At 65.8% G+C, this 55,634-nt stretch carries 55 protein-coding genes and 1 pseudogene (2 of these 56 cut by a window edge); 34 read left to right on the forward strand and 22 right to left on the reverse strand.

The window, feature by feature from the left end; genetic code table 11:
• The 4 genes from ACW179_RS12980 to ACW179_RS12995 form a co-directional block, all read left to right on the forward strand.
• On the forward strand, positions 1-518 hold the 3' portion of the coding sequence (locus ACW179_RS12980) for a DegQ family serine endoprotease (protein ID WP_492059909.1). The gene continues 943 nt to the left of window position 1, outside the view; only the last 518 of its 1,461 coding nucleotides appear in the window; its start codon lies beyond the left edge, outside the window; it ends in the stop codon at positions 516-518.
• Between the two features lie 65 nt (positions 519-583).
• Entirely contained in the window at positions 584-1,885 is a 1,302-nt protein-coding gene (locus ACW179_RS12985) for a replication-associated recombination protein A (protein ID WP_492059910.1), read from the forward strand.
• Between the two features lie 62 nt (positions 1,886-1,947).
• Positions 1,948-2,688, forward strand: coding sequence for an RluA family pseudouridine synthase (locus tag ACW179_RS12990; protein WP_492064310.1), 741 nt, complete (start codon positions 1,948-1,950; stop codon positions 2,686-2,688).
• An 18-nt stretch (positions 2,689-2,706) separates the two neighbouring features.
• The gene (locus ACW179_RS12995) at positions 2,707-3,204 is read left to right on the forward strand and encodes a CC0125/CC1285 family lipoprotein (protein ID WP_492059911.1); all 498 of its coding nucleotides are present in this window, start codon (positions 2,707-2,709) and stop codon (positions 3,202-3,204) included.
• 3 nt (positions 3,205-3,207) lie between these two features.
• Here ACW179_RS12995 and ACW179_RS13000 read toward each other — a convergent pair whose 3' ends face one another.
• Positions 3,208-4,440 carry a hypothetical protein gene (locus ACW179_RS13000; RefSeq protein WP_492059912.1) on the reverse strand — a complete coding sequence of 411 codons (1,233 nt, stop codon included), beginning with the start codon at positions 4,438-4,440 and terminating at the stop codon, positions 3,208-3,210.
• Positions 4,441-4,565: 125 nt separating this feature from the next.
• Positions 4,566-5,489: an energy transducer TonB gene (locus ACW179_RS13005; RefSeq protein ID WP_492059913.1), complete on the reverse strand. Its 924-nt coding sequence runs from the start codon at positions 5,487-5,489 to the stop codon at positions 4,566-4,568.
• 316 nt (positions 5,490-5,805) lie between these two features.
• Here ACW179_RS13005 and crcB point away from each other — a divergent pair, with 316 nt between their 5' ends.
• From crcB to ACW179_RS13025, 4 genes are read left to right on the forward strand one after another with little or no spacing between them, the layout of a single operon-like run.
• Positions 5,806-6,192 (forward strand): fluoride efflux transporter CrcB, encoded by a 387-nt coding sequence (gene crcB, locus ACW179_RS13010; RefSeq protein WP_492059914.1) that lies wholly within the window; start codon positions 5,806-5,808, stop codon positions 6,190-6,192.
• On the forward strand, positions 6,189-7,178 hold the full coding sequence (locus ACW179_RS13015) for an RluA family pseudouridine synthase (RefSeq protein ID WP_492059915.1): 990 nt from the start codon (positions 6,189-6,191) through the stop codon (positions 7,176-7,178). The genes crcB and ACW179_RS13015 overlap by 4 nt, the downstream gene beginning before the upstream one ends.
• Positions 7,175-8,668: a 2OG-Fe(II) oxygenase family protein gene (locus ACW179_RS13020; RefSeq protein ID WP_492059916.1), complete on the forward strand. Its 1,494-nt coding sequence runs from the start codon at positions 7,175-7,177 to the stop codon at positions 8,666-8,668. Before ACW179_RS13015 ends, ACW179_RS13020 begins: the two co-directional genes overlap by 4 nt.
• A gap of 42 nt (positions 8,669-8,710) precedes the next feature.
• Positions 8,711-9,436, forward strand: a complete 726-nt coding sequence (locus ACW179_RS13025; RefSeq protein ID WP_492059917.1) for an ATP12 family chaperone protein — start codon at positions 8,711-8,713, stop codon at positions 9,434-9,436.
• An 845-nt stretch (positions 9,437-10,281) separates the two neighbouring features.
• Here ACW179_RS13025 and ACW179_RS13030 read toward each other — a convergent pair.
• Positions 10,282-10,755 (reverse strand): hypothetical protein, encoded by a 474-nt coding sequence (locus ACW179_RS13030; RefSeq protein ID WP_492059918.1) that lies wholly within the window; start codon positions 10,753-10,755, stop codon positions 10,282-10,284.
• 565 nt (positions 10,756-11,320) lie between these two features.
• Between ACW179_RS13030 and era the strand changes: the two genes are divergently transcribed.
• From era to ACW179_RS13055, 5 genes are all read left to right on the forward strand, one after another.
• A complete protein-coding gene (gene era, locus ACW179_RS13035) occupies positions 11,321-12,292 on the forward strand; it encodes a GTPase Era (RefSeq protein ID WP_492059919.1) in 972 nt (323 codons plus the stop codon).
• 147 nt (positions 12,293-12,439) lie between these two features.
• Complete coding sequence (gene recO / locus ACW179_RS13040) at positions 12,440-13,171, forward strand: DNA repair protein RecO (protein ID WP_492059920.1); 732 nt, start codon at positions 12,440-12,442, stop codon at positions 13,169-13,171.
• A 70-nt stretch (positions 13,172-13,241) separates the two neighbouring features.
• Positions 13,242-14,831, forward strand: coding sequence for an alkaline phosphatase D family protein (locus ACW179_RS13045; RefSeq protein ID WP_492059921.1), 1,590 nt, complete (start codon positions 13,242-13,244; stop codon positions 14,829-14,831).
• Positions 14,832-14,891: 60 nt separating this feature from the next.
• Positions 14,892-17,165, forward strand: a complete 2,274-nt coding sequence (gene parC, locus ACW179_RS13050; protein WP_492059922.1) for a DNA topoisomerase IV subunit A — start codon at positions 14,892-14,894, stop codon at positions 17,163-17,165.
• The gene (locus tag ACW179_RS13055; RefSeq protein ID WP_492059923.1) at positions 17,162-18,499 is read left to right on the forward strand and encodes a serine hydrolase domain-containing protein; all 1,338 of its coding nucleotides are present in this window, start codon (positions 17,162-17,164) and stop codon (positions 18,497-18,499) included. Before parC ends, ACW179_RS13055 begins: the two co-directional genes overlap by 4 nt.
• Positions 18,500-18,647: 148 nt before the next feature.
• On the opposite strand, the gene ACW179_RS13060 is transcribed toward ACW179_RS13055, so the two are convergent.
• Both ACW179_RS13060 and ACW179_RS13065 read right to left on the reverse strand, forming a co-directional pair.
• On the reverse strand, positions 18,648-19,055 hold the full coding sequence (locus ACW179_RS13060) for a hypothetical protein (protein WP_492059924.1): 408 nt from the start codon (positions 19,053-19,055) through the stop codon (positions 18,648-18,650).
• A gap of 104 nt (positions 19,056-19,159) precedes the next feature.
• Entirely contained in the window at positions 19,160-19,609 is a 450-nt protein-coding gene (locus ACW179_RS13065; RefSeq protein WP_492059925.1) for an SMI1/KNR4 family protein, read from the reverse strand.
• Between the two features lie 272 nt (positions 19,610-19,881).
• On the opposite strand from ACW179_RS13065, the gene ACW179_RS13070 reads away from it, so the two are divergent.
• The 5 genes from ACW179_RS13070 (at position 19,882) to ACW179_RS13090 (ending at position 25,358) form a co-directional block, all read left to right on the forward strand.
• Positions 19,882-21,060 carry a saccharopine dehydrogenase family protein gene (locus ACW179_RS13070; protein WP_492059926.1) on the forward strand — a complete coding sequence of 393 codons (1,179 nt, stop codon included), beginning with the start codon at positions 19,882-19,884 and terminating at the stop codon, positions 21,058-21,060.
• 116 nt (positions 21,061-21,176) lie between these two features.
• A complete protein-coding gene (locus tag ACW179_RS13075; protein WP_492059927.1) occupies positions 21,177-22,496 on the forward strand; it encodes a serine hydrolase domain-containing protein in 1,320 nt (439 codons plus the stop codon).
• Positions 22,497-22,671: 175 nt separating this feature from the next.
• On the forward strand, positions 22,672-23,634 hold the full coding sequence (locus ACW179_RS13080; RefSeq protein ID WP_492059928.1) for a quinone oxidoreductase family protein: 963 nt from the start codon (positions 22,672-22,674) through the stop codon (positions 23,632-23,634).
• Positions 23,635-23,645: 11 nt separating this feature from the next.
• Positions 23,646-24,578, forward strand: coding sequence for an NAD(P)H-dependent flavin oxidoreductase (locus tag ACW179_RS13085; RefSeq protein WP_492059929.1), 933 nt, complete (start codon positions 23,646-23,648; stop codon positions 24,576-24,578).
• Positions 24,579-24,590: 12 nt separating this feature from the next.
• Complete coding sequence (locus ACW179_RS13090) at positions 24,591-25,358, forward strand: SDR family NAD(P)-dependent oxidoreductase (protein ID WP_492059930.1); 768 nt, start codon at positions 24,591-24,593, stop codon at positions 25,356-25,358.
• Positions 25,359-25,406: 48 nt separating this feature from the next.
• On the opposite strand, the gene spt is transcribed toward ACW179_RS13090, so the two are convergent.
• From spt to ACW179_RS13140, 10 genes are all read right to left on the reverse strand, one after another.
• Positions 25,407-26,624 (reverse strand): serine palmitoyltransferase, encoded by a 1,218-nt coding sequence (spt, locus tag ACW179_RS13095; RefSeq protein ID WP_492059931.1) that lies wholly within the window; start codon positions 26,622-26,624, stop codon positions 25,407-25,409.
• A 2-nt stretch (positions 26,625-26,626) separates the two neighbouring features.
• On the reverse strand, positions 26,627-26,878 hold the full coding sequence (locus ACW179_RS13100; RefSeq protein WP_492059932.1) for an acyl carrier protein: 252 nt from the start codon (positions 26,876-26,878) through the stop codon (positions 26,627-26,629).
• Positions 26,879-26,975: 97 nt separating this feature from the next.
• Positions 26,976-27,914 carry an NAD-dependent epimerase/dehydratase family protein gene (locus tag ACW179_RS13105; RefSeq protein ID WP_492059933.1) on the reverse strand — a complete coding sequence of 313 codons (939 nt, stop codon included), beginning with the start codon at positions 27,912-27,914 and terminating at the stop codon, positions 26,976-26,978.
• Between the two features lie 3 nt (positions 27,915-27,917).
• Entirely contained in the window at positions 27,918-29,621 is a 1,704-nt protein-coding gene (locus ACW179_RS13110) for a fatty acyl-AMP ligase (protein WP_492059934.1), read from the reverse strand.
• Positions 29,621-30,979, reverse strand: coding sequence for a lipopolysaccharide biosynthesis protein (locus ACW179_RS13115; RefSeq protein WP_492059935.1), 1,359 nt, complete (start codon positions 30,977-30,979; stop codon positions 29,621-29,623). Before ACW179_RS13115 ends, ACW179_RS13110 begins: the two co-directional genes overlap by 1 nt.
• A complete protein-coding gene (locus tag ACW179_RS13120) occupies positions 30,976-32,136 on the reverse strand; it encodes a CDP-glycerol glycerophosphotransferase family protein (protein WP_492059936.1) in 1,161 nt (386 codons plus the stop codon). The genes ACW179_RS13115 and ACW179_RS13120 overlap by 4 nt, the downstream gene beginning before the upstream one ends.
• 19 nt (positions 32,137-32,155) lie before the next feature.
• Entirely contained in the window at positions 32,156-32,770 is a 615-nt protein-coding gene (gene lptC / locus ACW179_RS13125) for an LPS export ABC transporter periplasmic protein LptC (protein WP_492059937.1), read from the reverse strand.
• A gap of 149 nt (positions 32,771-32,919) precedes the next feature.
• Positions 32,920-33,198, reverse strand: a complete 279-nt coding sequence (locus ACW179_RS13130) for an HU family DNA-binding protein (RefSeq protein WP_108504974.1) — start codon at positions 33,196-33,198, stop codon at positions 32,920-32,922.
• A gap of 256 nt (positions 33,199-33,454) precedes the next feature.
• The gene (locus ACW179_RS13135; protein ID WP_492059938.1) at positions 33,455-34,291 is read right to left on the reverse strand and encodes an arginyltransferase; all 837 of its coding nucleotides are present in this window, start codon (positions 34,289-34,291) and stop codon (positions 33,455-33,457) included.
• A gap of 100 nt (positions 34,292-34,391) precedes the next feature.
• Positions 34,392-35,294: a flagellar motor protein MotB gene (locus tag ACW179_RS13140; RefSeq protein WP_492059939.1), complete on the reverse strand. Its 903-nt coding sequence runs from the start codon at positions 35,292-35,294 to the stop codon at positions 34,392-34,394.
• 108 nt (positions 35,295-35,402) lie between these two features.
• Between ACW179_RS13140 and ACW179_RS13145 the strand changes: the two are divergent.
• The 3 genes and pseudogenes from ACW179_RS13145 to ACW179_RS13155 all read left to right on the forward strand — a co-directional run.
• Positions 35,403-36,263 (forward strand): annotated as a pseudogene (locus ACW179_RS13145) (NAD(P)-dependent oxidoreductase); the annotation flags it as partial.
• 3 nt (positions 36,264-36,266) lie between these two features.
• Complete coding sequence (locus ACW179_RS13150; protein ID WP_492059940.1) at positions 36,267-37,346, forward strand: alpha/beta fold hydrolase; 1,080 nt, start codon at positions 36,267-36,269, stop codon at positions 37,344-37,346.
• A 50-nt stretch (positions 37,347-37,396) separates the two neighbouring features.
• The gene (locus ACW179_RS13155; RefSeq protein ID WP_492059941.1) at positions 37,397-37,729 is read left to right on the forward strand and encodes a DUF2809 domain-containing protein; all 333 of its coding nucleotides are present in this window, start codon (positions 37,397-37,399) and stop codon (positions 37,727-37,729) included.
• Position 37,730: 1 nt separating this feature from the next.
• Here the strand turns inward: ACW179_RS13155 and ACW179_RS13160 are convergent, their stop codons facing one another.
• On the reverse strand, positions 37,731-38,579 hold the full coding sequence (locus ACW179_RS13160; protein WP_492059942.1) for a metal-dependent hydrolase: 849 nt from the start codon (positions 38,577-38,579) through the stop codon (positions 37,731-37,733).
• A gap of 71 nt (positions 38,580-38,650) precedes the next feature.
• Between ACW179_RS13160 and ACW179_RS13165 the strand changes: the two genes are divergently transcribed.
• The gene (locus tag ACW179_RS13165; protein ID WP_492059943.1) at positions 38,651-39,265 is read left to right on the forward strand and encodes a TetR family transcriptional regulator; all 615 of its coding nucleotides are present in this window, start codon (positions 38,651-38,653) and stop codon (positions 39,263-39,265) included.
• A gap of 60 nt (positions 39,266-39,325) precedes the next feature.
• Here ACW179_RS13165 and ACW179_RS13170 read toward each other — a convergent pair whose 3' ends face one another.
• The 4 genes from ACW179_RS13170 to ACW179_RS13185 all read right to left on the reverse strand — a co-directional run bounded on the left by ACW179_RS13170 (position 39,326) and on the right by ACW179_RS13185 (position 42,874).
• On the reverse strand, positions 39,326-39,709 hold the full coding sequence (locus ACW179_RS13170) for an NUDIX hydrolase (RefSeq protein ID WP_492059944.1): 384 nt from the start codon (positions 39,707-39,709) through the stop codon (positions 39,326-39,328).
• Positions 39,709-40,710 carry a porphobilinogen synthase gene (hemB, locus tag ACW179_RS13175; RefSeq protein ID WP_492059945.1) on the reverse strand — a complete coding sequence of 334 codons (1,002 nt, stop codon included), beginning with the start codon at positions 40,708-40,710 and terminating at the stop codon, positions 39,709-39,711. Before hemB ends, ACW179_RS13170 begins: the two co-directional genes overlap by 1 nt.
• A gap of 48 nt (positions 40,711-40,758) precedes the next feature.
• Positions 40,759-41,214 carry a DUF2147 domain-containing protein gene (locus ACW179_RS13180; RefSeq protein ID WP_492059946.1) on the reverse strand — a complete coding sequence of 152 codons (456 nt, stop codon included), beginning with the start codon at positions 41,212-41,214 and terminating at the stop codon, positions 40,759-40,761.
• Positions 41,215-41,371: 157 nt separating this feature from the next.
• Positions 41,372-42,874 carry a flavin-containing monooxygenase gene (locus tag ACW179_RS13185; protein WP_492059947.1) on the reverse strand — a complete coding sequence of 501 codons (1,503 nt, stop codon included), beginning with the start codon at positions 42,872-42,874 and terminating at the stop codon, positions 41,372-41,374.
• A 253-nt stretch (positions 42,875-43,127) separates the two neighbouring features.
• Between ACW179_RS13185 and ACW179_RS13190 the strand changes: the two genes are divergently transcribed.
• From ACW179_RS13190 to hemA, 5 genes are all read left to right on the forward strand, one after another.
• Positions 43,128-44,267 (forward strand): isobutyryl-CoA dehydrogenase, encoded by a 1,140-nt coding sequence (locus ACW179_RS13190; RefSeq protein WP_492059948.1) that lies wholly within the window; start codon positions 43,128-43,130, stop codon positions 44,265-44,267.
• Positions 44,268-44,303: 36 nt separating this feature from the next.
• On the forward strand, positions 44,304-44,906 hold the full coding sequence (locus ACW179_RS13195) for a histidine phosphatase family protein (protein ID WP_492059949.1): 603 nt from the start codon (positions 44,304-44,306) through the stop codon (positions 44,904-44,906).
• Entirely contained in the window at positions 44,900-45,955 is a 1,056-nt protein-coding gene (locus ACW179_RS13200) for an enoyl-CoA hydratase/isomerase family protein (protein WP_492059950.1), read from the forward strand. Before ACW179_RS13195 ends, ACW179_RS13200 begins: the two co-directional genes overlap by 7 nt.
• 59 nt (positions 45,956-46,014) lie before the next feature.
• Positions 46,015-46,821 carry a class I SAM-dependent methyltransferase gene (locus ACW179_RS13205; protein ID WP_492059951.1) on the forward strand — a complete coding sequence of 269 codons (807 nt, stop codon included), beginning with the start codon at positions 46,015-46,017 and terminating at the stop codon, positions 46,819-46,821.
• 216 nt (positions 46,822-47,037) lie between these two features.
• On the forward strand, positions 47,038-48,264 hold the full coding sequence (hemA, locus tag ACW179_RS13210; RefSeq protein ID WP_492064311.1) for a 5-aminolevulinate synthase: 1,227 nt from the start codon (positions 47,038-47,040) through the stop codon (positions 48,262-48,264).
• Between the two features lie 57 nt (positions 48,265-48,321).
• Here the strand turns inward: hemA and ACW179_RS13215 are convergent, their stop codons facing one another.
• A complete protein-coding gene (locus ACW179_RS13215; protein WP_492059952.1) occupies positions 48,322-48,762 on the reverse strand; it encodes a Ros/MucR family transcriptional regulator in 441 nt (146 codons plus the stop codon).
• A 162-nt stretch (positions 48,763-48,924) separates the two neighbouring features.
• Between ACW179_RS13215 and glyA the strand changes: the two genes are divergently transcribed.
• The 5 genes from glyA to thiL all read left to right on the forward strand — a co-directional run bounded on the left by glyA (position 48,925) and on the right by thiL (position 52,727).
• Positions 48,925-50,217: a serine hydroxymethyltransferase gene (glyA, locus tag ACW179_RS13220; RefSeq protein ID WP_492059953.1), complete on the forward strand. Its 1,293-nt coding sequence runs from the start codon at positions 48,925-48,927 to the stop codon at positions 50,215-50,217.
• 31 nt (positions 50,218-50,248) lie between these two features.
• Positions 50,249-50,722 (forward strand): transcriptional regulator NrdR, encoded by a 474-nt coding sequence (gene nrdR, locus ACW179_RS13225; protein ID WP_492059954.1) that lies wholly within the window; start codon positions 50,249-50,251, stop codon positions 50,720-50,722.
• Between the two features lie 70 nt (positions 50,723-50,792).
• Positions 50,793-51,257, forward strand: coding sequence for a 6,7-dimethyl-8-ribityllumazine synthase (ribH, locus tag ACW179_RS13230; protein WP_492059955.1), 465 nt, complete (start codon positions 50,793-50,795; stop codon positions 51,255-51,257).
• Positions 51,254-51,706, forward strand: a complete 453-nt coding sequence (gene nusB / locus ACW179_RS13235; protein ID WP_492059956.1) for a transcription antitermination factor NusB — start codon at positions 51,254-51,256, stop codon at positions 51,704-51,706. The genes ribH and nusB overlap by 4 nt, the downstream gene beginning before the upstream one ends.
• The gene (gene thiL / locus ACW179_RS13240; protein ID WP_492059957.1) at positions 51,666-52,727 is read left to right on the forward strand and encodes a thiamine-phosphate kinase; all 1,062 of its coding nucleotides are present in this window, start codon (positions 51,666-51,668) and stop codon (positions 52,725-52,727) included. The genes nusB and thiL overlap by 41 nt, the downstream gene beginning before the upstream one ends.
• Before the next feature lie 24 nt (positions 52,728-52,751).
• Here the strand turns inward: thiL and ACW179_RS13245 are convergent.
• Positions 52,752-53,515 (reverse strand): IS5 family transposase gene (locus ACW179_RS13245; RefSeq protein WP_492059466.1). Its coding sequence is split into 2 segments (ribosomal slippage): positions 52,752-53,177 and positions 53,180-53,515, totalling 762 coding nucleotides; the frame shifts between segments, so codons are not numbered across the junction.
• Between the two features lie 235 nt (positions 53,516-53,750).
• Here ACW179_RS13245 and ACW179_RS13250 point away from each other — a divergent pair.
• Together ACW179_RS13250 and ACW179_RS13255 are read left to right on the forward strand one after the other, a co-directional pair.
• On the forward strand, positions 53,751-54,248 hold the full coding sequence (locus tag ACW179_RS13250) for a hypothetical protein (protein WP_492059958.1): 498 nt from the start codon (positions 53,751-53,753) through the stop codon (positions 54,246-54,248).
• 228 nt (positions 54,249-54,476) lie between these two features.
• On the forward strand, positions 54,477-55,634 hold the 5' portion of the coding sequence (locus tag ACW179_RS13255) for a sodium-translocating pyrophosphatase (RefSeq protein ID WP_492059959.1). It continues 981 nt past the right edge of the window; only the first 1,158 of its 2,139 coding nucleotides appear in the window; the start codon lies at positions 54,477-54,479; the stop codon falls past the right edge of the window.

Genomic DNA, 55,634 nt, shown 5'->3' on the forward strand with positions numbered 1-55,634 from the left:
AGGTCTATCCCGGCTCCTCGGCCGACAAGGCGGGCCTGAAGGAGAACGATGTCATCCTCTCCATCGACGGCCAGGCCGTGAATGACGAGGGCGGCGGCGCCTTCGCGATCGGCACCCACAAGGTCGGCGACCGCGTGCCCATGGTGGTGCGCCGCGACGACGCCGAGCGCACCCTGACCGTCAAGGCCGAGGCCGCACCGGAAAGCCCGGCCCGCGACGAGCGCACCCTGACGGGCCGCAACCCTTTCGAGGGCGCGACCGTGATGAACCTGTCACCGGCCGTGGCGCAGGACCTGGGCGCTGACCCGTTCGCCGGCAAGGGTGTGCTGGTCACCAAGGTGGGGCAGGGCTTTGCGCTGAACGCCGGCCTGCGTCCGGGTGACTTTATCCGCGAGGTGAACGGCCGGGCCATCGGCACGGTCGCTGATCTGGCCAGCGTCTCAGCCGGTAGCGGCCGGGCCTGGACGGTGACCATCGAACGCGGCGGCCAGCGGATCTCGGCGCGGTTAAACCCCTGAGGAAGTCGATCGGGGAGGCCGCGATGATCGTGGCGGTCTCCTCGAGGATTTCGTAGACCTCTCCCATGTCTGATCTTTTTCAAGCCGCCGGCCTGACGCCTCATGCGCCGTCTCCACTCGCCGAGCGCCTGCGGCCGCAGACGCTTGAGCAGGTGGTGGGGCAGGAGCACCTGCTGGGGCCGGAAGGCCCCATTGGCCGCATGGCGGCGGCCAGAAGGCTGGCCTCGATGATCCTGTGGGGGCCGCCCGGCACCGGCAAGACCACCATCGCCCGCCTGCTGGCCAAGGCCGGGGGCTATGAGTTCCAGCAGATCTCGGCGGTGTTCTCCGGCGTCGCCGATCTGAAGAAGGCCTTCGAGCAGGCGCGGGGCCGCCGCATGGCCGGCCAGAGCACCCTGCTGTTCGTCGACGAGATCCATCGCTTCAACCGCGCCCAGCAGGACGGTTTTCTGCCCTTCGTGGAGGAGGGGGTCATCACCCTGGTCGGGGCGACCACCGAGAATCCCTCGTTCGAGCTCAACGGCGCTCTGCTCTCGCGCTGCCAGGTGTTCGTGCTCAAGCGCCTGGACGAGGACGCGCTGGAGGCGCTGCTGGTCAAGGCCGAGGCTGCCGAAGGCCGCAAGCTGCCACTGGATGCCGAGGCGCGCTTCACCCTGATCGCCATGGCCGATGGCGATGGCCGCTATCTGCTGACCCTGACCGAGACCCTGCTGTCGGTCGGTACGGACAGCCCGCTGAACGCGACCCAACTTGGCCAGTTCCTGCAAAAGCGCCGCCCGGCCTACGACAAGGATCGCGAGGAGCACTACAACCTCATCTCCGCCCTGCACAAATCGGTGCGTGGTAGCGATCCGGACGCCGCGCTCTACTGGCTGGCCCGGATGCTGGAGGGCGGCGAGGACCCGCTGTTTATCGCCCGCCGGCTGGTGCGCATGGCGTCGGAAGATATCGGCGCGGCCGATCCGCTAAGCCTGCTGCTGACCACGGCGGCCAAGGACGCCTATGACTTTCTAGGCAGCCCCGAAGGTGAGCTGGCCCTGGCCCAGGCTGTGGTCCACATGGCCAGCGCGCCCAAGTCAAACGCTGTCTACATGGCCTACAAGGCCGCCCGCCGCGCGGCCAAGGAAACCGGCTCCCTGGCCCCGCCGGCCCATATCCTCAATGCCCCGACCAAGCTGATGAAGACGCTCGGCTATGGCGATGGCTACGCCTATGACCACGACGTCGAAGGCGGCGTCTCGGGCCAGAACTACTTCCCGGACGGCATGGCGCGACCCCGGTTCTACGAGCCCAAGGCGGTGGGGGCGGAAGCCAAGGTCAGGGAACGGCTCGATGCCTGGGGCAAGCTGCGGAGGGATGGGAAGTGACCACGCGCCCCCCCCGCCGTCCGCCGCTTGCGCCCAAGCCCAAGGCCTCCGACGCGCCTATCATGCTGACGCCCGACGAGATCGCCCTGGCGCGATCGTGGGTGATCCATGAGGACGAGAGCGTCATCGTGCTGAACAAGCCCGCCGGCCTCTCCAGCCAGGGCGGTCGCATTCAGGCCCATACGCTGGACGACCTGCTGTGGGCCTTCGCGCGGCCCGGCCGCCCGCGTCCGCGCCTGATCCACCGGCTGGACCGTGACACCTCCGGCGTGATCCTGACCGCAAAGACCAAGCCGGGGGCGGCGTTCCTGGGCAAGGCCCTGATGGGCAAGCGGTTTCGCAAGTCCTACATGGCCATCGTCGCGCCCGGCGCGCCCGAGCCCAAAGGCGGCATGATCGACAGCCCTCTGCGTCGCGAGTCCATCGGACGCGAGGCCTATATGCGGGTCTGCGAGCCTGACCACCCCGACGCCGAAACCGCCCGCAGCCGCTATCGCACCCTGGCGGCCAACGCCCCGGCGGCTCTGGTCGAGCTTTCGCCGGATACCGGGCGGATGCACCAGCTTCGGGTTCACATGGCCTCGATCGGCCGGCCGATCTCGGGCGACAGTCGCTACGGCGGGGCCTTGATGCTGGGCGGGACGGCAGTTCCGCGCCTGATGCTTCACGCCGCTCAACTGGTCTTTCCGCACCCCGAGGGCGGGGAGCGTCGCATCACGGCCCCAATCCCGCCGGACATGATCGCCATGCTGGACAGGCTGGGCCTTGCCGCGCCGGAGCAGCGACCAACGCCAGCCGTTTGATCCTGCAGGGAGAGCGCCATGAAACCGTTCGTCAGCCTGGCCCTTGCCACCGCCCTGCTGGGCGGCTGCGCCGCGTCCCCGACCCTGTACGCCGCCCGCGCCACCGAACGGGGCGCTGGCTATTCAGAGTTTCGGCTGGAGGCGGGCCGATATCGCGTCACTTTCCAGGGCGGGCCGGGCGCGCCGGTTCAGCAGGTGTCCGACTACGCCCTGTTGCGCGCCGCCGAACTGGCGGTACGGGACGGCTATGACTGGTTCCGGATTACCGACCGGCTGACATCCACCAGCGGTGCCGTAGACGGCCCGCGCCTGACGGTGGGTGGTGGCTCGGCCAGCTTCGGCGGACGCTCGTCGCTGGGTCTGGGTGTGGCAACCCGTTTCAACCTGGGCCCTGGCCCCCGCGTGACCCGTTCGCTGGAGGTGGTGTTTGGACGGGGACCTGCGCCGCACGACGCCGACGTCTATCTGGCCAGGGAGATCATCCGCTCTATCGGCTATGGCCGAGGCAGCGCCTGACCGTCAGGCGACGGCCTTGACCGCCAGCGGGTGGTGGGCGCGCAGGGCGGCGTGGGTCAGGCCGGCGGTCTCCGCCGCCGCAAAATAACCCTCGGCCGGCAAGCCCTGCAGGAAGGTCATCGGCGTCAGGCCCTTGGCGTCGCGGCCAAAGTTCATGATGTCGACGGCGACTTTTTCGGCCGGGCCGATCAGGTCGGCGGCGTCCAGAGTCAGGCCCGCCAGCCGCGCGTCCCTGAGTCCGACCAAGGCGTCCTTTTCCGGCGATACGCGGGCGATCACACCGCGCGTCAGGGCTTTCAGAAGACCCACCACTTCCAGCAGCCGTCCGGACGGCGTACCGCGGGTGATGTCGATCAACTCGATCATCACCCCGCCGCGCAGTAGCGCCAGAGACAGGCCCTGCGTGCCGGTCAGCAGATCGCGGCCGCGCTGGGTGCTCAGGGTGCGGAACGACGCGGGCAGGATCAGGTCGGGCGTGTCGTTGCCCTGGGCCCCGAAGGCGAACAGGGCGGCATATTTCAGGGTGGCCTCATCGATGAAGGCGATATCGCGGTCGGGCAGGCGGCTGATCGCGCGGGCCGAGGCCTGGCGGCCGCTGGCCAGATGGGTGACCACAGGCTCGATGCGTATTGCTGTGGCGATGTTGCGACGAAGGCTGACCACATGCTCCAGCGTGAAGTCGACCCGCAACGCCGCGCCGCTACCGGTGGTGAAGGCCACAGGGCTGCGCCGCGCTTCGTCGCTGGGCTCGACCATGCGCCGCACGGGCGAGCGACTGGAGTCGCGCCGGGCCCGGGCCGCCAGCACCGTGGCTGCGTCGATCCGGCGGCAGACCGCGTCGCCGTTATCGACGCCGATCACGGAATTGATACCCATATCGTCCAGATCGACCGATCCGAGCAGGTGGGTGAGCACATCTTCCAGAATTTTGACACTGGTTGCCTGAGCGGCCAGGCCCTGATCGTTGTTCATGGCGATCAGGAATTCGCTCTCGGAAATGCGGGCGCGCATGTCCTGTCGATCCAGATGCTCAGTCAGCTTGCGCTCGACATAGGTCCAGACATCGCCGCGTTTTTGGTCCCACCAGTCGCCGGCCCAGACCCGGATTGGCGCAATACTGATGACGTTGACTGACCCGCGCGCGATCAGATCTGTCCCGGCCAGCCGGTGCAGGACCGGCGCAGGCAGGGACAGCCGTTCTGTCGGATGGTCCGGAGTTGGGGAGGTCGGGGACATCGGACTCTATTCGCGGGAGGAGCGGTCAGCATGTTCCCCGGTTCTTAACGGCCGGTTCGGAAAAAAGGTTTCCACGGCACACACGCTGTCGGTTCACCATGACCCATAAACAGCGCTCGCAACGGTCAGTAGGCGTCCTCGACCGGGTCGGGGATGGCGTAGATGAGAGGCACCAGGCAGCCCCGGTAACCGCTGGGCGGCGGAGCCGGGCGCGCGCCTGCAACCAGGCTGCGAGCGGCGGCACCAAAGGCGGCGCTGGGCTGAGAGGCCAGCACTTCGATGTTGCCGACAGCGCCCCAAGGCGCGACGTCAAAGCGGACAATGGCCCGGCCCTCGACCCTCCGGGCGGCGTAGGCTGGAGGGTACAGCTTGGCTTCAGGAATGTTCAGCTCTGCCTGCGTGACCTTGCAGGCGTCACTGGGACGGGAAAATGTCCCGACCTCCGGCCGACGAGGGGCCTGTGTCGCGATTGGCCGAGCCGAAAAGGTTGCGTAGCAACCGCGCTTTGGTGTTCCGGGCTGAAAGCGGCTTTCTGATACGGCTGCGGCCGCTGTGTCTGCGAAGGCTGCTTCGCCACCCTGGGCGACGATCTTGACGTCGCGCACGGCGCCGTCTGCATCGATGCCATAGGTAATCCCGGCCCATGCCGGGTTGATGCTTTTGTCATCAAAGGCACGCAGGTCGGGATAGACCCTGAGGTGCGGCCGTCGCCACGGTGCCTGACCACAGTCACCGCCCTTGGAGACAGCCTCGCGTAGGGCGACAGGTGTCGAGCGGCCTTCTAGCGCGATGACTTCAAATAGAGTTGCGGGCGTGACGTCGGCCAGGGCCGTGGTGGTGACCGCGAGGTCCAGCCGGCAGCCGGTGGCGGGCGCGCCGGGCGCGAACCGCCAGGTCGCCAGGGTCGCTGTCTGGTCATCGGCTTGCCAGGGTATGGCCGAAGGGCTGCGGTTGAGGTCGATCACTGCGCCCTCGGCATTGATCGAAAACGTATAGCTATCCGAAGCGGGCGCGGACGGTGGGGGCGACGGCGTTGTGACCGATTGCACCGGCGGTACCCAGGGCTGCCAGATACGGGCGCGGAGCGGCGTGCTCTCAACGATCCTGAGCTCGCGGTTCGCGCAGACGACCGTTGCGGGCGGAGGCGCGAAACTCATGAGCCGAGGTGGTGGGCGGGTTCCGGAAGGCGAGACGGACGGCAGGGCCCAACCGGAGACCGGCGCGCTCATGATGAGTGCGAGGGTTATAACCAGTCCGCGCATATGGCCCCCGAGTGAACTTGGGGTGTAGTCTATCTTGAGGTGATCGAAGCGGTCAATCGGCGCACGACTTGGCGTTTGGGCGCGCTCGGCGCATAAGGAGCCAATGACCAAACTGCTTCTCGTAGCCGCCGGCGGCGCCGTCGGCTCGGTCGCCCGCTATCTCGTGGGCGCCCAGGCCCTCCGGCTGATGGGATCGGCTTGGCCTTACGGCACGTTCGCCGTCAATATCATCGGTGGTTTCCTGATGGGCGTGCTGGCCTCGTGGCTGGCGCACCGGGGCAACGCCAACCACGAGCCTGTCCGCCTTTTGCTCGCCGTCGGCGTCATGGGCGGCTTTACGACCTTCTCGGCCTTTTCGCTGGAGACTGCGCTGATGATTCAGAAGCGCGCCTACGCCCAGGCCTTCACCTATTCCGCCGCCAGCGTGCTTTTGTCCGTGGCGGCCCTTTACGCGGGGATGTTCATCGCCCGCAGGATGTTCGCGGCATGAAAGAAGTACGCACGCTCTATGTGGACGCGGGCGAGGATGGCACCCGGGTGGACCGCTGGTTCAAGCGCCGCTGGCCCCATCTCAACCACATCCAGCTCAACAAGCTGTTCCGCTCCGGTCAGGTGCGGGTCGACGGCTCACGCGTGAAGGCTGACACCAAGCTGGCGGCCGGCAGCCAAGTGCGCGTGCCGCCGCTGCCCGACGCGCCCGATCCGGACGAAAAGCTGGCCCTGTCCAAGCGCGACATCGCGTTTGCCAAGTCGCTGGTGCTGTACGAGGACGAGGAAGTGCTGGCGCTGAACAAGCCCGCCGGTCTGGCCGTGCAGGGCGGCACCAAGACCACGCACCATATCGATAAGCTGCTGTCGGCCTGGGGCGAGGGCGTCAACCGGCCCAAGCTGGTCCACCGGCTGGACCGCGACACTTCGGGCGTGCTGCTGCTGGGCAAGACGCCCGCAGCCGCCGCGCGTCTGTCGGGCTCGTTCGCCAAGCGCAAGGCCCAGAAGACCTACTGGGCCATCGTTCAGGGCAACCCGCACCCGGTCGAGGGCGTCATTGAGCTGCACCTGGCCAAGCGCGGGGTGGGCGACCGCGAACTGGTGGTTCCCGCCGAACCCAAGGACAAGGACGCCCAGCCGGCCGAGACCGAGTTCGTCTCGATCAGCCGCGCCGGACCGCGCGTCACCTTCATGGCCCTGCGTCCGCACACCGGCCGCACGCACCAGCTGCGGGCTCACATGAAGGCCATCGGCCACCCGATCCTGGGCGATCCGAAATATAGCGACGAGAAGTCGACCCAGCTGTCGGAGGGCCTGAAGCTGCAGCTGCACGCCCGCTCTGTGATGCTGCCGCACCCGTCGGTGGGCATGCTGTTCATCGAGGCCCCGATCAGCCCCGAGCTGAAGGCGGGCTTTGCCAAGTTCGGCTTCTCTGAAGACGAGGCCGACCAGGATCCGTTTGCGAAGAAGCAGATCAAGCGGCGATGACGGCGGAGGTCGTTCGGCAAGCCTGGACGCTTCTGGACCACGGCCGCTCGACCGACGCGGTCGCCCTGACGCATGTGCATGCGGCCTCGCCGCAGGCCAGTCCCGGGATGCTGATCGTGCATGCGGCGGCGCTGAAGGGCGTCGACCGTCATGACGAGGCGGTGGTCTTCAACCGCCGGGTCGTGGCCGCCACGCCCAATGACCGGATCGCCTGGTACAATCTGGCCGCTACTTTGGGCGATCTGGCCCAGGCGGAGGAGGGCGAGGCCGCGATCCGCAAGGCCATCGCCCTGGGCCTCGACGTGCCCGAAGCCTGGCTGGTGCTGGGTCGCGCCCTGCAGGGCCAGAGCCGTTATGACGAGGCCGAGGCTGCGTTCCGGGCGGCCGTCACCCGCCGGGACGGGTTCGGCGAGGCCCATCGCAACCTGGCCCAACTGCGCTGGATGCGATCGGGCGATCTCAATCATGCGCTGGAGGCCCTGACCGCTTCGCTGGCGCGCAATCCCGCTGACAGTCAGCTGATCCTGCTCAAGAGCACCGTCGAGGAATTCGCGGGCGACAAGGCCGCCGCCTTCGCCACCCTGAGCGACGCCCTGATCCGCCAGCCGAACGACGCCCTGCTGTTGCTGGCCGCCTCGCACATGGCCGGCGAGATCGGCCAGGCCGATGCCATGCTGGCCCACGCCCAGTCCGCCGAACGCTTCGCCCCGCAGGCGCCGCAGGTGCTGATCGCCCTGACCGAGGCCCATCTGGCGCTCGGTGATGCGGCCGCCGCGTCCCAGACCGCTGAACGCCTCAGGGCGGTCGCGCCGCTGGATCAACACGGCCTGGCCCTGCAATCCACGGCCTGGCGACTGTCGGGCGATCCGCGCCGTGCGGTGTTGAACGACTATGAGGGCCTTGTCCGGGCCTACACCCTGCCGACCCCGGAGGGCTGGGACAGTCTGGACGCCTATCTGGGCGCCCTGCGCGACCGGCTGGCCCAGCGGCACGACCTCAAGACCCATCCGTTGCAGCAGTCCCTGCGCGGCGGCAGCCAGGTTCCCTCGCTGCACCAGTCGCCCGACCCGCTGTTTCAGGCCTTCTTCGCCCAGGTTCGCAAGGTGGTGGCGCAGTATCTGGCCGATATCGGTCCCGGCGACGACCCGCTGCGCGCCCGGATCGGCGTCGATTTCCGGGTCAGCGGCGGCTGGTCGGTGAGGCTGTCGCCCAACGGCTTCCATGCCGACCACGTGCACCCCCAGGGCTGGATCTCGTCGGCCTTTTATCTGGACCTGCCCAGCGGCGTGGCCGATGAGGATAGGCGCGAAGGCTGGATCAAGTTCGGGCAGCCCGGCTGCGTCACCCGTCCGCCCCTGGAGCCCGAGCACGAGGTGCGCCCGCAGCCAGGGATGCTGGTGCTGTTTCCCTCCTATATGTGGCACGGCACCCGGGCCTTCACCTCGCCCGAACACCGCCTGACCATGGCCTTCGACGTCGTGCCGCTGTAGCAGCGCGTCAGTTTCTCCAAGCTCCGACCCAGGAAGACCCGCGTGGCCGACCAGACCGAACTCCTTCAAAAGCCGCGCCGGTTCTACAAGGCCGCGACCACCGGGCCTGTCGAGGGCGGGTTCGCCGTGCTGCTGGACGGCCGCACGCCCAAGTCGCCGGCCCGCTCGCCGCTGGTCCTGCCCAGCCTGGCCCTGGCCCAACTCGTCGCGGCCGAGTGGGAGGCGCAGGACAAGGTCATCGACTCCACCGCCATGCCGGCCACGCGCCTGGCCTTCACCGCCATCGACCGGATCGCCGAGACCCGCGTCGAGGTGGCCCGGGAGGTGGCCGCCTATGCCGGTTCGGACCTGCTGTGCTATCGCGCCGAGCACCCGACGCCGCTGGTCGAGCGTCAGGACCGCGACTGGCAGCCCTTGCTGGACTGGGCCAATGCGACCTGGGGCCTGGCCCTGAAGCCGGTGGCCGGGATCATCCATGCGCCGCAACCGCCCCAGAGCCTGGCGGCCATCGAGGCCCTGGCGGTCGGCTTTGACGACTTCACCCTGGCGGGCGTGGCCTATGGCGCGGGTTTGCTGGGCTCGTCGGTTCTGGCCCTGGCCCTGCGCGAGGGAAGGGTGGATGGCCTGACCGCGCTGGATCTGTCGCGGCTGGAAGAAGCGTTTCAGGCCGAGCACTGGGGCGAGGATGAAGAGGCGCGGCTGCGTGTCGAGAACCTCGCGATTGAGGCCCAGGCCCTGGAGCGGTGGTTCACCGCCCTGCGCGGGTGAAGAGCCGGGCGGACCGTTCCAACGGACAGGGCTTCGCAACCTCGCGCCGGGGCTGCGATGGGGGTGGAAAGGGCTGCGGAGCGCCCGGGCCTCGCCCGGAATAGGTTAGTCGTGTGTACCGTTTCGACGAAGACGAGCGCTCCGCGTGGTCTTCAGACGGAAGCCTTCGAGGTCGCGGGGTTTTAACCCGCTCCCGACTTCGGCCTCCGGCGGGCAGGGGAGTGGCTCCCCCTGGACCGCATGGGCGATTTCAGCCCATGCCTGCTGCGCTCTCCGACCTGAGCCGCTGGGTTTTCGTCCCGATGTTTCAGGGAACCCGTCCAGTCCGTCACCCAGGCTGTCATTAAAGACCACGGCGGGCGCTTCCCGCTCGACCACCCCTGACAGCCGCTTTGGTCGCCGGCCTAGCGCCCTTCCCGTGCTGTCAGGTGAGACCAGTATGGGCGGGGTTTTGACCGCGTCTGATTGGCGCGCTCAAGTTTTTTTCAAGGCGTTGATTTGGCTGGGGTTTGTTTCCGAGGGGCGGGGATTGAGCGCGGTCTGTCCCTTCACGTCCTCCCCCTGAAGGGGGAGGTGTCGGCCCCTTCGGGCCGACGGAGGGGGAAGTGACTGCTGACTCCTTGCGGTCTTCCCCCACCGGCCTCCGGCCGCCTCCCCCTTCAGGGGGAGGACTTGGGAGCGCGTCCGCCCCCTTCGCCCGCGAAGGGAGCCATCCTTAAATCTCACGGCGAGACGATCGCCGGCACGCTACAGCCTCCAAGAGATTTAAGGATGCGCGGGACGCGGGGCGTCCGCTTGCCGGAGAAAAGCCAAAGGTTGGCCGCGACCCTAGTCGGACGTTGGCCTCATTGTGCCTTTCGGTGGAATTTGGGCTTCAAGATCGAATGTGCCAACAAGAAATCGGCGCTGTCCGGGAGTGGCGTCTCAATAAGTTCTGCGACGAAATGTTCTAGATATGGGTCCGCGATACAAATGAAGCTTGCGACTGAAGCAAGGGAGAGTAGCGATAGCCAATGCTCTTCTTCCATCCAAGTCACGCCGGGTTTCTGCGGCATCGCTCCCGAAAGATCTCCTAGAAGGAACTCATTGATTGAGAACGCCCGAAACCTCTTAGATTTTGAATCGCCAATGCTCTTGAAACGGTAAAAGGAGCCGTCGGCAGCTCCGGCAACTCCCTCTTCCACGCCGTCGTAAAATCCCCAAACCCACCGGCGAGGGAGTGCCGATGGGCGCTGAGAGGCTTCACGCGCGGAGAGTTTAGTGTGCGCCTGCAACGCGGTGCTCGATGTGCTTGGTGAAAAGCCAATGGTGACAGCCATATGGAAAACTATGCTGCAACTAAGGTCCGAACTCCATCCGAAACGCCCTTCAAATGGTCCGGTGATTGGCAACGAGGCCCAACGTCGGAAAGCTGGCGAGATGCCCGTGGCGGCGGACGACCGGTTGCGGATATTCCGAGCCTGACTAAATTGGCAAAATGACCAAAGGATGGAAGTTTTATTGGGTTACGGTCGCCGTTGTCGCTGTAACGATATTCGGCTGGGTATCGCTCAATATATGGTTTGAGTTCATTCCTCAGTCTTGTCCTGATGGGCATTGTCCCGACCCTGGTTCGCGAGAGTTCCTCGCGGGAACTACGTCAACCCGTCGCGACTGGGGCCTCTGGGCTACTCTAGCCGCCATTTACTGGCTGGGTTTTGTGGCATCGATTGCGGCCGGCGTTTTGGCCCTTCGGGGATTGTTTCGCGCGGTCCTAACTTTCATCGCTCAATAGCTGTCCGCCCACCTCCAACCGCCGCTCCCCACCTCCGCGGCACCGCCATCCTGCCCCTGATCCCCATCAGGGGGAGGATTTCGCCGCCCGCTGTGCTAAAGGCACGCGCAATGACTGACACAACACCTCAAAAGAACACCGCCCCTCAAACGACGAGGGCCGGGTTCGCCGCCATCATCGGTGCGCCAAACGCCGGCAAGTCCACCCTGGTCAACCGCATGGTCGGAGCCAAGGTCTCGATCGTCACCCAGAAGGTCCAGACCACGCGCTTCCCCGTGCGTGGCGTGGCCATGGCCGGCGACGCGCAGATCATCCTGGTCGACACCCCCGGCATCTTCAGCCCGCGCCGTCGGCTGGACCGCGCCATGGTCCGCTCGGCCTGGAGCGGTTCGGAAGAGGCCGAGGTCACCGTGCACCTTGTCGACGTCCAGGCCGAGCTGGCCTCGGGGATCAACAAGGCCACGCCGGCCGAGCACCGCTCGGTGCAGGACGTCCAGACCATCATTGAGGGCCTGAAGACCGCCAATCGCAAGGTGATCCTGGCGCTCAACAAGATCGACGGCGTCAAGCGCGAGACCCTGCTGGCCGTTACCCAGGAACTGTTCGACACCGGCGTCTATTCCGAGGTCTTCATGATCAGCGCCGCCACCGGCGCGGGCGTCGATGACCTGCTGGCCAGGCTGGCCTCGATGATGCCGGAAGGCCCCTGGCTGTACCCTGAAGATCAGACCGCCGACCTGCCGGCCCGCCTGCTGGCCGCCGAGATCACCCGCGAGAAGATCTATCTGCGGGTCCATGAGGAGCTGCCCTATGCGGCCTCGGTGGAGACCACGGCTTTCGAGGAACGCGCCGACGGCAGCGCCCGCATCGAGCAGACCATCTATGTCGAACGCGACGGCCAGCGCGCCATCGTGCTGGGCAAGGGCGGCCAGACCCTGAAGTGGATCGGCCAGGCTTCGCGCGAAGAGCTGTGCGACATCCTCGACCGCAAGGTGCACCTGTTCCTGCACGTGAAGGTCAAGGAAAACTGGGCCGAAGAGCGCGGTCTGTTCCGCGACATGGGCCTGGATTTTGACGCCTGACCGTCTTTCCTTCTCCCAGGGGGAGAAGGAGGGGCCCGCGCCGAAGGCGTGGGAGGATGAGGGGTTACACCCTTCGACATCTTACGCCCTCACCCTCCCACCGCTTCGCGGCGGGCCCCTCCCTCTCCCCACGGGAGAGGGTTAGCCGTGGACTGGGAGGACGAGGCCCTTGTGCTGTCCGCCCGGATCCATGGCGAGACGGGCGCTATTGTCGAACTGCTGACCGAAACCCACGGAAAGTTCGCAGCCCATGTGGCGGGCGCGGCTTCGCGGCGGATGAAACCGTTCCTGCAACCCGGCTCGCGGGTGATCGCCCGATACCGGGCCCGGATGTCGGATCAGTTGGGCTCGGCCACGCTGGAGCCGATGGGGGAGGGTGTGGCGTCGCTGTTTGACGACCCGCTGGCCCTGGCCGGCCTGTCGTCCGCCGCCTCGCTGGCCGCTGGCGCTCTGCCCGAGCGCGAGGCCCATCCGGGCGCCTTCCACGCGCTGGAGGCCCTGATCGGCGTGCTGCAGATCCCCGATATCTGGCCGGCGGTCTATGTGCGCTACGAGGCGGGGCTGCTGCAGGAGCTGGGCTTTGGCCTGGACCTGTCAAAGTGCGCGGCCACCGGCAGCTTCGATGACCTGATCTATGTCAGCCCCCGCACCGGGCGCGCCGTCAGCCGCGCGGCGGGAGCGCCCTACAAGGACAAGCTGCTGCCCCTGCCGCCGTTCCTGCTGTCGGCCCAGGGCGGCTTGGCGGAAGGCGACGTCAAGGCGGGTCTGGACATCACCGGTCATTTCCTCGAGCAGTTCGTGTTCGGACCCCTGAACCGACCGTTGCCGCCGACGCGGATGTGGCTGCTGGATCGGCTTGGTGAGGCGGGGCGGCTTTAGAAACGCGCCTCGGTGTCTTCTGGCTGTTATACTGTTACACTATTCAGGCATGATCTGCGTGGAGTCCCGGATGTCTGTTTTGCTGGATCGCTATCTGTTGTCGCGCCGCCGCGCCCTGAGCACGTTCGGGGTCCTTGCAGTGTCGGCGCTGTCGATTCCGCTGGTCAGCGGCCGCGCCCTGGCCCAGCCGGTCTATTCGATCTATCCGTTCCAGCTGGGCGTCGCCTCGGGTGATCCGCAGGCGGACGGTTTCGTGATCTGGACGCGTCTGGCGCCTGAGCCGCTGGAGATTGGCCACGGTATGCCCAGCGCGCCGGTTGAGGTGTCCTGGGAGGTGGCGACAGACGCCGGTTTTCGGACCATGGTCGCCAAGGGCGTCGCGGTGGCCATGCCCGAGCTGGGCCACGCCGTGCATGTCGAGGTCGGCGGTCTCGAGGCGGGCCGCGACTACTGGTATCGCTTCGTGGCGGGCAAGGAGCGCAGCCTGACGGGCCGGGCGCGCACGACGCCGGCCCTGGGCGCGACCGTGGACCGCGTCCGCTTCGCCATTGCCGGCTGCCAGCAGTATGAGCAGGGCTACTACACCGCCCACCGCCGTCTGGCCGAGGACAATCCCGACTTCGTGTTCTGCTACGGCGACTACATCTATGAGGCTCGCGGCAGCCGGGTCTGGAACAGCGCCAAAGGCCCTGTCGAGAACGTCCGCCAGCATTTCGGCGGCGAGATCTACAGCCTGGACGACTATCGCCGCCGCTATGCCCAGTACAAGATGGACGCCGACCTGCAGGCCGCCCACGCCGCTGCGCCGTGGTTCGTGGTCTGGGACGATCATGAGATCGATAACAACTGGGTCAGCGACCTGGATCAGGACGGTGTCGATCCGAAGATCTTCAATCTGCGCCGGCAAGCGGCGGTTCAGGCCTATTTCGAGAACATGCCGCTGCGGCCCAGCAGCTTCCCCGTTGGAACCACGATCCAGCTCTATCGCCGCGCCAGTTTCGGCGGCCTGATGGACCTGAACCTGCTCGACACGCGCCAGTATCGCAGCGATCAGCCCTGCGGCGACAAGTTCGGGACCTGCGCCGAGATCGAGGCCGTGAAGGCCGAGGTGCTGGGGATGAAACAGGAAAAGTGGCTGCTGGACGGCCTTTCGGCCTCGAAGGCGCGCTGGAACGTGCTGGCCCAGCAGATCATGGTCATGGACCTGGATCGCGACCCCGGCGCGGGCTCGGCAGTCAATCCAGACTCGTGGGCGGGCTATCGCACCCCGCGCAACCGCCTGCTGAAACAGATCCGCGATCGCAAGATCGCCAACCCGATCGTCCTGACCGGCGACGAGCATCAGAACTATGCCGGCGAACTGCACCTGGACGGGGCCCATCCCGAAGGCGCGCCGATCGGGACCGAGTTCGTGACCACCTCGATCTCGTCGGGCGGCGACGGCGTTGATCAGCGCGACGACATGGCTAAAATCCAGGCGGTCAATCCGCAGCTGAAGTTCAACAACGCCCAGCGCGGCTATGCCATCTGCGAGGTCACGCCGGAACGCTGGACCACCGAGTTCAAGGTGCTGGACGCCATCACTCGCCGCGATGGCAAGCTGACCACCCGCGCCAGGCTGGCGGTCGAGGCCGGAAATCCGAGGCTCGCCGCCGTCTAAGCCATCGAGTCGGAGGAGGGATCTCTGCTAGGGTAGCGACCCCGGTAACGATTCCTCCTCATGAACAAACCTGTCCTTCCTCCCGGCGGTCCTGGCGATCGCATTCTTGACGAGCCGCTGACAGAAGCCCTGTCGCGCCGCTATTTGGCCTATGCCCTGTCGACGATCAGTTCGCGGGCCCTGCCGGACGTGCGCGACGGCTTGAAGCCCGTCCATCGTCGCGTGCTGTACGCGATGAACAACATGCGCCTGAACCCCGAGTCTGCCGCGCGCAAGTGCGCCAAGGTGGTGGGTGAGGTGATGGGTAACTTCCACCCGCACGGCGACCAGTCGATCTATGACGCCCTGGTGCGCCTGGCCCAGGAGTTCGCCCAGCGCATTCCGCTGGTCGAGGGGCAGGGGAATTTCGGCAATATCGACGGCGATAGCGCTGCGGCCATGCGCTACACCGAATGCCGGATGACGACGGCGGCGACCTTGCTGCTGGACGGCATCGACGAGGACGCCGTTGATTTCCGGCCCACCTATGACGGCCAGGACGAGGAGCCGGTGGTTCTGCCGTCGGGCTTCCCCAACCTGCTGGCCAACGGCTCGTCGGGCATTGCAGTGGGCATGGCCACCTCGATCCCGCCGCACAATGCCGCCGAACTGATCGACGCCTGCCAACTGCTGCTGGCCCGTCCTGACGCCACCACCGAAGACCTGCTGGAGCGCGTGCCCGGCCCCGACTTCCCGACCGGCGGGATCATCGTCGAGCCGCGCAGCAGCATGCTCGAGATCTACGAGACCGGCCGCGGTGGCGTGCGCGTGCGGGCCAAGTGGGAAAAGGAAGAGACCGGTCGCGGCACCTACCAGATCGTCGTCACCGAGATTCCCTATCAGGTGAAGAAGTCGGATCTGGTCGAGCAGCTGGCCGACCTGATCGAGAGCAAGAAGGCGGCCCTGCTGGGCGACGTGCGCGACGAGAGCGCCGAGGACATCCGGCTGGTGCTGGAGCCCAAGTCCAAGAACGTCGAACCCGAAGTGCTGATGGAGAGCCTGTTCAAGCTCTCGGCGCTGGAGAGCCGCTTTCCGGTCAATATGAACGTGCTGGACGCGCGCGGCACGCCGGGCGTGATGGGCCTGAAGCAAGCTTTGATGGCGTTCCTGGCCCACCGCCGCGAGGTGCTGACCCGCCGGGCGCGCCACCGCCTGGGCAAGATCGAAGCGCGCCTGCACATCCTGGATGGTTTGCTGATCGCCTACCTCAATCTGGATGAGGTGATCCGCATCGTCCGGTACGAGGACGAGCCGAAGCAAAAGCTGATCTCGACCTTCGCGCTGTCGGACATCCAGGCCGACGCCATCCTCAACACCCGCCTGCGCCAACTGGCCAAGCTGGAAGAGATGGAGATCCGCCGCGAGCACGCCGAGCTGATGGAAGAGCGCGACGGCATTCTGGCCATGTTGGCCAGCGACCAGAAGCAGTGGAAGCTGGTCGGCGAGGGTCTGGCCCATGTCCGCGCGGCCCTGCTGAAGATCAAGCATCCGCTGGACAAGGGCGGCCGACCGACCGGTGCCATCGGCCGTTCGATCTTTGCCGACGCGCCCATTGTCGATGCCGACGCCGCCATCGAGGCGATGATCGTCCGTGAACCGATCACCGTCATCCTGTCGGATCGCGGCTGGATCCGCGCCGCCAAGGGCAAGGTCGAGGATCCGTCCGAACTGAAGTTCAAGGAAGGCGACAAGCTGGGCTTCCTGGTCCCGGCCGAGACCACCGACAAGCTGCTGATCTTCAGCTCAGACGGGCGCTTCTTCACGATCGGCTGCTCGCAACTGCCCAGTGCCCGTGGGCATGGCGAGCCGTTGCGGATGATGATCGAGCTGGACGACAAGGTGAAGATTCTCGACGTCTTCCCGTTCAAGGCCGGCCGCAAACGTATTCTGGCCTCGAAGCTTGGCTATGGCTTCCTGATGCCCGAGGAAGAAGCGCTCGCCAATCGCAAGGCCGGCAAGCAGGTCCTGACCGTCGATGCGGCGGGAGCGGCCTTCTGTCTGGAAGCGACCGGCGACCAGCTGGGCGTGATCGGCGACAACGGCAAGATCCTGATCTTCCCGCTGGAAGAGCTGCCGGAAATGCCGCGCGGCAAGGGCGTCAAGCTGCAGGCCTATCGCGAGGGCGGTCTGCGTGACGCCCTCTCGTTCAACGCAGAGACGGGTGGCTTCTGGATCGACTCGGCGGGTCGCCGCCGCGACTGGGCCGACTGGCAGACCTTCGTCGGCAAGCGGGCAGGGGCGGGCAAGATCGCGCCCAAGGGCTTCCCGACCTCCAAGCGTTTCAAGCCGAAATGAGGCGCGGGCGGCTGAGGCGCAAGGCGGTCGCATTGGTCGCCAGCCTGCTGGGCTGCGCCGCAGCCGTCGGCGGCGCTGCGACCGCCCCCTTGCCCGGGACCAGTCCCGAGGCTGTAGGGTTCTCGTCGCCCAAGCTGAAGACCCTGGACCATACCCTGCAGGCCATGGTCGATCAGGGCCAGGTGGCCGGTGCCGTGACCCTGCTGGCCCGCCACGGCAAGGTCGTCCACACCCTGGCCGTCGGCAAGCGCGGCCTGGAGACGGGCGACGCCATGCCCGTTGACGCCATCTTTCGCATCCGCTCGGAGACCAAGCCGGTCACCGGGGTGGCGATGATGATCCTCTATGACGAGGGCAAGTGGTCGCTGGACGATCCGGTCAGTAAATATGTGCCCGAGTTCGCCAATCTGCGCGTCGCCAAGATGGACGCCGAGGGCCGGCCCGTTCTGACCCCCATCTCGCGTCCGCCGACCATGCGCGAGCTGATGACCCATACGGCGGGCTTCGCCTATGGCATCGCCGACGATCCTTCCAGCCCGGCAGACCAGGCCTATTACCGCGCCGCTGTGCTGCAGTCAGAGTCGCTGGACCAGTTGGTGCGCAAGGTCTCCGACCTGCCGATGTTCGCCGAGCCGGGGACGCTGTGGCGCTACAGCGTCGCCGCCGACATCCAGGGCCATATCGTCGAAAAGCTGTCGGGCCAGTCCCTGCCGGACTTCATGCAGCAGCGCATCTTCGCGCCGCTGGGCATGAAGGACACGGCGTTCTACGTGCCGGCGGCCAAGGTCGGACGCCTGGCGGCGCTCTACGACTCCGACGCCAGCGGCCGGCTTGTTCCGGCGGTGGAGGGAGCCTGGCGGGATATCACCCGACCTCCGGCCGCGCCTTCGGGCGGTGGTGGCCTTGTCTCGACGGCGCAGGACTTCGCGCGCTTCGCCCAGATGATCCTGAACGGCGGCGACCTGGACGGCGTGCGCATCCTGCAGCCCGAGACCCTGGCCCTGATGAAGGCCAACCAGCTTCCGCCCAGCTTTACGGTGACTACCAACGGCACAGCCGGCGTCCTGCAGCCCTCGCAAAAGCCGTTCCCGTTCGCCCAAGGCATGGGCTATGGCCTGGACGTGGCCGTGGCGGTTGACCCAGCCGCCTCCGGCGCGCCGGTGGGGCCCGGCACGATCAGCTGGGGCGGCAGCGCCGGCACCTGGTTCTGGATCGACCCGGCCAATGATCTGTTCTTCATCGGCATGATCCAGCGGCTGGGCGGCGTGGGCTCGGGCCTGGACGCCACTACGCGGACCCTGGTCTATCAAGCGCTGGAAAAGCCGGAGCTGTAGAGCTTTCAGCTTGCTGCGCCTTGTTCTGCCGTCATGACCGCCCTTGTGGTGGGTGTTCGCTGGTCCCGATAGATGTCTGGGGGTGGCTTAAGGTCCGGATGCGGGGCCTGTGCCAATGCCTGCGCGCGATCCTAGTCGGAAGTTGGATCTAGCCCGGTACCTTCCGAACGTGGCGGTCCAAGAGCATCGCAATCGTTAGGCGTTCGGACATGCTGTCCGTGCGACGCGTGAGCGGCAAATCGATCTGCTCACCACTCACGAGGCGCAGCGACAGCGGCTCGCTCAGAGGAGCGCCGATCTCGGCGGCCTCCTTTTCCCTGCGCAAGGGCTCAAGGTCAAACCGACCGCTGTCTTGGATATCCGCGAAGGCAATGAAGCGAGCCTGTCCGTCTGGGTCGATCAAGAGGCCATCTCTGCAGAATGCGAATGGTCGCCCACCTTCGGCATTCCAATAGCTGGCCACCACTTCGGGACCAGCACTGTCGCCGCCCGCGCGCAGCCCGGAGGGATGCTTCAGGAGCCGCTTGAGGTAAGGATCGGTGATGAGCGACGCCATCCGCCGAAACTAATCTCGGGAATGTCCGACATCCACCCTTCTCTGACGTTGGCGAGGTCCGGTTCCTGGGGGGGGGCGTCGAAGGTCCGGTTTCGGCTGCCGACCTAAGTCGGAACTTGGCACCACCCACCCGAATTAGGCAGAGGATCGAAGAGCGACCCAGCAGCCTGCTTCATCCGCGCCAGCAGCCCAGTGAAGCTGTCCGCAACGACAAGGGCGTACTCGTGGCTCATTCCAATGAATGGAACGATCACCACGGGGGGAGGCTGAAATCGGTAGTCGAAAGCAAACATTTCGCCGCCGCCGTTTGAACCAAAACCTACTAGACCGGCTGCGTGAGTGGAAACATCATAATCTCGGTTGAATGGCTGCAACTGCGATGCCCGCCACAGAACTAGGTAGTCCTCTCCGACAAACCCTTCACCGCCATCGCTCAACTCTAGAAACGAGCGGTAATCTGCGGGCAGGCCCTTGCTGAGCGCCGCCTCCGAAGCATCTATTTCCGCGAGCGGGCATGGGGCTGATCTTTGAAATTCCACTAGCAGATCGTCCATGCAGCCCCCGTCTTACCCCGCACTCCCTTGATGCTTACACGGTACGGATGCCGAGTGAAGGTCCGCAACCCACCCCGAACAGACGATCAACGTGTCCGCTTACGGCGACCTCTGCAAGCGTTGGTACCGCGCCGTCGGTGACAGGTCGAAAATGACCGCGCTAACGGCTGGGGCGGAGCCTCCTTGGCACCCAGCACCCACTTCATGTTCAAACGGCCGTTTGCCATTGCGCGCCGATCCCGGCATCCTCCCGCAAAATCAGGGAGGCTCGCATGAACCCGACGGCCGAGTTCGACATCATCGTCTATGGCGCCAGCGGCTTTACCGGCCGGCTAGTGGCCGAGTATCTGGCCCGGCAGTATGGCGTCGGCGGTAAGGTCCGCTGGGCGATGGCGGGGCGCAGCCTCGAAAAGCTGGCCGCTATCCGTGACGAGATCGGTGCGCCGGCGGACACCCCTCTGGTCACGGCTGACGCGGACGACGCCGAATCCCTGCAAGCCATGGTCGGTCGGACCAAGGCCGTGCTGACCACGGTGGGCCCCTATCAGCTGTATGGCGGCGCGCTTGTGGCCGCCTGCGCGGAAGCGGGAACCGACTATCTGGACCTGTGCGGTGAGCCGGCCTGGATGCGCCAGATGATCGACGCGCATGAGGCGACGGCGAAAAAGACCGGCGCGCGGATCGTGTTCTCGTGCGGCTTCGATTCCATCCCGTTCGAACTGGGCGTCTGGTTCCTGCAACAGGAGGCCAAGACCACGCTGGGCCGGCCGGTTCCGCGCGTTAAGGGCCGGGTGCGGGGGATGAAGGGCGGTTTTTCGGGCGGCACGGCGGCCAGCTTGAAGGCGACCATGGCGGCAGCAGCGCGCGATCCTGCGCTGGTCGCGCTGCTCAAGAACCCGTTCGCCCTGGTTCCGGGTTTCGAGGGACCCGCCCAGCCCTCCGGGAACAAGCCGATGCTGGACGAGGACCTGGGCGTGTGGGCCGCGCCGTTTGTGATGGCGGCGATCAACACCCGCAATGTCCACCGCTCCAACGCCCTGCTGGGTCAGGCCTATGGCGCTGATTTCGTCTATGACGAGATGATGCTGGCCGGACCGGGCGAGCAGGGCGAGCAGATCGCCCAGATGATCGCGGCGTCAGGCGGCGGCTTGGGCGGCGAAGGCGGTCCGAAGCCGGGCGAGGGGCCCAGCAAGGAAGAGCGCGAAACCGGCTTTTATGACGTCCTGTTCCTGGGGCTTGCCGCCGACGGCCGCCAGGTGCGCGCTTCTGTGAAGGGCGACAAGGATCCCGGCTATGGCTCGACGTCCAAGATGATCGCCGAGTCGGCGATCTGTCTGGTAACCGAGGCGACCGACGTGCCCGGCGGCGTCTGGACCCCCGGCGCGGCCATGCAGGGCAGGCTGGTGGCGCGGCTGGAAGCCAATGCCGGGCTGACGTTCGCGGTGGAATAGGGTCTGCTTGCGCTCGCCTTGACGAAGGCGAGGCTCGAGGACGCAGAAAATCTGGGCTGCGCAAGCGTCGGAAATCGACCTAAGGTCACTTCAAACAAACGTTCGGGAGGGCGAGCATGGCTTTGCGTCAGTGGGTTGGGGCCGCTTTGGCGGTCGGATTGCTGGCGGCACCTGCGTGCTTCGCGACCCCGCGAAGCGGGCCGGCGGTTACGCTGTCGACGGCTACGCCTGAAAGCGTCGGCTTTTCAGCCGAGCGCCTGAAACGCCTCGACGCGACCATGCAGGCCCTGGTCGATCAGGGCCACCTGCCGGGCGTGACCACCCTGGTCGCCCGTCACGGCAAGATCGTCAGCTTCCAGGTTCACGGCAAGAAGGGCTTCGATGGCCCGCCGATGACCAAGGACACGGTCTTCCGGATCTATTCCCAGACCAAGCCGGTGACGGGCGTGGCGATGATGATCCTGTTCGAGGAGGGCCGGTGGCGCCTCGACGATCCGGTCAGCAAGTACATCCCCGAATTCGCCAATCTGCGGGTCTACAAGGGGCAGAACCCCGACGGGAGCTTCATCACCGAGGCCGCAAATCGCCCGCCGACCATGCGCGAAATCATGAACCACTCGGCCGGATTCGCCTATGGCCTGGTGCCCGACAACCCCATCGACAAAGCCTATGTCTCGACCGGTGTCCTGAGCAGCAAGACCGGCCAGGAGTTCATCGACAAGGTCGCGGCCCTGCCGCTGGTCGGCCAGCCCGGCAAGCAATGGAAGTATAGCGCCTCGGTCGATATCCAGGGCTTCATCGTCGAGAAGCTGTCGGGTCAGACCCTGCCGGACTTCATGCGCACCCGGATTTTCGAGCCGTTGAAGATGGTCGATACGGGCTTCTACCTGCCCGAAGCCAAGTCCGACCGCCTGGCGTCACTTTATGTCTGGAGCCCCAAGGACAAGAAGCTGGTCCCGGCCGCCGGCTTCATGGTGCTGGATATCACCAAGCCGCCGCCCGTGGCGTCCGGCGGTGGTGGTCTGGTCTCGACCAACGCAGACTATGCGCGTTTCGCCCAGATGATCCTGAACGGCGGCGCACTGGACGGCGCGCGGATCCTGTCGCCCGGCACGATCGCCCTGATGGGTGCCAACCACCTGTCGAACGATATCATGACCGGCAATGAAGGCTCTTTCCGCAATGAGCGCGGTCAGGGTTTCGGGCTCGACTTCATGGTCATCACCGATCCGGCCAAGGCCGGCGTGATGGCCGGCGAGGGAACGATCAGCTGGGGCGGCGCAGCCGGTACCTGGTTCTGGATCGACCCCAAGAACGACCTCTTCGTGATGGGCATGATCCATATCCTCAACAAGGATGGCGATCCGGCCCTGCGCAATCTGGACGATATCAGCCAGCAACTGGTCTATCAGGCGCTGGTCGATCCTTCGAAATAGGACCTCTTCCGCTCTCCCCGGCGAAAGCCGGGGCCCAGATTCAGCCAGAGTGTCTGGGGATGATGCGCCTACGAACTTTGCCAAAACACCACCCTTTCCGGGTTCGATCTGGGCCCCGGCTTTCGCCGGGGAGATCGGTAGGAGGGGGAAGAAAACAACTCAGGGAGCGAGCGCCATGAAGGCCGCCGTCTATTACGAAACCGGTTCGCCGGATGTGCTGCGCTATGAGGATGTCGCTGATCCGGTCTGCCATGCCTCGGGCGTGGTGATCCGGGTCGAGGCCGTCAGCATCGAGGGCGGCGACACCCTCAGTCGGGGCGGCGGCCAGATGGCCGGCAGCCCGCACATCGTGGGCTACCAGGCGGCCGGCGAGATCATTGAGGTCGGGGCCGACGTCAGCCACCTGAAGGTCGGCCAGAAGGTTGTCACCGTGAACGCCTTCGGCTCGCATGCCGAATTGCGCAGCGTGCCGGCCCGCAACGCCTGGCCGATCCCCGAAGGGTTCGACATCCTCAAGGCCTCGGCCATTCCGGTGCCGTTCGGCACGGCGCACGAGTGCCTGTTTGGTCACGGCCAGCTGAAGGCCGGGGAAACCGTGCTGATCCAGGCCGGCGCCAGCGCCCTGGGCATTGCCGCCATCCAGCTGGCCAAGCGGGCCGGGGCGACGGTGCTGGCCACCGCCTCCAGCGACGAGCGGCTGGAGCGCCTGAAGGTGTTCGGCCTGGACCATGGGATCAATTACGGCCGCGACGACACCGTCGAGCAGGTGATGAAGCTGACCGGCGGCAAGGGTGTCGATCTAGTGGTCGATCCGGTGGGCGGCGCGACCCTGCAGTCGAGCCTTCTGTCGCTGGGTTATCGCGGCCGGGTCTCGCTGGTCGGCAATGCCGGGCGCGAGCCGATGAAGGTTGACGTGTCGTCCCTGATGGGCGGCAACCGCCGGCTGTCGGGCGTCTTCCTGGGGGCCGAGATCATGACCGACCGCGTCCATGACATGATCCAGACCCTGATCGACGAAGCTGCGCGCGGTGAGCTGCAGGTGATCATCGACAGGACCTTCCCCCTGTCGGAAGCCGCCGCCGCCCACGCCTATATCGAAAGCCGCCAGGCCGTTGGCCGCGTGTTGCTGATCCCGTGAGCGAGGCGACCATGAACCGCGTTCTGGCCCATACGGGCGCCAAGTATCCGATTATCCAGGCCCCCATGGGCTGGATCGCGCGCTATCCGCTGGCTTCGGCCGTGTCGCGGGCCGGTGGGCTGGGCATCATCGAGACCTCGTCCGGCGAGACGGAAAACTGCAAGGCCGAGATCCGCAAGATGGCGGAGACGGGCCTGCCGTTCGGCGTGAACCTGCCGATCCTGTTTCTGCGCGACGACTCCATGCTGAAGTTCGTCTGCGAGAGCGGGGTGAAGTTCGTCACCACATCGGCCGGCAGCCCGGCCAAGTTCATTGGCCCGCTGAAGGACGCCGGCATCGTCGTCTATCACGCCGTGCCCACGGTCGATGCGGCGGTCAAATGCGCCGAGGCCGGCATTGACGGCCTAGTCGTTGAGGGCGCTGAGGGTGGCGGCTTCAAGAACCCGGAAGAGGTCTCGACGCTCGTCCTGCTGCAGGCCATCCGCGCCCGCGTGGATGTGCCGCTGGTCGCCGCCGGTGGCATCTGCGACGGTCGCGGCATGGCCGCGGCGTTCGCGTTGGGCGCTGAAGCGATCCAGATGGGCACCCGCTTTGTCAGCAGCGCCGAGAGCCCGGTGCACGACAACTACAAGGCCGCCATCACGAACGGGAAAGAGACCGGCACCTGGATCCTCAACAAGAAGGCCAGCCCCTGCATCCGGGCGCTGAAGTCCGATCGGACCAAGGAAATCTATGACGCCGGCCTGATGCCTCCGGATGCTCTCAAGGGCATTCTGGGCGTCTATTTCGGCGGCGACATGGAGGCGGCTCCCGCGCTGGCCGGCCAGACCGTCGGCCTGATCGACGAGGTCAAGACGGCGCAAGCGATCATCGACGAGACCGTTGCCCAGTTCCACGACATCACTGGCCGGCTGGGGGCTTTGGCCGCCACGCGCGGCTTCTAAGGGATCATGACCATGCAAAACCTCTTCTCGCTCGAGGGCCGCGTTGCGGTCGTCACCGGCGGCTCGCGCGGCATCGGCGCGATGATCGCCAAGGGCTTTCTGAGCTACGGCGCCAAGCGCGTCTATATCACCGCCCGCAAGGCCGCCGCCTGCGACGCGACGGCCGAAGAGCTGAGCCAGTACGGCGAGTGCGTTTCGCTGCCGGGCGACATCTCGACCATGGAAGGCATCGAAGGCCTGGCCAAGCGGCTCATCGAACGCGAAGACAAGCTGGATATCCTGGTCAACAACGCCGGCGCGGCCTGGGGTGCGGCGTTCGACGAGTTCCCCGAGAGCGGCTGGGACAAGACGGTCGACCTCAACATGAAGACGCCGTTCTTCCTGACCCAGGCCCTGATCGCCCCGTTGCGTGCGGCGGCCCAGGATCGCGTCGCCAAGGTGATCAACATCTGCTCGATCGACGGCCAGTCGGTGACCAAGGACGAAACCTATCCCTACGGCGCTTCCAAAGCGGGTCTGTTGCACATGACCAAGCGGATGGCCCTGCGTCTGGCGTCCGACAATATCGCGGTGTCAGCCATTGCGCCGGGAGCCTTCGCCTCGGACATGAACAAGGTCGCCCGCGACCATGCCGACGCCGTGGCCAAGGCCATTCCTGCCGGCCGGATCGGCTCGGAGGAAGACATGGCGGGAACCGCCATCTATCTGGCCTCGCGGGCCGGAGACTATGTGATGGGCGGGGCCGTCACGGTGGACGGCGGGGTCAGCTTCGCGCGCTGACCGGAATGGGTTCGGGCGATGGCTGGTGCCATCGCCCGATCAGGCCCTTCAGGCCGAGACGCGCTTGCGCGGGGTGTCGATGACGCCCAGGGCCGCGCCGACCTCGGCGAACACCGCCAGGACTTTGTCGATCTGCGCGTCGGTATGGGCGGCGCTGACGCTGGTGCGCAGCAGCGGGCGGCTGTCGGGTGTGGCCGGCGGCAGGGCCAGGTTCAGATAGACGCCGTTCTGCAGCAGGGTGTTCCACATGCCGATGGCGCTTCCCTGATCGGGCATGGTAACCGCCACGATCGGGCTGGCGGTCGGGCCGGTCTGGAAGCCCAGCTCGGTCAGTCCGTCATAGAGACGACGCGCATTGGCCATCAGGCGATGGCGCAGCTCCGGGGTTTCTTCCAGACGCTTGAGGGCGACCAGGGTCGAGCTGACCACGGCCGGCGGCAGCGAGGCGGTGAACATGTAGGGGCGGCAGACGACGCGCATGACGTCGAAGTCGTCCATGTTCGAAACGCAGAACCCGCCGATGGCGCCCAGGCTTTTGGAGAAGGTGCCGACCACGAAATCGACATCGTCCTCGACGCCTTCCTGCTCGGCCAGGCCGCGGCCGTTCTCGCCCAGAACGCCCATCGAATGGGCTTCATCGACCAGAAGATAGCCGCCCATCTCGCGCTTCACGGCGGCGATTTCCTTGAGCGGGGCGGTGTCGCCGATCATCGAATAGATGCCTTCGACCACGATCAGGCGCTCGCCGGGCACGTCCTTCATGCGGCGCAGGCGCTTGTACAGGTCTTCGGGATCGTTGTGGCGGAAGCGGATAACCTCGGCATGACCCAGGCGCGAGCCGTCATAGATGCTGGCGTGGCTGTCGGCGTCGAGGATCAGGTGGTCGCCACGACCGACCAGGGTCGACAGCACGCCCAGATTGGCCTGGTAGCCGGTGGTGAACACCATGGCGTGCTTGCGGCGATAGAACTTGGCCAGGGCGGTCTCGAGCTCGACATGAGCCTCGAAGCTGCCATTGGCGATGCGCGAACCCGTCGTGCCCGTGCCGCGCTCCTGCACGGCCTTTACCGATGCGGCAATGGCTTCCTCGTCGAACGTCAGGCCCAGATAGTTGTTGGTGCCCAGCAAAATCGTCGGCCGACCGTTGATCACGCCTTCGGTCGGAGAGATCACCGAATCCAGACGAACATTGAAGGGATCGGCCCCGGCCTGACGGATCGCCTGATAGGCGTCGCGGTAGGCGAGGTGCTTGTCGAACAGCCCCATGGTTATCCCTTGTTCCGAAGGTCTTTTATCAGATTTGACAGGTCGCCCGCCGTCTCGACCGAGGCCAGGCGATCAAGCGGTATCGAGATGTCGAACGCGTCTTCCAGTTCCATGATGATGTTCATCAGGGCCAGGGAATCGACCTGCAGGTCGCGACCGATATGGGTTTCATCGGCGACCTCGACCGTGCGCCCCAAGACGGAGGACGCCGCAATGCCGATTTCCCGAAGGGTGAGATCCGTAACCGCTTTCATGCCGACTCGCCGATACCCCCGTTAGCGGGTCTTACTGACTCGAATTCTAACAGGCCTACTGTCGGAATCCTGTCAAAATTGGATGCTAGTATCGTCATCACGCAACTAAAAACCGGTTCGCGCGGTACCAGCACACGCTCTGGGTGAACCCTGAGTCGATACCATATCGCGGAGCGAGAGCTTCGGGTACGATTTCGGCTGCCCTAAGGCTCCAATCCAAATGGAGCATTTCCCGCGCTTTGCCAGATGTGAAAATCGAATTCTTCCGTGTGGCGAACGAGAGTGCGCCTGAAAGATGGGCGATGGCGGTGATCACGCCGTCCGGAATGCGCTGTAATCGTGTTTTCCTGCCCACGGCGTCGGCTGCTGCGCTCATCACTTCGCGCCAGCTATAGCCGTCGGTCCGGGCGTCGCTGAGGGCGAAGGTACCGGGCCGCCAACGGTCAACCAGATCCGAAATCTGCCGCGCGGCGTCCTCCACATGCACCAGCGCCAGCCTCGCGCGGGGATCAAGAACCGGTAGCCAGGGCGAGGCCTGGGCCACCCTGAACAGTTCCAGGGTTTCCATGTCGCCGGGACCATAGATCGCCGGAGGTCGCACAATGGTCAGAGCCTCACCGATGACGGCGCGTGCTGTATCCTCACCAGCGCGCTTGCTGGCCGCATAGTCCGACAGGGCCGGTTCACGCGCCGCCAGGCTGGAGACCATCAGCATCCGCGACCCGGCCGCCGCTGCGGCCTCTGCGACAGCCCGGGCCCCTTCCACATTGACGCGATCGAACTCCGCCCTCGAAGGAGCCTTGATCAGTCCGGCCACGTGGACCACGACCGCCGCGCCCGCGCACAGGCGGGCAAGCGCCGGGCTATCACCAAGTCCGCCGATCACGACCTGCGGTTCAAGTCCTGCCCAGTCATCGCCGACGACATCGCGACGCGCCAGAAGGCGTACCGACCAGCCGTCAGCCGCCAGGATGCGCACCAGATGTCGGCCCAGGAAGCCCGTGGCGCCGGTGACCGCGACAAGGCCGCGAGTCATGGCTCAGCCGCGCTCGGCGAAGGCACCGGCCAGGAAGGCGGCCCTGGCCTTGCTACGGCTCAATTTTCCCGAAGAGGTCTGTGGCAGGGCGTGAGCGCCAACCAGATGTACCTGCACCTCGACGCTGTGCCGCACCCGCAGGACCGTGGCGACCGCCTCGGCCAGGGCTTTGCGCCTTTCGGCGTCACCGCCGCGCGCCTGGACTAGGACGACGACGACTTCCTCACCCTCGCCGGGGGTGGAAAAGGCGGCGACGTCGCCGCTCCGCAGGCTCTCAATCTCGGCCTCTGCGGTCCATTCCAGATCCTGCGGCCAGATATTGCGGCCATTGAGGATAATCAGGTCCTTGCCGCGACCGGTGATGACGATCTCGCCGTCGATCAGATAGCCAAGGTCACCGGTGTCTAACCAGCCGTCGGCCGAAAGCACCCGGGCCGTCTCTTCGGATTGTTCGAAATAGCCGCGCATCAGGCTGGGCCCGCGCGCAAAGATCCGGCCGACGCCGCGCTCGGGCAAAACCTCGCCATCCTCGCCGCGCACCTGCAGTTCATGGTGGGGCAATGCCGGGCCGTTGCGGGCGAAGTCGCGCGCGCGCTCCGTGTCAGTGCTGATGACGGCAAGGCCCTGTTCCAGGCGCTCGACGTCAAGGGTTTCCACCTTCAGGCCTTCGCCCAGCGGGGACATCGACAGGGCCAGGGTCGCCTCGGCCATGCCGTAGCTGGCGACAAAGGCCGTGTCGGAAAAGCCCACGGTCTTGAACCGTTCGGCGAAGGCGCGCAGCGGACCCGTGCGGATCATGTCGCCGCCCAGGCCGGCGCTGCGCCAGCGCGACAGGTCCAGATGCTCGATGGACGCGGCCTCGGCCCGGCGAGCGCACAGTTCGTAGCCGAAGGTGGGGCTGTAGCTGATGGTGCCGCCGTTCTTGGTCATCAGGTCCAGCCACATCAAAGGCCGGCGCACGAAGGCCCCCGTAGGCAGCAGGTCAACCGTCATCTGGCTGGTCATGGGGCTGAGCAAGAAGCCGATCAGGCCCATGTCGTGATAGAGCGGCAACCACGAGATCGCCCGGTCGTCAGGACGCACCTTCAGGCCGTCGCGGGTAATGGCCACCGCATTGGCCATCAGGGCGCGGTGGGTCACCACCACGCCGGTGGGAAAGCGCGTGCTGCCCGACGAGAACTGCAGATAGCAGGTTTGATCCGGCGCGATGACCGGCAGCTCACCGCTCGCCGCCTCGGGCAGGTCGGCGAGGGTTCCGGCGAAGCTGAGCGGCGCCTTGGCCGCGATCTCGGGCAGCCAGGCGGCCATCGAGGCGGGACCGATCAGGATGCTGGCCCGGGCCGAGGCCAGCATGCGGGCGATCTGCTCGATATAGGCTTCCCGGCCGCCGAGCGGCGCGGGCAGGGGCAGGGGCGCAGGAGCCAGGCCCGCATATTGGCAGGCGAAGAAGGCGCGAACGAAGTCGGCGTCGGTTTCGGCGATCAGACCGACCGTGTCACCGGGTGTTGCACCGGTAGCCAGCAGCCGGCGGGCCAGCACCATCGCCTGCTCGCGCAGACGGGCATAGGGCAGGGCCTCGACCAGTTCGCCGCGCATGGAATAGAGGTTCACGCCGGTCTCGCCCAGGGCCGCGAAGTCGAGGGCGGCGGTCAGGGTCGGGAAGTCGGCGAAGCGCACCGTTCGCCCGGCGCCGGTCGGAGTCATCATCATTCTACGCCTTTGGCGTCGTTTGCCTCTTGGGCGCAAGGGGGTTCGTTGTCTTCGAGCACGGACGGTCGTGCAAGCTGTCGGCGAAGCATCAGGAACATCCCGGTGGCCATGGCCAGGGCGGCTCCCACCAGCGCCACACCGGCACCTGTCAGGCCAAGGCCTTTGACCAGCGGCGTCAGGGCCAGGAGGAAGACCGCACTGACCACTACGCGTACCCGCAGGGCTGCGCCGGCGGCGCGCATCGAGACCAGCATGGGCTCTAGCGGCAGGGCCAGAATGCCGATCGCAGCGGCGGCGACCTGCCAGGTCATGATGTCGGATGCGCCGCCATAGGCCTTGCCCATGATCAGCACGATCAGGGGCTTTCCCACCAGAGCGCTGATCAGCAGCAAGGCACCGGCCACGGCTCCGCCCAGGGTAGCGACCTGGACGGCCAGCTTGCGCACCGCAAGATCGCCGCCCGTGGCGCGCAGACGGGCCAGCTCGGGATAGAGCGCGGGGATCATGAGCCTGGCCGGCTTGGCCATGCCGTCGGCGACCTGACGGCCGATGCGCCATAGCGCCGCCTGGGCCGGACCCAGCAGGGCACCGACCATCAGGGTGATGACGTGGGTGAAGGCGACGTCCAGGCTGCTGCTGAAATTGGTCGCCCAGGCGAATTTCCACACGCCGGGCAGGCCCTGGCCCAGCGGACCGGCCAGGGTGAAACCCTCCAGCAGCCGGCGCCGGCGCATTTCGCGCCATGCGACGATCCCGACGTAGGAAAACGACGCGACCGGCCCGGCGGCCCAGGCGAGCAGAAACCCCCACAGCGGCGCGTGCAGGGCGAAGGCCAGGCCGGCGCCGATCAGGCGGACCGTCGAACTGATCGCCTGCTCGCCCGCCAGATAGCGGAACTTGTCGAACAGCCGCAGGAGGCCCACCGATGTGGCCGAGGTCATGACCGCGATGGTCAGGGCGTAGAGCGCTGCGGCCGGCGCCAGGTCTTGCGACCAGCCCAGCACGGATCCCAGCAGCAAGGCTCCGGCGACACCCAGTGTCACCCCGACCAGACCGCTGGTCAGGTCCAGAAACATCGACAGCCGCACCACCTGCTGGAAGCGGGTCCTGTTGTCCTGGATCAGGGGCTCGGTGCCGTATTGCAGCACGGTCTGCCAGGACTGGAACTTGACGACTTCGCCAAGGAACTGGGCAAAGGCGGTGATCAGGGCCAGAACGCCCATCTGCGACAGGCCAAGGCCTCGCGCCGTCAGGGCGATGTAGCCCAGGCTGACCACGGCGTTGACAGTGCGGCCACCCAGCAGGGTTGCGGCATTGGTCAGGACGCGGGCGAAGACCGAGCGCTGCTCGCTCATCGTTTCAGGCCGGCCTTGGCCAGAACCCGCGCGGCGATGGCGCCGGCCGCTCGGTCAGATGAGGGTGTTGCCGTAAGGTCAAAGCTTTCCGCGAATCCCGTTTTCTGCGCCGCAAGATAGTCGCCATGCCCCTGGCGAGCGGCTTCGACCGCATCTATGAGGTGATCGACCGACGACAGCACCGGGCCATACAGCCAGTGATGGAAGCTCTCGTCGCCCTGCCAGTCTGCGTTGGACGGATTGAGGAACAGGCAGGGCTTGGGCGTGCGCAGGAACTCATAGACCTGGCTTGAGGCGTCACCCAGATAGATGTCGGCCGCGCGGGTATAGGTCATGTCGATGGCGGCAGGACCGCCCAGGTCGATATGGATGCGCGGGTGGTCGCGGAACGGGGCCAGGCTCTCCAGCATGGCCGGGCTAGCGCCGTCAAACAGGCGAATATGCGGGGCGAAGATCAGGTTGAAACGGTCATCGGCCGCGAACTGCCGAAGGATCTCAACGCCAAAGCGCGACCACGAGCCCAGGGTGGCGTGGAAGTGGGGGTTGTAGACCACCACCGGCCTGTCGTCGCGAAAGGTGGGCAGGGGCGAGCCGGGCAGGGCGTCGATGATGTCGAACTTGGGGTAGCCGACCATGGCGCAGTTTTCCGGCTTCACCCAGCCGCCTTCGACCATGCGGTCGCGCTGCTTGGGTCCGGCGGCCATGACGAGATCGAATTGGCGCAGACGCGGCTCGAAGACGCCGCCGCGATCACCCGCGCCGTGTTGGGTATAGACCAGAAGGCTGTTCTTTACGCCCAGCTTGCGCAGCAGGGCGGTGGTGCGCTCGGGCGTGACGATGGCGTCATAGCGACCGAGCGATAGGGCGTTGGCGGCCAGCATCAGGGCCTTGGGCGGGGTGGAGGCCTCTTTCAGGCGAATCTTGCGCAGCCAGGCCGGCGGCAACAGGCGCATGGGGATGGTCGCTCCGCCCATGGCGTCGAGCAGAGACCGCGCATAGTCCAGATGCTCCTGCGTCGTTGCGGCGATCTCTACCGCAATTCCGGGCCAACCCCGCGCCAGGGCCGCCGCGATGGGCAAGCTGTGCAGGATCTGGTGGGTCTGAGCGATGTAGAGAAAGCAGACCTTGGGCCTAGAGACGTTACTGGCCTGAATCATGATCCTAGCGCAGCCCCGACTACTGGCCGGGGTTGAGGCGCGTGCGCACCCGACCCTTGAAGACCACCCGGTCACCCTTGTCCGACACCGAATAGCTATCGGCCTGGACCTTGCTGCCCGACGCGCCGGCGCCGCTGACGCCCTGGTCGCCGACCACTTCGCCGGTTCGGGTATCGATCAGCGCCTTTTCCGTCGAGAAGGCGTAACCGCCGCCACTGTTGATCTTGACGTCGCCGGTCAGCAGCAGCGCGCCCTTCTGTTCGTCATATGCACCCTGGCGCGAGATCACCTGGGTTGGATTGTCCGAGCCATAGCCGCGCGTCAGGTGCGGGCTTTCCAGCGCGACCTTGTTGGGATCGGCGCTATCGCGAACGGCGGCAGTCGCGGTGATCAGGAAGGCGCGGCCGTCTTTCATGGCACCGGTGAAGCGGGGGTTTTCCATCCGCAGCGCCGGACCGCTGGCGGCTGGGGCCAAGGGCTTGGCCTGCAGGGCGCGCAGTGTCGCTTGGGCGGCGATGGTGACGACGATCCCGACCGCCAGCAAGGGCAAGGCGATCCGCAGGGCGCTGATCGACTTGCGTCGGCGCGGGCGGGTCTTGCGCCTGTTGGCGGAAAGGGAAGCGGTCGTGGTCATGGCGGCCAGGGCTGACGACGTCGGAGGATCGGCTTAGTCCCGTCGGCGCGATCTCCCAAGCGATATTCGGGAGGCGGCGGCGGAGGCCAGATACGAAAACGGCCGGCGAAGCCAGGGGCTTGCCGGCCGAATGCGTTCATCCCGAAGGCTTAGCCGTTGACGGCGTCCTTCAGTTGCTTTGCCGGCGTGAAGGCGACCTTCTTGGAGGCAGCGATCTCGATGGCGGCGCCCGTGGCCGGGTTGCGGCCGGTGCGGGCCGGCTTGGCCTGGACCTTGAACTTGCCGAAGCCCGGGATGGAAACTTCTTCGCCCTTTACGGCGGCGTCGGTCAGCGACTTGAAGACGCCGTCGATGATCGACTTGGCCTGAGCCTTGGTCAGCTTGTCGTCGGCAGCAACGGCGGCGTCGACCAGATCCGAAACGTTCATGATTTTAGCTCATCTCAAGTGGAATCAATGAGCGCCAACCCTGACGAACCCAGAAGGTTTTGTCACGTCATCCCAGCAATTGGGGCCGTCTGGCTACTTTTGGGGCAAGGTTTGCCTCAGTGATCCGCTTCGGGCCCGACGCCATGCGCAAGCGGCCGTGTCTTGGGCCTGTGGCGGCCAAGTCTTGCTGCGGTGTCGGTTGAAGACGCATGTGGAAAGCAACCCGCGCCTGGATATCGAGGCGCAAGAGCCAGACTTAGAGGCCGTCGAGGATGGCCGGTTGGGCGTCGCTGATGTCCAGTTCGTCGGGGTCTCGCGGAGCCGACAGGACGCGGGGGCTGCGTGCGCCGCGTTCACGGGCCGACATCAGGGCCCAGCCGCCAGGCTTGAGGATTTCCAGCGGCGAGAAGCGGGCCTTGTAGGCCATCTTCTCACTGCCTGGCACCCAGTAGCCCAGATAGACGTAGGGCAGGCTGATCTGTCTGGCCTGGACCAGGTGATCCAGGATGATGAACGAGCCCAGGCTGCGCTTGGTCTGATCCGGGTCGTAGAAGCTATAGACCAGCGAAAGGCCGTCAGAGAGCACGTCGACCAGTACGCAGGCGACCAGGTCGCCCGGGCCACGATCCAGCGACTTTCGTCGATACTCGATCAGGTGCGTGCGGACCGCGGTATCCTCGACCATGGCCACATAGTCGGGCCAGGTCATCTCGGCCATGCCGCCATTGGCGTGACGTGTCAGAAGGTAGCGGCGCAGCAGTTCAAACTGCTCCAGCGTGGCTTCCGACTCGACCAGGTGACGCTCCAGGTCGTCGTTACGGGCCAGAACCCGTCGCTCTGAGCGCGAGAAAACATAGTCGATCACCGGTGCGCGGGCCGACTGGCAGGCCCGGCAGGTCTCGCAGGCGGGGCGATAGGCAATGTTCTGGGACCGGCGGAAACCCACCTGGGTCAGGCTGTCATTGACCGTGGGGCCGTCCGACAGGGGCAGGTGGGCGAAAACCTTTCGCTCTTCCCGGCCCGGCAGATAGGGGCAGGGGGTCGGCGCCGTGAGGAAGAACCGAAGCTGTCGCGTCGGAAAATGCTGCGTCACGAAAGCGCCCGTCCCCTATCAGCGGCCTTTGGCCGACAAGCGATTAGGCGGCATGGCGGCGGTTTGCGCAAGCGCCCCTGATGCGTCGCGCGGCGTCGCGTTACAGCCCATCGGGCAGGACCGGCTTTTCGCGCAGCAAGACGATGGAGATGCGGCGATTGCCGGCAAGGGTCGGGTCGTCTGCATAAAGTGGCTCGGAATTGGCCTTGCCCGACACCTGGTAGATTCGATCATCATCGACGCCGGCGTTGCGCAGCACCAGGCGCGAGGCGTCGGCGCGGGCGGCCGAAAGCGCCCAGTCGCTGTCGCTCTTGCGCCCTTCGGCATTGGCGCTTGTGTGGCCCGAGACCGTGACACGGTTGGGAAGCTGGTTGATGATCTTGGCTACGGCGCGCAACAGGATGCGGGCGCGATCATTGGGCTCTTTCGAGTTTTCCTTGAACATCGAGCGACCTTCCTGATCGGTCAGCTGGATGCGCAGGCCCTCGGGGGTCTGGTCGATCATGATCTGCTTGGACAGTTCGGCCAGCTCCGGCATGTCCTGCAAAGACTGGCGCAGGGACTGGGCGGCCGAGGCGAAACTATCCTGTTCCTTCTTGGCCAGGGCGTCGCGCAGGGCCTGCTCGCTGGCCGAATCGAGGCTGGCGGCGGTGGTCGAGCTCTGGCCGTCCTTGGTCACATCGTCAGGGGCCTCGGGGGCCATCTGTTGGACAACCGACAACTTGCCGTCGGCCTTGGCTCCGTCGTCGCCCAACGAGGTTCCCCCCAGAATTCCCCCCGAACCGCTGGTCGTGGACGAGATTGAAGCGGGCGCGAAATAGTCGGCGATGCCCTGCTTTTGCTCGGGGCTGGTCGAGTTCAGAAGCCACATCAGCAGGAAGAAGGCCATCATTGCGGTCACGAAGTCGGCGTAGGCGACTTTCCACGCGCCGCCATGGTGGCCGCCGCCGACCACCTTCTTGACCTTCTTGATGATAATCGGCTGTTCGCCGCTGACGGCCATCGTGCTTAAGCCTGCTTAACGCTCTGCGATGGAAGTTGACGGGTGGACGTTAAGATGGGGTTGCCGTCCGCGCTCTGACGCGCGAAATCGCAGGCTCGACAGGGAGTCAGTGGCATGAAGACGGCGTTTATCGGCCTGGGCGTGATGGGCTATCCGATGGCGGGGCACTTGCAGGCCGCCGGCCACGAGGTTTCCGTCTTTAACCGCAGTCCGGCCAAGGCCCAGGCCTGGGCCGCCGAGCATGGTGGCCAGGTCTTCGCGACCATCGCCGAGGCCGTCGCCGGGTGTGATCTGGTCCTGCTTTGCGTGGGGAATGACGACGATGTGCGCGGCGTCGTGGCGCAGGCCCTTCCGGCCATGGCGCAGGGCGGCGTGATCGTCGATCACACCACCACCTCGGCCGTGGTGGCTCGCGAGATGGCGGCGCTGGCGCAGGAAAGCGGCTGCTTCTTCATCGACGCGCCGGTGTCGGGTGGCCAGGCGGGCGCCGTGAACGGCCAGCTGACCATCATGGCCGGCGGCGATGCGGCCGCCTATGCCCGGATCGAGCCCGTGATCGCTGCCTATGCCAAGGCCGTGCGGCGCATGGGCGAGGTGGGCACGGGTCAACTGACCAAGATGTGCAACCAGATCGCCATCGCCGGCGTGGTTCAGGGCGTGGCCGAGGCGCTGCACTTCGCAAAGCGCGCGGGCCTGCCGACTGACGATGTGCTGGCGGCGATCTCCAAGGGCAGCGCCCAGTCCTGGCAGATGGAGAACCGCTGGCCGACCATGGCGCGTGGCGAGTTCGATTTCGGCTTCGCGGTCGACTGGATGCGCAAGGATCTGGGCATCGCCCTGGATGAGGCCGCCCGCAACGGTGCCCGCCTGGAGGGAACAGCTCTGATCGACAGTTTCTACGCCGAGGTCCAGGCTCTGGGCGGTCATCGCTGGGACACGTCCAGCCTCGTGGCCCGGCTGGAGAAGTAGGTCATGTTGATGCGCCGCCTGACCCTGGTCTTCGCGGCGCTCGCCGCATTCGCCGCACCGGCCACGGCCGCTCCGACCGTCGCACCGAAGGAGGGCGACTTCGTCGTGCGGGACTTCAGGTTCCGCTCCGGCGAGGTGCTGCCTGAGCTGCGTCTGCACTACACGACCTTCGGCGAGCCCAAGCGAGACGCCAGCGGCCGTGTGACCAATGCGGTGATGGTGCTGCATGGCACCGGCGGCACGGGCAAACAGTTCCTCAGCCCGCAGTTCGCCGACGAGCTGCTGGTCCCCGGCGGTCTGCTGGATCCGGCCAAGTATTATGTGATCCTTCCGGACGGCATCGGCCACGGCAAGTCGTCCAAGCCCAGTGACGGCCTGCACGCTCGGTTTCCGCAGTACGACTACGATGACATGGTCGCCGCCCAGCATCTGCTGCTGACGCAGGGCCTGAAGGTCGATCGACTGCGCCTGCTGATGGGCACGTCGATGGGCTGCATGCACGGCTTCGTCTGGGGCGAGACCTACCCGGATTTCGCTGACGCCTTGGCGCCGTTCGCCTGCCTGCCCAATGAGATCGCTGGCCGCAACCGCATGTGGCGCAAGCTGCTGATTGACGCGGTCAAACAGGATCCGGCCTGGAAGGGCGGGGACTATGTCGAGCAACCGAAGGAAGGCCTGCGTACGGCGCTGGGCCTGCTGATGGTGGCCGGCCTTTCGCCGCTGCCCGCCCAGATCGCCAGCCCGACCCGGCAGGCCGCCGACAAGGCCGTGGACGACTATTTCGCCGCCCGTCTGCCGCCGCTGGACGCCAATGACCTGATCTACCAGGTGGCCGCCTCGCGCACCTATGATCCCTCGCCGAAGCTGGAGGCGATCACCGCGCCGGTGTTGTGGATCAACTCGGCCGACGACTTCATCAATCCGCCGGAGCTGGGCCTTGCCGAGGCCCAGGCCGGGCGGCTGAAGAACGGGACGTTCGTGCTGCTGCCGATCAGCGAGAAGACCAAGGGGCATGGCAGCCACACCTGGGCGGTGCTTTGGAAGGATCGTCTGGCGGCGTTCCTGAAGGCGACGGAGCGCTGAGCGACAAGGCTTCGCGCCGGCGAGGAGGCTACGGCCTTGCCGCCCTTGCCGTGCTTGCCATCGAGGTGGGGATCGCCCTGTTCGTCGACGATGCGGTGGTTCGCCCCTATGTCGGCGACCTGCTGGCGGTGGTGCTGGTCTATCTGGGCGTCCGCTGGCTGACGCCGGCCAGGCCTTTTGGGGCTGCGGCTGCAGCTCTAGCCTTGGCCGTGATCCTCGAGCTGGCCCAGTATTTCCACATGCTGTCGGCGCTGGGCCTGGAGCACAATCGCTTGGTGCGCACTGTGCTGGGGGGTGTCTTCGATCCCAAGGACCTGCTTGCCTATGGTGCAGGTGCCGCGGCCGCGCTCTTCGTCGAGCGCATCCGGGGCGAGCGCCTCTAAGCTACTCCGCCGCCATGGCTGGCGTGAACTGGTCCCGCAAACCCATCAACCGCGCGCGGTTGTCGTGATCCCAGGGATGGAAGCTCGGGCGATACCAGGCCCAGTATTCGTTGGCGCAGCGGCGGAAGAGGCCGGGCGTTCCGAACAGGAACCACAGCACCTTGGCGCGCGCGACGCCGGGCTTCATGCCGTCGGCGACCAGCAGGTCCGAGGCGTAGCGGGTGATGTTGCGGGTGAACATGATGCTGATCAGCACCATCACCCGGACACGCAGGCGGTAGCGGTCGAGCGGCTTCCAGCCCTTGGTGACTTCCTGGAAGACGTCGAAAGCCACGGCCTTGTGCTCGGTCTCTTCCAGGGCATGCCACTGCCACAGGCGCTTCATGTCGGGATCGGTGTTCTTGAACAGGTCGTCCTCGCGCATGAACGAGTCGGCCATCATCGAGGTGAAGTGTTCCAGCGCGATGGTGGCGCCCAGCATGGCCATCGGGCCCTTGCCGCGCACCATGGTCGTGCGCTCGCGAACCCGGGCCTCGATCGACGCTACCGGATAGCGATTCCGGTCCAGCCCGCCGTTCATGGCCACGTGCTCGCGCGAGTGGATGGCTTCCTGGGTGATGAAGGCCTTGGCGTCGTCCAGCAGCTTGCCAGACAGCTTGGGCCGATAGTGGCGCACGGCGTCCATGAACAGGCGCTCGCCGTCCGGGAAGGTGAGGGACAGGGCGTTGAACACCGCCGTGCCCACCACATCGCCGCCCAGCCAGGCCCCCTTGCCGACGGCCTGGGTGTCGAAATGCAGATCGCGCGGAATGACTGTGACGTCTTCGGGTGTGGTGCGTGGCGTGGCCATGGCGTTCAATCCTGCCTCGGGATAGGGCTTGTCGTTGCAAGCCTCGTTGCAGATTGGTCTTACCGACAAAAATGTCAATAGACTCTCCCGCCTGTCGCATCCGGCACCGCCGTTCGCCCGAAGCCTCACGCGACAACATCCTGGCCGCCGCCGAAGCGATCCTGCTGGCCTCTGGCCCGCAGGACCTGAAACTGGCCGAGGTGGCCAAGACGGCCGGCGTGGCCAATGCCACCGTGCTGCACCACTTCGGTTCGATTGACGGGGTCCAGACCGCCCTGATGGAGCGGATGATCCGGCAGCTGGTCGACGATGTGCTGTCCATCACCGTAGCAGAGGGGCAGGGCGCGGCCTTTGCCGGTGCAGGCATGCTGGCCCTGTTCGACGCCTTTGAGGCTCAGGGCGCGGCGCGCCTTGCCGCCTGGCTGGCGCTGACCGGCGAGGCGGCCCGCATGACCAGCGTCCGGGGGGCGGTTCAGGAGGTGATCGATGCGCGCATCAGCCAGATCGACGGCGTCTCGGCCGAGGTAATGGGCGACTTCATCCTGGGCTGTGTCACCTACGCCCTGGGTGTCGGCCTGTTCGGCGCGCCGCTGGGTGAGCTGCTGGGCAAGCCGCCGGGCCGGGCGCGGGAAGTCGCCTTGGGCATTCTGCAGGCGAGACTGGACGCGGCGGCGCGCGGCACCTAGAGCATTTTCCGACGAAGTGGAGGCCGGTTCTTCGTCAGAAAAGTGAGTTAAAACAAAAGACTAGAGGGCCGCCAGCACCACGCGCATCAGCGGCGCCAGACGGATCTCGCCCGGCGCGGTGATGTCGATCCAGGCCATCTCCTCGATCTCGGCGCGCACCCTGATCTCGCCATCGACCTGAGCCAGATAGGTCGCGGCGCGAACGAGATGGTCCGGCTCGTTGGCGGCCGGCGCCTCGAACCGACCCAGCAGCGTGGCCTCGACCAGCTTGCAGCCCAGTTCCTCGTCGAGCTCGCGGGCGAGGGCGGTGAGGTCATCCTCGCCCGGCTCGCGCTTGCCGCCGGGCTTCATGAAGATCGTCGTGCCGCGCTTGCGGACCACCAGCATCCGGCCAGCCTCGTCGCGAATGACGGCGGTGACGATGTCGATGACCTTGGTGGTCACTAGCCCAGCTTCTCCGCCGCCCACGGTGCGAAATAGCTGATGATCCCAGCCGCGCCGGCGCGCTTGAAGGCGGTCAGGCTTTCGAGGATGGCGCGTTCCTCGTCGATCCAGCCGTTCATCCCGGCGGCCTTGATCATCGCGTACTCGCCCGACACCTGGAAGGCGTAGGTGGGCATACGGAACTCGTCGACCAGGCGGCGCAGGATATCCAGATACGGCATGCCCGGCTTGACCATGACCATGTCGGCCCCCTCGGCGATGTCGAGGGCGACCTCGCGGATGGCCTCTTCCGTATTGGCCGGGTCCATCTGATAGGTCTTCTTGTCACCCTGGCCGCCCGCGAGTTTCGCCGAGCCGATGGCGTCGCGGTAGGGGCCATAGAAGGCCGAGGCGTATTTGGCGGCGTAGGACATGATCAGTGTGTCCTGGAAGTTTGCGTCTTCCAGGGCGGCGCGCAGGGCACCGATGCGGCCGTCCATCATGTCGGACGGCGCCAGAATGTCTGCTCCGGCTTCCGCCTGCATCAAGCCCTGTTCGATCAGGCGCTCGATGGTCGGGTCGTTGAGGATCCTGCCGCTTTCGACGACACCGTCGTGGCCGTGGTCGGTGAAGGGGTCCAAGGCCACGTCGCACATGATGCCGACCTCGGGGGCGGCGTCCTTCATGGCTTTCACGGCGCGGGGGATGACGCCGTTGGGATCAGCGGCGATGGAGCCGGCGGCGTCCTTTCGCGAACCGTCGATGTGCGGGAAGATGGCGATGGCCGGAATGCCCAGGTCGCGGGCGCGCACGGCGGCCTTGGCGGCTTCCTTGACGCTCAGTCGCTCGACGCCCGGCATGGACGCCACGGGGATCACGCCCTCGCCCTCATGTACGATCATTGACCAGATCAGGTCGGAGGGGCGCACCTCGGTCTCGCGGATGAGGCGGCGGGTCCAGTCAGCCTGGCGCAGACGGCGCAGGCGGGTGGCGGGATAGGGCGCGAGCGGAGGCGTTGTCATGGCGCAGGTTTCGCGCGGGCGGCCGCGCGAGGCAAGACGCTATGCTGCTTAAGGAGCCCGGTTGGCGACCGAATAGGGGCCGTCGATCCGCGTCCAGACCTGTGACTTGCACAGCAGGTTGCCGATCACGCAGCCCTTGGCGCGCAGGGTCTTGCCATTGAGGAGCTCAGCCGAGCCCTGGAAGGTCATTCTCAGTGTCGGGACATAAACCTTGCCGCGCAGGGCTCCGTTCTTCTGGGATTCAAACTCGCGCAGCAATTGCTGGCCGATCAGGTCGTCGGACCCGCTCTTGCGGGCGTCAGCCTGGGCCCGGGCGCTGGCCCAGACAACGACGCCGCAGGTTTCGCCGCCGCAGTTCTTGATCTCGAGATGAACGGTGTCACGCGGATTGCGCCAGACGCCATAGGTGCGCGCTATGTCGTTGGGGTCGGCGGCATGCGCCGATGCCGATCCCAAGGCCAGGATCGCGGCCAGGGCGACAAGAACAGATTGAACGAAACGCATGGTGTTTGGATGACGCCCTTCTCAGAGCGGCAGACTTGAGGCGAAGGACCAAGCTTATCAAGACCCTATGACGTTTTCGCCGATTCACGTCGTGTAACAGGGGATTTCAGGTCATCGCCTGATCGACGCCAAAGCAGACGCCGATCAGGCTCGGGCGTCATGAATAGACGAAGGCGGCGTCGTCCAGGTCGATGGCCGGAAGGGCGTCCTTTTCCGCCCAATAGTCCTGGGTGTGGCGCCATTCGGGCTTGTCGCCGGCCTTGGGCAACAGGTGCAGTCCGCGCATCAGGTAGCCGGGATTGAAGTTTTCCGGATCGATCCACGGACCCAGCGGCATGTCCTGGTCTTGTGGGCGCAGAGCCACTTCGACCTGCCTGACGCCCTTGTCGTCCATGTGGGCCAGCAGGCGACAGACGAAGTCGCCGATCAGGTCGGCCCGCAGCGTCCAACTGGCCCGGAAATAGCCGAAGACCCAGATCATGTTGGGCACGCTTGTAAACATCATGCCGCGATAGGTGATGCTGTCGGAGAAGTTCAGCGGCTTGCCGTCGATCTCGAAGGCGATGTCGCCCAGGACGTTCAGGTGAAAGCCCGTAGCCGTAACGATGATGTCGGCCTCCAGCGTCTCGCCCGACTTCAGCAGCAGGCCGGTCGGCGTGAAGCGCTCGATCTCGTCGGTGACCACCGAAGCCTGGCCCGAGGCGATGCCCTGGAACAGGTCGCCGTCGGGCACGAAAGCGATCCTCTGGCGCCAGGGTCGATAGCGCGGCGTGAAGTGCTTTTCGATGTCGAAGTCTTCGCCCAGGAAGGCCTTCACCCCCTCCAGAAGCTCGGCCTTGACCACATCGGGTTCGGCCACGGCGCGGTGGGTGAACATCTCCTGGTCGAACAGGGCCTTGCGGCGGACGATCTCGTGGATCCAGGTCTCGTCGATCTGGAGTTCGCGCAGGGTATTGGCCAGATCGTTCTCGTTGCGGCCCGGCACGAAATAGGTGGGCGAACGCTGCAGCAGGGTGACGTGGGCGCAATCGGCGGCGATGGCGGGAACCAGGGTGGCCGCTGTGGCACCCGAGCCGATGACGACGACCTTCTTGCCCTTGTAGTCCAGGCCTTCTGGCCATTCCTGCGGGTGGATGATCTGGCCCGCGAAATCGCCCATGCCGAGCCATTCGGGGGTATAGCCGTGCATCTGCCGGTAGTAGCCTTGGCACATCCACAGGAAGTTCGTTGTGAAGGTCTGGGTCGCGCCGTCGCCCCGCGTCACCGTCAGCGTCCAGAGCTTGTCGGCGCTGGACCAGCGCGCCTCGGTGATCTTGTGGCCGTAGCGGATGTGGCGGCCCAGATCGTTCTCCTCGATCACCTCGCCCATATAGCTGAGGATCTCTGCGGCGCTGGCGATGGGCGGGCCCACCCACGGCTTGAACCTGTAACCGAAGGTATAGAGGTCGCTGTCGGAGCGGATGCCGGGATAGGTGTGGCTACGCCAGGTGCCGCCGTAGTCGCCCAGGGCGTCCAGCACCACGAACCGCGTTCCGGGCCTCTGCGTGTTGAGATGGTAGGCCCCGCCGACGCCGGATATGCCGGCCCCGACGATGATGACGTCGAAATGCTCGGTCCTGGCCGTCGTCGACCCCCTCGCAAGCGTGGATGTCTCCGCCATGGGCGCGTCTCCTGCTGGCGACGGGCCTGGGGCCGCGCCGCGTTCCTCTCCCGATGACGCCTCTTTCGGGCGCCTAACTAATCATTGTAAACTTGAGGCTGACGCTGTGCTTGATCCGGATCAAGCTGTTTCTGACAATCGCCGGGTCAGGCCTTAAGCTCAAGAGCCGCGCATTGACACAAGGCCCGCCGCGCGGCAGGTCAGCGGCCAAGAAGACGAGGTCGGTTCTGCCTCGCACGGGAGGATATCGCGCATGGATTTCTCGCTCAGCGACGACCAGTTGGCCATTCAGGATGCTGCGCGCGCCTTTGCCTTGGGACAGCTTGCCCCACATTCCGCCCGTTGGGATGAGCAGAAACATTTCCCGGTAGACGTGTTGCGCGAGGCCGCGCAGCTGGGGTTTGCGGGGATCTATGTTCAGGAGGACGTGGGCGGCACGGGCCTGTCGCGTCTCGACGCCTCGATCATCTTCGAGGCGCTCAGCTATGGCGACGTGCCCACGGCGGCCTATCTGACCATTCACAACATGGCGTCGTGGATGATCGACCGGTTCGGATCGGAGGATCTGCGCCAGCGCTACCTGCCGCGCCTGACAACCATGGAGCTGATCGCCAGCTATTGCCTGACCGAGCCGGGCTCGGGCTCGGACGCGGCCAATATGCGCACCTCGGCTCGGCTGGACGGCGACCATTATGTGCTCAATGGCGGCAAGGCCTTTATCTCGGGCGGCGGCGTGTCAGACGTCTACGTGGTGATGGCCCGCACCGGCGGCGACGGGGCCAAGGGCGTCTCGGCCTTCGTGGTCGAGAAGGGAACGCCGGGCCTCAGCTTCGGCGCCAATGAGCGCAAGATGGGCTGGAACGCCCAGCCGACCGCCCAGGTGAACTTTGACGACTGCCGCGTGCCGGTGGCCAACCGCATCGGCGAGGAGGGCGAGGGCTTCCGCTTCGCCATGATGGGCCTGGACGGCGGGCGGCTGAACATCGCGTCGTGCTCGCTGGGCGGAGCCCAATTCGCCCTGGATACCGCCAAGGCCTATATGGAAAGCCGCAGCCAGTTCGGGCGGCAGTTAAAAGAGTTCCAGGCCCTACAGTTCAAGCTGGCCGACATGGCCACCGAACTGGAGGCCGCCCGCCTGATGGTGCGCAACGCCGCCCATGCGCTCGATAACCGCCATCCGGAGGCGACCAAGCTGTGCGCCATGGCCAAGCGGTTCGCGACCGACGCTGGCTTCCAGGTGGCCAATGACGCGCTGCAACTGCACGGTGGCTACGGCTACCTGCAGGACTATCCGCTGGAGCGCATCGTCCGCGACCTGCGGGTGCACCAGATCCTGGAAGGCACCAACGAGATCATGCGGGTGATCATAGCGCGCGAGATGTTTCGGCAGTAGAGCCACGCTCAGCCTTCGCCGAACCCAGGACCCGACGTGATCTATCTCTGCCGCCACGGCCAGACCGAGTGGAACCGCGAACGCCGCCTGCAAGGCCAGGCCGAGGCCGACCTGACGCCTTTGGGCCGTTTGCAGGCCGCGGCTATGGCCGACCTGCTGCATGATCTGATCGCGCGGGAGCCTTCGGCCGACTGGCGGATCGTTGCCAGCCCGCTGCGCCGGGCGCGTGATACGGCCCGGGCCATCGCCGACCGGCTCGGCCTTGATCTGGCGTTCGATGAGCGGCTGATGGAGCTGACAGTCGGGGCGTGGGAAGGGCGTCTCTACGCTGACGTGCACCTCGAAAATCCCGAGGCCTTCAAGAGTCCCGAATGGTTCTTCACCGCGCCAGGCGGCGAGACCTACGAGCAGGTCATGGCGCGTGTCACCGGTTGGCTGGCCGAGCAGGTTGCCGAGCCCGAGCGGCGGCTGATCGTGGTCAGCCACGGCATTGCCGGACGGCTGCTGCGCGGTACCTATGCCGGACTTTCGCGCGAAGAGACCCTGGCCCAGGACGTGCCGCAAGACGCGGTGTACCGATTGAGCGGTGGCCAGATCGACCGCCTGGACTGCGAACCCGTTGAGGAACCCGCATGCTGAACGATACGGCCGAAATCATTGTCCGCGTTCACAAAAACGTTGGCCGCATCACCCTCAACAGGCCCAAGGCGCTGCACGCCCTGACCCTGGGCATGTGCGAGACCATGATCGACACCCTGCTGGAATGGCAGGCCGATCCCGAGATCGACATGGTCATGATCGACCATACCGGCGAGCGCGGCTTCTGCGCCGGCGGCGATATCCGGATGCTGGCGCAGAGCGGGGCAGGCGACGGCCTGGCCGCGCGCCAGTTTTTCCATACCGAGTATCGGCTTAACCACCTTCTCTTCACCTACGACCGTCCGGTTGTGGCGATCATGGACGGGGTGGTGATGGGCGGCGGTGTCGGGATCTCGATGCCGGCCCATTATCGTATCGCCACCGACCGCACGACCTTCGCCATGCCCGAGACCGGCATCGGCCTGTTTCCCGATGTGGGCGGCGGCTGGTACCTGCCGCGCCTTCCAGGCAAGGCGGGGCTGTGGCTGGCCCTGACCGGAGCGCGGATCAAGGCGGCCGACTGCCTGCGGCTGGGCATCGCCACGCACTTCGTGGAGTTCGGTGCCATCGAGGGGCTGAAGAAGGCGATCATCGCCGACCATCGTCGCATCGACGAAACCCTGAAAATGTATCGCGCCGACGCCGGCAAGGCGCCTCTGGCCAGTATCGAACAGGACCTCAACCGGCTGTTTGTCGGGGGCAGCGTCGAAGAGATCTTCGAGTTTCTGGAGATGGACAGCAGCGACTGGGGCAAGGCCCAGTTGGCGGTGCTGAAGACCAAGTCGCCCCAGACCCTGAAGGTAGCCTTCCGCCAGCTGGAACTGGGCGAGGCCGCCGAGGACTTCGCCGAACACATGGCGATGGAGTACCGGATCGGATCGCGCGTCGTTCGGCGTCCCGATTTCATTGAGGGCGTTCGGGCTGTGATCGTCGACAAGGACAACACCCCGCAATGGTCGCCATCGACGCTGGAAGGCGTCACCGACGCCTTGCTGGACCAGATTTTCGCGCCCCTGCCGGTTGATGAGGAATGGACGCCGCTGACGTAGCCGATTGCCTGCGCTAACCTATGCGTAATCAAGAACACGTCCGGTCCGGAAGGAATGCCATGCGTAATCCGCTTCTCAGTCTCGTCGCCGTGCTCGGTCTTGCCGCGTGCGCCACGACGCCCATGGGTCCGCCGCCTCCGCCACCGCCGCCCTCGGGCTCTTCCGCCGTCGCTATTCCGGCCAATATCGCCGCAGCCATCAGCGACCCGGCCCGCCCGGCCGCCGACATGGCGCGCGACGCCGACCGCCTTCCGGCCGAGGTGCTGACTTTCGCGGGCGTCAAGGCGGGTGCAAAGGTCGCCGATCTGATTCCCGGCGGCGGTTACTTCACGCGGATCTTCTCGAAGGCGGTGGGGCCCAAGGGGCGCGTCTTTGCCTATGTGCCGGATGAACTGACCAAGCTGGCCAAGCGCGAGCCCGCGGTGAACGCCATCGCTCGCGACCCGGCGTTCAAGAACGTGACCGTGATCCTCAACACCCTCCCGAACTTCTCGGCGCCCGAGAAGCTGGATCTGGTGTTCACCGCCCAGAACTATCACGACATGCACAACAAGTTCATGGGACCCGCCGACCTCTCGGCGGTGAACAAAGCGATCTTTCGGGCGCTCAAGCCCGGTGGTGTCTATCTGGTCATCGACCACTCGGCCCAACCGGGCAGCGGCCTGCGCGACACCGAAGGCTTCCATCGTATCGACTCGGCGGTGGTGAAATCAGAGATCACGGCCGCCGGTTTCATCTTCGAAGGCGAGAGCAAGGTGCTGCGCGATCCTGCCGACAAGCGCGAGGTCAGCGTCTTTGATCCGTCGATCCGCGGCAAGACCGACCAGTTCGTCTACAAGTTCCGCAAGCCTGCCAGCGCGCGATGAGGCTTTCAGGTCCCTGTCACGCAGGGCAGTCGTGACGGGGACCTGACCACTGTTGACGCAGGGGAGGGCTGTTTCGCTGTGACGAAAGGCCTATTCCTAATGTCTAAGTAATGGTCCCTATGTGGACAGCTACGTCCCGCGCATGCGAAACGCGGGGGATCGAGAAGGGACCGATTGTCCGGCGGCGTGGCCGTCTGATGGTCGAGCAAGAACATGATGGACTACAAAGCCGCATTCAGCGCCGCCATCGGCCAGATCCGTGATGAGGGGCGTTACCGGGTTTTCGCCGACCTGAAGCGCCATCGCGGTGCCTTCCCGCGCGCCACCTGGACCAATGCCGACGGTGCCGAGCGCGACGTGGTGGTCTGGTGTTCGAACGACTATCTGGGCCAGGGCCAGAACCCGATCGTGCTGGACTCCATGCATACGGCGATCGACCAGCATGGCTCTGGCTCGGGCGGCACACGCAACATCTCGGGCACCAATCATCATCACGTCGAGCTGGAGGTCGAACTGGCCGATCTGCACGGCAAGGACGCGGCGCTTCTGTTCACCTCTGGCTATGTCTCCAACGAGGCCAGCCTGAGCGTGCTCTACAAGATCCTGCCCGGCCTGATCATCTTTTCAGACGAGCAGAACCACGCCTCGATGATCGCGGGAATCCGCAACGGCGGTGGGAAGCGGCACATCTTCCGGCACAATGATCTGGCGCACCTCGAAGAGCTGCTGGCTGCTGCGCCCGCCGATGCTCCCAAGCTGGTAGCGTTCGAGAGCGTCTATTCGATGGACGGCGACATCGCCGATGTCGGCGCGACGGCGGCCCTGGCCAAGAAATACGGCGCCATGACCTATCTGGACGAGGTCCATGCGGTAGGCATGTACGGCCAGCGTGGCGGCGGTGTCGCCGAGCGCGACGGCGTGATGGACCAGATCGACATCATCGAGGGGACGCTGGGCAAGGCCTTCGGCGTGATGGGCGGTTATATCACCGGCGACCATGAGGTGATCGATGCGATCCGCCTGATGGCGTCGGGCTTTATCTTCACGACATCACTTCCGCCCGCACTGACCGCCGGGGCGCTGGCCAGCGTCAAGTGGCTCAAGCAGCACCCCGAGGTGCGCGAGGCCCATCAGGAGCGCGCCCAGACCCTGAAGGCCATGTTCAAGGCCGCAGGCCTGCCGGTGATGGAAAACGACAGCCACATTGTTCCGGTGCTGGTGGGCGACCCCATGCACACCAAGCTGATCAGCGACATGTTGCTGGCCGATCATGGCATCTATGTGCAGCCCATCAACTACCCCACCGTGCCGCGCGGCACCGAGCGGCTGCGCTTTACGCCCACGCCGTTCCACACGGACGACATGATGCGCAAGCTGGTCGGGGCGATGGAAAAGCTGTGGGCCCACTGCAATGTGGCCCGCATGGGTGGCCACGCGGCCTGATCTTCTGGGAAGGCGGTCCCGGCCTGGCGCGCTTGGCACCTGGCCGGAAACAGCGTCCTAACGCCCGCGCCTGACGCCTTTGCCAAGTCCGATCTGCTTGGCGAAATCCGAGCGGCGGGCCGCATAGGCCGGTGCCACCATCGGATAGTCGGCCGGCAGGCCCCACTTGCGGCGATAGTCCTCGGGGCTCATGTCATAGTGCGAGCGCAGGTAGCGCTTGAGCATCTTCAGACGTTTTCCGTCTTCGAGGCAGATGATGTAGTCATGGTGCAGCGAGCGGGAGACCGGTACGGCGGGCTTGGCCTTTTCCGGCGCGCGTACGGCCTCGATCGAGCCGAGGGTTGAAAGGGCCTGGTGAACCGTTCGGATGAGATCCGGGATCACCGTCCTGGATACGGTGTTCTGAGCAACGTAGGCCGCGACGATGTCGGCGCTCAGCGCCAGAAAGTCGGGGGAGCGACCGGCCCTGGAGTCCATATCGCCGTTCTGCATCACCATGAGCGCCTGCCTTTTCCCTTGTCGCATTTATTCAACCCGGGGCGGCGCCACCGCCCTGACAGCGTCAAACGCGCAAGCCTCTATGAGGTTCCGTGATTGATCGCAGCGCGCAGGGGGTTAAAGAGGGCGCCACTGACTCCCCGCAGCGCTTGGAGAGCGTCCATGACCGCATCCGTTTCCACCCTGACCGCCTTTTTCGGCGCGGATCTGGCCACGGCCGACCGCGACATCTTTGATCGGATCGGCCTGGAGTTGGGTCGCCAACAGAACCAGATCGAACTGATCGCGTCTGAGAACATCGTCTCCCGGGCGGTGCTTGAAGCGCAGGGCTCGATCCTGACCAACAAGTACGCCGAGGGTTATCCCGGCAAGCGCTACTATGGCGGCTGCGAGTTCGTTGACGAGATCGAGACCATCGCCATCGAGCGGGCCAAGGCCCTGTTCGGCGCCGGCTTCGCCAACGTTCAGCCACACTCGGGCTCTCAGGCCAACCAGGCAGTGTTCATGGCGCTGCTGCAGCCGGGCGACAGCTTCCTGGGCATGGACCTTGCGGCCGGCGGCCATTTGACGCACGGCAGCCCCGCCAACCAGTCGGGCAAGTGGTTCAAGCCGGTGACCTACACCGTGCGCCAGCAGGACCAGCTGATCGACTATGACAACGTCGCCGAGGTGGCCCAGCGCGAAAAGCCCAAGCTGATCATCGCCGGCGGCAGCGCCTATAGCCGCGAGATCGATTTCGCCCGCTTCCGCCAGATCGCCGACAGCGTCGGGGCCTATCTGATGGTCGACATGGCCCACTTTGCGGGCCTGGTGGCCGGCGGCGCCTTCCCCAGCCCCATCCCGCACGCCCATGTCGTCACCACCACCACCCACAAGACCCTGCGTGGGCCGCGTGGCGGCCTGGTGCTGACCAACGACGAGGCGATCATCAAGAAGGTCAATTCGGCGGTGTTCCCGGGCCTGCAAGGCGGGCCGCTGGAGCATGTGATCGCCGCCAAGGCTGTCGCCTTCGGCGAGGCGCTGCAGCCTTCGTTCAAGGACTATGCCCGTCAGGTGATCGCCAATGCGCGCGCCCTGGCCGACGCCCTGGGCAAGTCGGGGGTCAATATCGTGTCGGGCGGCACTGACAGCCACCTCATGCTGGTCGACCTGCGGCCCAAGGGCGTGACGGGCCGTGACGCGGAACACAGCCTCGAGCGCGCCAACATGACCTGCAACAAGAACGGCGTGCCGTTTGACACCGCGCCGTTCACGATCACCTCTGGCATCCGCCTGGGCACGCCGGCTGGCACGACGCGCGGCTTCGGCGAGGCGGAGTTCACCCGCGTCGGCGAACTGATCGGCGAGGTCATAAACGGCCTGTCCGCCCATGGCGCTGATGGCAATTCCGAGGTCGAGGCCAAGGTGCGCGAGGAAGTCCTGGCCTTGACGGCGCGCTTCCCGATCTACAACTAATAGGCTGGATGAAGCCGGAGGGGGCTAGATCATGCGCTGCCCGTTCTGTGGCCACGCCGAGAGCCAGGTCAAGGACAGCCGCCCGTCAGAAGACGGTGCGGCCATCCGGCGCCGGCGCGCCTGTCCCGAATGCGGCGGCCGCTTCACCACGTTCGAGCGCGTTCAACTGCGCGAACTGACGATTCTCAAGCGGTCCGGGCGGCGTTCGCCGTTCGACCGCGAGAAGCTGGTGCGGTCGATCTCGCTGGCCATGCAGAAGCGTCCGGTGGACGCCGAGCGGATTGAGCGGATGATCAATGGCATCGTTCGTCAGCTGGAAAGCATGGGCGAAACCGAGCTTCCGTCGTCGACAGTCGGGGAAATGGTCATGAAGGCGCTGAAGGCGCTCGATGACGTGGCCTATGTCCGCTACGCCTCGGTTTATCGTGATTTCAAGGAAACTAGCGATTTCGCAAAGTTTTTGGGTGAAGAAGGTCTGAGCGACGTCGCCGAAGACGAGGCTTAGGCGCATTCTGTTTTGATGGGTCCTGAGTCTGTCGCCTTGCGGCCGGCGTCGGCCCGGGAGTTCGAGCTTGATGGTTGAAGACAAGATCCGCCTGCTGATCGTGGAGGGCCGAAGCTATTCGGGCATCTCCGACGAGCTGCTGCGCGGTGCCGCCCAGGCGATTGAGGCCTATGGGGCGGACTACGACGTGATCACAGTCTCCAGCGCCCTGCAGATTCCTGGCGCCGTGGCGCTGGCCGAAGAGGCGGGGCATCGGCCTGTGGGGATTCGCTATGACGGCTTTGTGGCCCTGGGCTGCGTGATCCGCGGCGAGACCTATCATTTCGAGATCGTCGCCAATGAAACCGCGCGCGGTCTGCAGGACCTCTGCATCGGCAAGCGCCTGGCCATCGGCTTTGGTGTGCTGACCGTCGACGAGGAACACCAGGCCTGGACCCGGGCGCGCGTCAGTGAGGGCGACCGGGGCGGTGCTGCGGCCAAGGCCTGCCTCGAAACCGTCGCCCTGAAGCGCCAGCTGCTGGGTCAGACCCGATGAGCAAGAACAACCGAATCCAGCCGCGTTCCGTGGCCCGTCTGGCGGCCGTGCAGGCGCTGTACCAGATGGAAGTTTCGGGCGTGGGCGTCGATGCGGTCGTCCGTGAGTTTTCCGAGCACCGTTTCGACCGTGACGTGGATGGCGAGCAGATGGCCGCCGCCGACGAGACGTTTTTCGCCGAACTGGCCAAGGGCGTCGTGGGGCATCAGTCGGAGATCGATCAGGCCATCGTCAAGCGCCTGGCCTCGGGCTGGCGCCTGGAGCGCCTGGACGCGACCGCGCGGGCGGTTCTGCGAGCCGGCGCCTTTGAGCTGATCCATCGCCGCGACGTTCCCACCGAGGTCGTCATCGACGAGTATGTCGAGATCGCCAAGTCGTTCTTCGAAGGACCGGAGGCCGGATTCATCAATGGCGCCCTCGACGCGATCGCCCGCGATGCACGAACCTGACGGCGACGACGACTGGTTCGCCGATGACGGCCCGTCGGAAACGGCGGCGCCGCCTGCCAATGAGTTCGACCATATCGCACGGCTGCTTCGCCCCCTGACCCGGGGCGATCCCGTGGCCCTGGACCTGCTGGACGACGCGGCGGTCCTGCCTTCTCGCCCTGGCTACGATCTGGTCATCACCAAGGATGCCATGGTCGCCGGTGTGCATTTCCTGGCGGGTGAGGATCTGGACGTAGTGGCCAAGCGGCTGCTGCGCACCAATCTTTCTGACCTCGCGGCCAAGGCGGCAGAGCCCTACGGCTATTTTCTGGCCGTGGGTTGGCCGTCTGGCACGACGGTCGAGGATCGCGAACTGTTCGCGCGTGGCCTGGCTGAAGATGGCGCGCTCTATGACATCAGCCTTCTGGGGGGTGACACCGTCTCCACCTCGGGTGCTTTGGTGGTGTCGGCCACCTTTCTGGGCTGGGCACCCAGCGGCGACGCGGTTTTGCGGCGCGGCGCGCGGGCCGGTGACCGCCTGATGGTCAGCGGCACGATCGGCGACGGCTGGCTTGGGCTGCTGGCGCACTGGGGCGAGGTCGAGGATCCTGACGGCGGCCTGGCGCGACGCTATCGTATGCCGCCCCCGCGGCTCAGCATTCGCGACGCGCTGCGGGCCTATGCCCGGGCCGCCGCCGACGTTTCCGATGGCCTGCTGGCCGATGCCGGCCATGTCGCCAAGGCCAGCGGCCTGCGGGTTAATGTCGATCTGGATCGATTGCCGCTGTCGCCGGGCGCGCGCAACTGGCTGGGCGCACAGCCTGAGGCCGGCGAGGCGCGCATGTCGCTGGCGTCAGGCGGCGACGACTATGAGATCGTCTGCGCCGTCGATCCCACTGACGTTGCCGCTTTTCAGGCCGCAGCCATGGCCAGCGGTGTTCCCGTGCGGGACATTGGCGAGTTCGTGGAAGGCGAGGGCGTCTGCGCACTCTTCAAGGGCAAGAACATCACCCCGGGTCGCCTGGGCTGGTTGCACGACTAGGCCCGCCCTAGGAGCTGTGGACACTTATCGCATCCAGAGTATTGCGGCAGCGAGGTGCAGGACGGCGAGGTAGTTTCTCGCCGTCTTCTCGAAGCGGGTGGCGACACGGCGGAACTGCTTGAGGCGACTGAAGCAGCACTCGACGAGGTGGCGCTGGGCGTAGAGGTGCGGGTCGAGCGTATATTTCTGAGCGCGTGAAGGATTGTTGGGGATGACGGCGACGGCGCCCTTGGCGGTGATCGCCTGACGCAGATGATCTGCATCGTAGGCGGTGTCGGCCATGACGACCTTGGCCGGCAAGCCTTCGATCAACGGACCCGCTTGAGGTGCGTCTCCCCGTTGCCCGGCCGTGAGAATGAACCGGACTGGTTGGCCCAGGCCTCGCACGGCCATGTGGACTTTGGTGCTCAGTCCGCCGCGCGAGCGTCCAAGGGCTTGATCTTCAGACCCCCCTTTTTGGCCCCGCTAGCGTGCTGGTGGGCGCGGACGATGGTGGAGTCTATGATCAGGTATTCGAAGTCTGGATCGCCCGACATCGCCTCGAAGATCCGCCGCCAGACGCCCTTCTGGCTCCAGCGACTGAACCGCCGGAAGGCGCTATTCCAATCGCCGAACACCTCGGGCAGATCGCGCCAGGGCGAGCCCGTCCTCACGATCCACAACACGCCCTCGACGAACATCCGGTTGTCGCGGCCGGTCGAGCCCTTCTGGTCAGGACGCCCGATGATCAGGCCAGACATCCGGTCCCAATCAGCGTCACTCAGCACCAAACGATCCATCACACCCAAGACCGCCTCCCAAAAGACAGTCTTGAATCACGCTTCGCACCCTTCGGGAATCCCTAGAGTCCACAGCTCCTAGAGCCCTTTTCACCCGCCCCTGATGGCTTCTCAGGGGCGGGTGAAAAGGGCTCTGAATCAAAAGTTTAGAGCATTTTTCGATCCGATAACCGTTTCACACCTATCGGAAAATGCTCTAGCCGCCGGTAGCGAAACCTCAAGGCTTGCGCTGTATTGAAGGCGCATGACCTCTTCCTTCGCCCTCACGCGTCGTGCCGCGCTCATCGCCATCCTGGTTGCCGTTTCGAGTCCCGCCTGGGCCAGTTCGGAAAAGAAGAAGGAAGGCGAGGCGCCTGCACCGGATCCTGTGGTCAAGATCCAGCCGTTCGCCGTGCCCATCGTCGAGAACGGCAGGCTGATCAACTATGTCTTCGTCAATCTTACCCTGAAGATGGCCCACGAGGTTCCGGTCACGGTATTTGCCGAGAAGGAACCGCTGCTACGCGACGCCATTGTCCGCGCCGCCCATCGCACCCCCTTCACGCGGTCCGACAGCTATGTCGAGGTCGATGCCGCCAAGTTGCAGGCGGCCGTGATGCGCGAGGCCGCCGCCTTGGTTGGCAAGGGCAAGATCGCCTCTGTCGAGATCACCAAGCAGATCCCCCGCAAGCAGGTTCCTCACCCCTCGGGCGTGCGCCGCACTGGTGCTCCCGCCGTAGCGGCCTCCGCCGCGCACCATTAGGTCTCCCGATGCGCGCCCCGACTGCTTGTGCGGGGCCGGGTTGCGCACCCCTGCGCCATTTGGCAGTGTTCTCCTCTTGGCGCCGACCGTGCGTCAGGAGGGAGCATCGAGGGGGCATGAGGTCATAAGACCCGCCCGTCGAACCGGACGGCCTCTTGAGCGATATCAAGGCGCCTGAACTGGAACGGCGACCCCCTCGTGATTGAAGCGCGAAGGGGCAATTTTCTGATGAGTCTTTGGCTTACACTGGCCATAGCGGCCGGGCTGCTGGCGGTGCTTTACGGCGCCGTGCAGACGGCCAGCTTGATGCGGGCATCGCCCGGCAATGCGAAGATGCAGGAGATCGCTGCGGCGATCCAGGAGGGCGCTCAGGCCTATCTGCGTCGGCAATATCTCACCATCGCCATCGTCGGCGCGGTCATTCTGGTGGGGGTCTATCTGTTGATCGGTCAGTGGGCCGCCGGCGGCTTCCTGGTGGGCGCGGTACTTTCAGGCGCAGCTGGCTTTGCAGGCATGCTGATCTCGGTCCGGGCCAACGTCCGAACCGCCCAGGCCTCATCCGAGAGCCTGGCCAAGGGCCTTTCGATGGCCTTCACCTCCGGCGCTGTCACCGGCATGCTGGTCGCCGGCTTCGCCCTCCTGGGCGTGGCGGGCTATTATGCGCTGCTGACCGTCGGCATGGGCTTTGAGGCGACCAGCCGTCCCGTGGTGGACGCCCTGGTGGCGCTGGGCTTCGGCGCCTCTCTGATTTCGATCTTTGCGCGTCTGGGCGGCGGCATCTTCACCAAGGGCGCCGACGTGGGCGGCGATCTGGTGGGCAAGGTTGAAGCCGGCATTCCGGAAGACGATCCCCGTAACGCTGCGACCATTGCCGACAATGTCGGCGACAATGTCGGCGACTGCGCCGGTATGGCTGCCGATCTGTTCGAGACCTATGCCGTGACCACGGTCGCCACCATGGTCCTGGCGGCGATCTTCTTCCGGGGCACCGAGGTGGTGACCTCGATGATGCTGCTGCCGCTGGCCATCTGCGCGGTGTGCATCGTCACCTCGATCGTCGGCGCGTTCTTTGTCCGCCTGGGCAAGAGCCAGAACATCATGGGCGCGCTCTACAAGGGCCTTATCGTCACCGGCCTGCTGTCGATCCCGGCCGTCTGGTACGTGATCCATCAACTGGTCCCGACCGCTGTCACCGTGAACGGCAAGACCTTTGACGCCGACAGCCTGTTCTATTGCGGGCTGGCGGGTCTGGCGGTTACCGCGCTGATCGTGATGATCACCGAGTACTACACCGGCACCAATTTCCGTCCGGTGAAGTCGGTGGCTCAAGCCTCGGTCTCAGGGCACGGCACCAACGTGATCCAGGGTCTGGCCATGTCGCTGGAA

This window comes from Caulobacter sp. AVps18, from assembly GCF_058681425.1.

What these genes read in the sequence shown, in the direction of transcription:
- ACW179_RS13060 (WP_492059924.1), bottom strand. Translation starts at nt 19,055, where the DNA reads ATGGCGTCGCTCATCACCGATCCTTACCTCAAGCGGCTCCTGAAGCAT.
- hemB (WP_492059945.1), bottom strand. Translation starts at nt 40,710, where the DNA reads ATGACAACGCCTCCGCTCGCGCCCTATCCCGCCACCCGCCTGCGCCGT.
- ACW179_RS13205 (WP_492059951.1), top strand. Translation starts at nt 46,015, where the DNA reads ATGCGTAATCCGCTTCTCAGTCTCGTCGCCGTGCTCGGTCTTGCCGCG.
- ACW179_RS13090 (WP_492059930.1), top strand. Translation starts at nt 24,591, where the DNA reads ATGCAAAACCTCTTCTCGCTCGAGGGCCGCGTTGCGGTCGTCACCGGC.
- ACW179_RS13080 (WP_492059928.1), top strand. Translation starts at nt 22,672, where the DNA reads ATGAAGGCCGCCGTCTATTACGAAACCGGTTCGCCGGATGTGCTGCGC.
- ACW179_RS13085 (WP_492059929.1), top strand. Translation starts at nt 23,646, where the DNA reads ATGAACCGCGTTCTGGCCCATACGGGCGCCAAGTATCCGATTATCCAG.
- ACW179_RS13140 (WP_492059939.1), bottom strand. Translation starts at nt 35,294, where the DNA reads ATGGCCGTCAGCGGCGAACAGCCGATTATCATCAAGAAGGTCAAGAAG.
- ACW179_RS12995 (WP_492059911.1), top strand. Translation starts at nt 2,707, where the DNA reads ATGAAACCGTTCGTCAGCCTGGCCCTTGCCACCGCCCTGCTGGGCGGC.
- ACW179_RS13070 (WP_492059926.1), top strand. Translation starts at nt 19,882, where the DNA reads ATGAACCCGACGGCCGAGTTCGACATCATCGTCTATGGCGCCAGCGGC.
- ACW179_RS13165 (WP_492059943.1), top strand. Translation starts at nt 38,651, where the DNA reads ATGTCAATAGACTCTCCCGCCTGTCGCATCCGGCACCGCCGTTCGCCC.
- ACW179_RS13180 (WP_492059946.1), bottom strand. Translation starts at nt 41,214, where the DNA reads ATGCGTTTCGTTCAATCTGTTCTTGTCGCCCTGGCCGCGATCCTGGCC.
- spt (WP_492059931.1), bottom strand. Translation starts at nt 26,624, where the DNA reads ATGGGGCTGTTCGACAAGCACCTCGCCTACCGCGACGCCTATCAGGCG.
- ACW179_RS13100 (WP_492059932.1), bottom strand. Translation starts at nt 26,878, where the DNA reads ATGAAAGCGGTTACGGATCTCACCCTTCGGGAAATCGGCATTGCGGCG.
- nusB (WP_492059956.1), top strand. Translation starts at nt 51,254, where the DNA reads ATGAGCAAGAACAACCGAATCCAGCCGCGTTCCGTGGCCCGTCTGGCG.
- ribH (WP_492059955.1), top strand. Translation starts at nt 50,793, where the DNA reads ATGGTTGAAGACAAGATCCGCCTGCTGATCGTGGAGGGCCGAAGCTAT.
- ACW179_RS13020 (WP_492059916.1), top strand. Translation starts at nt 7,175, where the DNA reads ATGACGGCGGAGGTCGTTCGGCAAGCCTGGACGCTTCTGGACCACGGC.
- thiL (WP_492059957.1), top strand. Translation starts at nt 51,666, where the DNA reads ATGGCGCCCTCGACGCGATCGCCCGCGATGCACGAACCTGACGGCGAC.
- ACW179_RS12985 (WP_492059910.1), top strand. Translation starts at nt 584, where the DNA reads ATGTCTGATCTTTTTCAAGCCGCCGGCCTGACGCCTCATGCGCCGTCT.
- ACW179_RS13055 (WP_492059923.1), top strand. Translation starts at nt 17,162, where the DNA reads ATGAGGCGCGGGCGGCTGAGGCGCAAGGCGGTCGCATTGGTCGCCAGC.
- crcB (WP_492059914.1), top strand. Translation starts at nt 5,806, where the DNA reads ATGACCAAACTGCTTCTCGTAGCCGCCGGCGGCGCCGTCGGCTCGGTC.
- ACW179_RS13120 (WP_492059936.1), bottom strand. Translation starts at nt 32,136, where the DNA reads ATGATTCAGGCCAGTAACGTCTCTAGGCCCAAGGTCTGCTTTCTCTAC.
- ACW179_RS12990 (WP_492064310.1), top strand. Translation starts at nt 1,948, where the DNA reads ATGCTGACGCCCGACGAGATCGCCCTGGCGCGATCGTGGGTGATCCAT.
- ACW179_RS13160 (WP_492059942.1), bottom strand. Translation starts at nt 38,579, where the DNA reads ATGGCCACGCCACGCACCACACCCGAAGACGTCACAGTCATTCCGCGC.
- ACW179_RS13000 (WP_492059912.1), bottom strand. Translation starts at nt 4,440, where the DNA reads ATGTCCCCGACCTCCCCAACTCCGGACCATCCGACAGAACGGCTGTCC.
- ACW179_RS13075 (WP_492059927.1), top strand. Translation starts at nt 21,177, where the DNA reads ATGGCTTTGCGTCAGTGGGTTGGGGCCGCTTTGGCGGTCGGATTGCTG.
- ACW179_RS13045 (WP_492059921.1), top strand. Translation starts at nt 13,242, where the DNA reads ATGTCTGTTTTGCTGGATCGCTATCTGTTGTCGCGCCGCCGCGCCCTG.
- ACW179_RS13250 (WP_492059958.1), top strand. Translation starts at nt 53,751, where the DNA reads ATGACCTCTTCCTTCGCCCTCACGCGTCGTGCCGCGCTCATCGCCATC.
- ACW179_RS13200 (WP_492059950.1), top strand. Translation starts at nt 44,900, where the DNA reads ATGCTGAACGATACGGCCGAAATCATTGTCCGCGTTCACAAAAACGTT.
- ACW179_RS13015 (WP_492059915.1), top strand. Translation starts at nt 6,189, where the DNA reads ATGAAAGAAGTACGCACGCTCTATGTGGACGCGGGCGAGGATGGCACC.
- parC (WP_492059922.1), top strand. Translation starts at nt 14,892, where the DNA reads ATGAACAAACCTGTCCTTCCTCCCGGCGGTCCTGGCGATCGCATTCTT.
- ACW179_RS13065 (WP_492059925.1), bottom strand. Translation starts at nt 19,609, where the DNA reads ATGGACGATCTGCTAGTGGAATTTCAAAGATCAGCCCCATGCCCGCTC.
- ACW179_RS13150 (WP_492059940.1), top strand. Translation starts at nt 36,267, where the DNA reads ATGTTGATGCGCCGCCTGACCCTGGTCTTCGCGGCGCTCGCCGCATTC.
- ACW179_RS13215 (WP_492059952.1), bottom strand. Translation starts at nt 48,762, where the DNA reads ATGGTGATGCAGAACGGCGATATGGACTCCAGGGCCGGTCGCTCCCCC.
- ACW179_RS13030 (WP_492059918.1), bottom strand. Translation starts at nt 10,755, where the DNA reads ATGGCTGTCACCATTGGCTTTTCACCAAGCACATCGAGCACCGCGTTG.
- ACW179_RS13115 (WP_492059935.1), bottom strand. Translation starts at nt 30,979, where the DNA reads ATGAGCGAGCAGCGCTCGGTCTTCGCCCGCGTCCTGACCAATGCCGCA.
- era (WP_492059919.1), top strand. Translation starts at nt 11,321, where the DNA reads ATGACTGACACAACACCTCAAAAGAACACCGCCCCTCAAACGACGAGG.
- ACW179_RS13130 (WP_108504974.1), bottom strand. Translation starts at nt 33,198, where the DNA reads ATGAACGTTTCGGATCTGGTCGACGCCGCCGTTGCTGCCGACGACAAG.
- glyA (WP_492059953.1), top strand. Translation starts at nt 48,925, where the DNA reads ATGACCGCATCCGTTTCCACCCTGACCGCCTTTTTCGGCGCGGATCTG.
- ACW179_RS13110 (WP_492059934.1), bottom strand. Translation starts at nt 29,621, where the DNA reads ATGATGACTCCGACCGGCGCCGGGCGAACGGTGCGCTTCGCCGACTTC.
- nrdR (WP_492059954.1), top strand. Translation starts at nt 50,249, where the DNA reads ATGCGCTGCCCGTTCTGTGGCCACGCCGAGAGCCAGGTCAAGGACAGC.
- hemA (WP_492064311.1), top strand. Translation starts at nt 47,038, where the DNA reads ATGGACTACAAAGCCGCATTCAGCGCCGCCATCGGCCAGATCCGTGAT.
- ACW179_RS13190 (WP_492059948.1), top strand. Translation starts at nt 43,128, where the DNA reads ATGGATTTCTCGCTCAGCGACGACCAGTTGGCCATTCAGGATGCTGCG.
- ACW179_RS13105 (WP_492059933.1), bottom strand. Translation starts at nt 27,914, where the DNA reads ATGACTCGCGGCCTTGTCGCGGTCACCGGCGCCACGGGCTTCCTGGGC.
- lptC (WP_492059937.1), bottom strand. Translation starts at nt 32,770, where the DNA reads ATGACCACGACCGCTTCCCTTTCCGCCAACAGGCGCAAGACCCGCCCG.
- ACW179_RS13185 (WP_492059947.1), bottom strand. Translation starts at nt 42,874, where the DNA reads ATGGCGGAGACATCCACGCTTGCGAGGGGGTCGACGACGGCCAGGACC.